Source organism: Curvibacter sp. Hmag1.1 (assembly GCF_059769165.1).
In genome coordinates this window covers 226,290-281,537 of the sequence record NZ_JBMBGX010000002.1, presented here as the reverse complement: position 1 = coordinate 281,537, position 55,248 = coordinate 226,290, and the positions used below count along the sequence as shown (strand labels likewise).

Below are 55,248 nucleotides of genomic sequence, written 5' to 3'. Positions count from 1 at the left end.
TGACAGTGTAGGAACAGCACGCACAACAGGTCCCGCAGTCTGACGCGGCTGCGTAGCTGGAAGACCTACATACTTAAGAATTGTGTGTGTCATGAAAAGATTCCTACAGATTCATCTTAGCATTTGGGGGCCCAATGTCAATCCTCGTGACTGGCTTAGAGGTGGTGCTTAAGCCGTTCAGCAATTCGCTGCACAACTTCAACAATCATGGCCCTGTCAGCGTCGGGCAGGGTGTTCATGATTTTTGAGATCAGCTCTGCCTGGTCATTAGTCCTGGTGCTGCTCTCAATCAGTAGTTCGTCAATGCCGCATTTGTAGGGTGTTAACAGGCTTCTCCCAATTTGACTACATTAACTTATTCTTTTCATAAATCGAGTTCAGAGTGCGATCCCAATCTCGCAAAAACAATGGCATTTTCACCATAATTTTTATTCATGTCTTTCTTGTCAAACTTCCTATAAATCAGCACAAGATTATTAAATACATGACAGTCTCTGTACCCATTCCAATTGCCAGTAAGCCGATGATCTTTGTGATGGATTTCCAATGAAACATCAAACATGAGTCGTCCAATCACTAGCGCAAGCTCTCTCCGAAGTTGTTTGCTTTTTTCATCGGTAGAAAAAGATGAATACTCTCTTTTCAAATCTTTTTGAAAGACAGTTGTAGAGAAGAGATCCCTCACGCAATTTCTTTCAGAAGTCTTTCCTTCTTTTTAGATGGAATTTCAATATCAACGACCCTGCTTATCCTGATCGCTTTACCATTGTTAACTTCATTAATTGCTAAGGCATTGGATTTGCTGATTTGGGTTTTAAACGGCAAAGTCTTCAATTTGGCAGTCTGAACAATTGTCATACGAATCAGATCTGACAATCTAAGTCCTAGACTTTCTAGAACTGCAATAGCTGCATCTCTATCTTCTGAATCAACCCTGGCTTTTACAACTGCATCCATTTTCAATCCCCTATATCAATCTGATATATTGTAGCCACGTTGTGGCCACAAGTCAAGGCTTGAAACTGTTTAAGTTAAAGGTGGTGCTTTAGGCGCTCAGCAATTCTTTGCACGACTTCGACAATCATGGCCCTGTCAGCGTCAGGCAGGGTGTTCATGATTTTTGAGATCAGCTCTGCCTGGTCGTTAGTCCTGGTGCTGCTTTCTATCAGTAGCTCGTCAATGCCGCACTTGTAGAGGTCGGCAAGTTCAGCGAGTCGCTGGACAGTTGGCATGGTGATGCCGCGCTCCATACGACTAACAGCCTCTTTTCCTATCCCGATGGCCAACCCAACCTCATCTTGATTCATGGAGGTTGCCTCTCTGCGGAGCTGCAAGGTGCGTCCTATGCTCTTGTAGAGATCGCCATGTTGGTTTGTTGTCTTCAAAGCAGTTTCCAGAAAAAAGATCAACCTATAGCGTCGTCTATCAGCGTTTAAAGCGCAACATGCGTTAGAGTCGAGGATCAACCTTTGGCGTTGATTTTTAACTTTTGGGGATGATAATGAATCCAATGCGTCTTTACGCAGCTTCGCTTCTTTGCTCCGTGCTCGTGGCATGTGGAGGTGGCGGAGGTGGTAGCAGTCCACAACCAGACACCAAACCAACTGTGTCCAGCAGTGCAGCAAGCAATCTTGCTTCCTTGGGGGCTTCTGAGATTTCCACCGATACGACTACAGAGTCTTTTGACGTTCTGGCCAGCATTGGTGATACATGGCGCTTGTCAGTGGTCAAGGCCACCGGCGCCTACACCCTGACACCCAACAATTCGCTTTATGGCCTGACTCAGGAAACTGGCACCTTGAACCGTACCGTGTCTGGTGACTTTGTGACCTATGCATTGGCGAAGAAAGTCAACTTGTCTCAAGACACCCGCACGGGTGCGCTGGTTGGCAGCATGACGGTAGGCAGTCAGACGGCAACTGTGTCAGGTACCCCCTACCAAGTAAGTGATGCAACAAAACTTGCCGGCACCTATTCCTTTATGGGCACCACCCGCGACAAGGGCACAAGTGCCAATTCTGAGTTCTTTGCCGGTCAGATCTTGATTTCCAACGATGGCACAACTGCCACGTTCTGTGTGGGCGGCAAAGTGGACTCCGCGGGAGGTTGCGTGGACGTTGACACCACCGATGCAGCAACACCTCAGAAGGCCACGATCAGCCTTGCCAAAGAGACTGGCACCAATGGTGGCTTCTATAAGTTGACGGCCATGGGTAGTGACAACCAAGCCCATGACTGGGGCAATTTGATGGTGCAAAACGGAAATTTGGGAACGGTGCTGCTGATCGACCGTTTCGGCAATGGTGACAACGGAACAAGCTCAACGGTCCGGGTTGGCAATTTCTACGCTGTGAAGGCCCAGACCTTGGCAGGAACTGAGCTTGATGGCTCATGGAAGTGTGACACGAGCAATGGGGTTGCGACATTGGCTATCAATGGCACAACAAACACTGTCAGCAATCCGAATGAAACCCCCAGTTCATGGGCTGAAACACTGTCCTTCAATTCGGTCAATTCTTCCAATGGTGGATTGCTTTCATTTCCAAGCTACGTTGTGACCACCTATCAAAACCGTGGCACGCTGATTCTTCCAATGTCTGCAAGCCTCATGGCCATTGAAAACCAGAGTGTCAAAGGTATTTCCCTTTGCAGCAAACAATAAATTCATGAAGCAAGTGCGGCCAATTCTTGGCTGCATTTCAAATGAATAAAAAATGTGAAGGTGAGAAATATGAAAAAACACGTTTCATTTTTTGAGAAGCATATTAAGCCGAAATTCCGTAAAGATACTAATACAGTCATTGGTGAAACAATGATTGCTTTGGCTTATCCCAGTTTAATCATTATCGGCCCACCTCCATTTTTTGAAGACGCGGTGATTGATGTAAAAAAGGAAGGCTTGAACATTGAGCCCGACAAATATTCATTGTTTCAATTCCTGGTCGAGAACCCGGAATTCTGCAAGATTGCCATTGAATCGTATTCAGGACTTTTTAAGCTTTGGCATGAGTTTATTTCGGCGGAAGGCGATGATTGAAATTTAAATGTCGCTAGGAAAATAAACCTATAAGGTTCTTTGTCAACCATTCGGTATGGTTGGCTTTAAAGTTGTATATCAACCATATGGGTTGATTGTGTTTTGTAACCGTTTAAGGAAAAAAATGGGAATTCAATGTCCAAAGTGTGGCGGTGAACATGTTCAAGCCGTCAAAGTGATTGTGCAAACTGGAAGCACCTACAGCAGCGGCTCTATGACAGGTGTGGGTGTTGGCACTGGTGGTGGTGGCACTTTCGTAGGAACTGGCAACGGTACAAGTCATACAACATTGGCGTCACGGTTCAGCATGCCAAGGAAGCCGGCCTTGTGGGCTGAGATTGCCATTGGGCTTATTGCGCTGGCTACTTCACCTTGGCTGGCAGCGCATGGGCCTGATGCTGGTTTCCGCTATGCGAGCCTTGCAGTTTGGGCCTTCTTTGCTTATTCATTTTGGGGCTACAGCAAGAAGTCCGCTGCCTACAAGGATCAGTATCCAAAATGGAAAGCTTTGTATGACAGCGGTTTCTTTTGCCACAAGTGCGGAAATACATTTTTTGCCTAAAAAGCATCCTTGACAACAGGTAATTTATTTAATAGAAATAAAAGGGGCAGCACTGCGTTAACAGTACTCCCCCAGTTGTTTATTTACCAGGCGTTAGCACAGGTCAATAACATTAAAAGTATAAACAAGGCTTTCAATGCTATTTTGGAGAATGATTTTGTTGTTTTCATTCTGACTCCTTTTTCTCATCATCAAGCGGATCTTGATGGGGAAGCCTCTTGTGGGCTCACTTAGAAGCATAGCATTGAAACAGTTTATAAAAAGACGAAGCACCTTTTTAGGTGCTTTTTCTTTTCTGAATTTATCTGTCAATCAGCATTGAATTAAGACTTTGCCATCTTTGCTGTCAGTAGTCTGCTTGCATTGACTATCACAGTTGATTGCGATAGGACCCTTGTCGGATCTATGCTGTGTGCACCTAGAAGGATTTTTTATTTCTACTCTGCCTTGGCTGCTTTGAATGATTAAAGGCTCTTCAGTGGCTTTCTTTTGAGTGTCTTGAGCGTAGATGTTGAAAGCAAGAATGGATAGTAAAGCGGCTGTTGTTGTTTTCATAGTATTACCTTTGTTAAATGTATTTGTATTGGTGCAAGAAAAGAAAGATGATGCACAGAGAGCCAGTAGCAAAAAGAATGCATATGAGCCAAAAAAGATTTTCGACCTTTTTTGATCCATTGCGAATATCGATTTCCAATTGAATGGATTTCAAGTCAATGCCTTTAAGTAAATACTCAAGATCCTTCTTTTTGTTCTTGGGTTTATCTGCGTGTTCCATTGCGTTCAATTCCTTTTGAATACATTTAAAGAAATAAAAGCAAAAGTCAAGGGAAATGAGAAAATCCCATTTCTGGGATTTCTCGTGCTTAATAATAATAAAAAATGTCACACCGTCTAAACAGGGATTTGAAACCGATGCTTATATTAAATTAGCGCAAGATAATTAAATGTCAACTGTTGTACGTGGCGCAATTTTTTACTTCTATTGAAGTTTGTCCTTCGGACATGTTATATGCAATTGAAACCCTGGCGGGAAACTCAATTTTTGAATAAAGTCCTTCGGAATTTTCTTTGCTCAATGACCCCAATAGATGGGGTAACTATCTGATATACACCGTAGTGGCACTAAATAACTAGACATATAGATATAAAAATCTTCATGCTAAAAGTCTAATCCAATTGTTAGTTGCCTCTCTATGCTTTCTAAAAGTGCTTCCTGCAAGACCACATTTCTCTAGATTTCCGGAAGTAACTTGGAGCCCTCTTTGCTTGCATGTATGAATCGCCTGCTTAATTTTGTCGTCTACACACTCAGTTCTAACCACATTGGTATAGGCTGCACCTTGGGCCTGCTTTTCCTTGATAGGCATATCTTCTGGAAGCTCAAGAACACCTCTGTTCTTCTGGGTGCCAATGCTGGCTCTATGTTTCCAAGTCCACTTGCCTACAGACTTCGCTGTTGAAAGCACTTCTTTTGCTGGAAGAGCACCGTTTAAATGGTCTAGGAAGTGACCGTTGATAGTCAGTGCCTTGGTATCAACAGAAGCTTGAAAAGCAGCAAGGGAAGGGTAATTCTTGACCTCTACATATGCCCAGTGTCTAAGGGTGTCAAACAAGGTGGTGTTTCTGCCAATGCCTGAGTCTTGCAAGGCCAGTTTGCGCTTGTATGCCCTGAGATCAACACCATAGTCCTGGAAGTCTTCTAGGTCATACCTGGCGCTGTGGAAAATCGTGCGCCAATCTGGGTGAATGGGGTTCTTGACAAGGTGGCCAGTGAATCCCAGATCCGCACCCAGCATGTGGGTCAAAGCAATGTCTGTTGCTTCATAGAACTTCTGGGGGGCTCTACGTGCTTGCTCTGTGTAGTAGATCGGTGTCTTCAGCTCATACAGATAGTGGCAGTGCGTGTTTTTGGGATTGATAATTACAAAGGTGGGCGGTGGTAGTCCTCGCTCATCCCAAAGAAATGCTGATGCTGGCTTGTCTATATCCAAGGCAATGAATTTTTTGTAGAGTTGATTAAGCTCGACATAACGATAGGCAAGAGCCTTTTCCTTTCTTCTGAATCTCGTGCCATCATCCTTAAACTCGGCACTTCTTACCTTGTCGGGTAGTGCGTCAATAAAACTTTCATACATAATAAATTCCTTATTTCTTGCGAAAGTCTGGAATTAATTTTGTTGTTGTATTGACTTTTGATTTTAAATACGTTTTAATATTCTTATCTGGTCAAGCCTGTCACAGCTATTCTTTCCAGAACTTAAAATGCCTGAGTTAACCGCTTGGGCATTTTTATTTCTTCTATTGTTTTACGAAATTTATTGTTGAAAGTCAAATGGGGAATAAAAAAGCACCCGAAGGTGCTTTTGGATAAATAGTAAATTTCTAAATTTTCTTGAGTAATGAAATTTAAATGTATTGGAGGTGCTTTCTATTCTGTATCCCATTTTCATGAGAAATGAAAGGCCCCTAATTGCATTGCATCCTACGAAGTTAAACCCGTGCTTCTTTAGTTTCAGCTCGTGCTTTGGTTCGTCGCATGTAATCAATACTTGATAGCATTTAAAATGCTTGAAAGATAGGCGAAAATCAATGTTAAATTTAACCTTACTGCAACCAATCTAACAAGCCGACTCCATGTGCAGTTGGCTTATCAGCTAGTCCTTGGACTTACCAACTGAAAAGACGTACGACATCAGCCTCCATACCTTTCCATTCTCGAAAACTATTCATTACCAGAATGCGCCCAGTCTTCGGATTAAGTGCCAATCTTTGACCGCCATGTCCCATAAACCAAACGCTTTTGTCTGCACCAATGTGCATACCTAAACCCCAAGATGGTGCCGGATAACGCCAATAATCTCCTTTGTAAGTCCTTGGTTGTGCGGCTTCTTGTAAAAAAGTATTCATACAGGCGTCATTTGATTTTCCCGTAAGTCGTTCAAGTGTGTATAAGCCAATACGCAAAAAATCGCGCGAGGTAAACCAAACTAACGCCTCGGCAACGCCATTACCGTCTTTGTCAGTAAACCATGCGCCTGTGTGTTCGCCGCCCGCCAATTGCCAAACCGTGTTTTCAAACCACGCGGGTAACGCCATACCGGTTGCACCACGCACGACCATACTAAGGGCCTCAGAATCGAGACCGTTGTAGATAAATTTTTCACCTTGTTTGAACTGACTGTGCTCGCCATGCTTCTTCAGCAAATCTAGTAAAGAAATCTCATGCCGCATCATGGCCGTGAAGTCAGCGGGACTGTGTATTCCTGAAAACCCTGTCCCGCCTGGGTCTTTGGCGCCACTTGTGTAGCCCAACAGGTGGCGAATGCTGGCGGCGCCGTAAGCGGTCCCTTCGAGCGACGGAGCATAGATCAGGGCCGCATCATCCAAACTCTTAATCTTCCCCGCACAAAAGGCTTCACCAACGGCAAGAGCAGTGAAGCTTTTAGCTGCAGAATAGATATTTACCGGCGTATCAGCTGTGGCACCGTTGGCATAACTTTCACTTGCCAACACCTCGCCTTCAAACAATAGAACAGAGAAAACTTCTTTACCCTGAATTTCTAATGCTGATTTATGGCGAGAAGAGATCGTTGTTTGGCTGCTGGGTAAATCACGCACTTTTTTTGCAGGCTTGAATGTGTATGTGCGTGATGCATATTGTTTGACTTGTTCCAGAATTCTTTCGGCTGACTCATGGTCAGCTTGAACTGGTAACGTCATCGAAACGAATAGTGCAAAGAAGAGGAATTTCACTATAAAAAGCTCCTGATAAATTAATGGAAGTGCCCCGTACTAGCCGATCCACAATCCGTAAAAGTATTGCTAAACGGTACCTGAGTCACACGATGGAAAAGCAAGCATTTCATCAACTTTTCTTTGTTCAAAAGGAGAGGAAAGATAAAGGGTCAGCCCAGAGTTCAGACCTACTGGGCCTTGTTCTTTCTAAACTCATTGGACCTTTCATGAAGAAAAATCATGCTGCGTAAACGAAAGTGCAAATATGACTAATCATATAAAAATATTCCCACAAGATCCGTATGAGTCAACTCCTGGTAGTGAAAATTCTCAAAAATGTACCCCTGTAAACATTTTTCTTTCTTGCATTAAGAATCAGGTGATAGAACGATAGATGAAAGATGAAAAAGCTTGCTTTGTAAGTCGCCCAATGTTTATCTCTTGCAACATCTCTACTAAATCACAAGTAAGCAGACTTGCTTCATTATTTTTGTGTTTGATCGCAAACAGTGTTAGCGCAGTCGATATTTCACCGAAAGGAACGCGGGAAGGAGGGGTGATTGTGGGCATCAATGGGAGTATTACCGACGGTGATGCTGAGAAGCTTGAAAACAGTCTAGAAGATGCAAGGCGTCTTGGCTTACAAGTCAATGCTGTCTCATTGAACTCACCTGGTGGACGAGTTTCAGCAGGGGCTAGTATGGCCAAGTTGGTACGCTACCGGCAATTAAAAACCATTGTTAATGATGGTGCAACTTGCGCGAGTGCTTGCTTCATGATTTTCGCAGCAGGTAAAGAACGCGTTGCTGGGAAGAATGCAAAAATTGGGGTCCACAGCGCCGTAGACCCTACGTCAGGAGAGAATGACGGTGCTAAGTCGGCAACTATCGATATGTCGCGGTTTTTGGCTGAACTAGGTGTACCTCCTCCCATTATTGGCAAGTTAGTAACAGCGAAGCCCACGGACATGGCGTGGCTAACGCCCGAAGACTTGAGATCAATGCAGACCAATATGTCTCAACCACCTGCTACACGCGAAAGCTATGTGGAACGCGTCGCTCCAGCTATCGAAAAGATCCCCAATAAGATTTCATTTGAAGATAGAAAAAAAGCAAATTCCTTATTAATTAGAAGTTATTCATTCATAACGGCCAGTCAACCTAATGAAGCATTATTGTTACTGGCACAAGCTTCTAAACTCAGCCCATATGACCCAGATATTGCTAGCTCCTATGGATACGCACTGTATTTAAATGGGCAGCATGAAAATGCAAAAAATACACTTCTACTTGCACAGCAATTAAAACCAGACTTCGCCGAAATATACAGATTTCTAGCAATGACAGCAGCTGCATTAAATGATCGAAAATGGGCCAAAGATAGTCTGCTGAATTACTATAAATATGCGAATCACAAAGATATCGCAATAGGTGAAATGCGAAGAATGCTTATCGAAAGAAGTGAGTCGGACTCTATTAAATTAGCTGCAAAAGAAGTTTTGAGTATTGTTGCAATAAATAAATGAAAGGTTGTATATGAAAGAATTTGATAAGGAAGAGCATCTGGTTTTAAGTGTGATGCTATTGTTAATAACTGTTCTTTGTCTTGGTTTTAGTTTTTGGTCGATGACAGCAGGATATGAAAGTGCAGCTGGGAATTTATTCGCCTCGGCTGTTTTTTCTTTGGTAATTGTCTTAATGCTATTCACCTTAAACTACCGTCTTCGCCGTGGATTAATGCAAGGAATATCAGGCGCGAAAATTGCGGGGCTTTTGGGGTTGTATATTTTGGTTGTAATGATTAGTTTTAGTGGTTTGTTTAACAAATTTTACAGCACATTTATGCATACGGAGCTAATTGTGGAGGAATTAAATAGTAAAACTAGAGCGCTAAATGAATTGAAAGAAGGAGCTACATCATCATTATCTAATGAAGATGCAGAAGTTCTTCGTCAGAAAGTCACGGCCTTGGTCAAACAATTAAAGATACAAATCCTGAGTCCAGCCGAACCTGGTCTGGGTCCCAAGGCGAATTCAATATTAAATGAAATTGAAGCGTTAATTAAGACGAAAATAACTAGAATGCCCAATAAGGGAACATCAGAATCAGCTTTAGTAAAACTAGGAAACGATTATGAGAATTTGATTTTAGGTGAGGACGGCGTATTAAATAATAGCGAGGTACTTGCAAAGTTAAATGCACCGGAAAAGAGATCGTATTTGAAAGAAGTTAGTCTAAAAATTGACCCAGAATTGAAAAACTTAGCGGCAAAGAACTCGGAATTGGGTGTTCAGGATAACGAAGTTACACGAGCTAATGCTTTAGAGGCTATTCAACGAGCAGTAAGTGTGTATAACGAAGTTGGGCAGCGCACCCAATCTTTAGTAAAAGAGGTGCCTTTCAGTTATGACTTAAACATGCGAGTAGAAAACGACGCCATAGGGAAAATAAGTCATACATATCGATCTGCGGGAGCGCACTTATCACATTGGGGCGTGTGGATTTGTGTATTTCTTGCACTTGCAATTGACCTAATTGTGCCAATGTTTGTCTTTTTCTTGACACCACGTGGCCAGAATTCGGGAGCCAGTTTTGCTTCAAAGAATAAAGGCGCTCAAGTTTTAAAAAGTGAATTTTAAGGATTAATTATGGTTAAACAATCTTATGATGAAAGCTTAAAAGAAATTGTTTCAGGATCAGGAGGCATGCCTCCCCGTGATCCTGGTGGTATCGGTTTGTTTGGAGACTCTGAGCTTAATTCACGTCCAGAAAATAACAATCAATCGGATATGAAACCTCCATTTACTGAACTACAACAGATAGATGCAATCCAGCGAATGAATACAAACTTCATTTTTCTCTTTGGCGGTTCTCAAAGGGGTAAAACTGTAGTTACATCGTCAATCATAAATTTTCTATCGAGTGTGGAGTCAGAAGGACAATTAGTGCCATTCAACGTCAAGAAAGGCTCGGACGCTGGGAATGCATTATTTAAAAAAATTCTTTGGACTTTTTCACAAAAAATATTCCCTGAAAGAACGGTACTGGTTGAGAATAGAGAGCCAATCTATCTGAATGTTAGATTTACTCCCAACGACAATCGTGACAAAGAGGCCATCAACCTAACATTTCTCGAAATGCCAGGCGACGTTTTGCAGAAAATTGATGTGCCTGAGGGCGGCAGTGGTGAGTTACCTGTGAGCATAGACGTGTTTTTCAAAACGATTGGTACATCTATCTCATTTATTTTGGTAACTGAGCATAGTAGGGCTGCGGAAGATGATCAACTTATGAGTTCATTCATTGATCATGTGAGATTCCAGAATAAGCATTTTTCTAGCACTAGATTCCTTCTGCTCGTCACTAAATGGGATGATTACGATGGGGGATTACCTATTGATGAATTTGTAAAAATAAATATGAGATTAACCCATAGTAAGCTGCATGATACAAAGCATTCAATCTCGGAATTCAGTATTGGTGAGGTCGGTCAAGTAGAGGACGCTGCCTCAGAGCCTGACCCAGTAACTAAGAAAAAGCCGCAAAAGGATTTTTTGAAGCAATACAACCCGACCCCATCTCGCCGTGTAATTAATTGGATATACACGAATGTGACAGGAAAACCGTTGTATCAAAAAAGCTTTTTTGAGCGAATTTTGGCAAAGTTTTTGAAATTCTCATAAATGAAAGATATAGCTTTTGCTGTTTTTGGCACGGCTGACGGTGCCAATGGTTTTCATAGTCCGTCTGACTTTATTCTACCCGAACCTATTTATATTCTATGTGACACGCACCTTCCATTTTTGTGGAGTAGCGAAGTATTTCGATTTTATAAAGTTGAGCGGGATTCGAAAAATTCGTTATATCTTTTGGCGCTATATCAAAAAATTGATGATTTTGGTGGGCCAAGGGATGGTGCATTTGCTGGTGTTGGTGTATTTGTAAGAAATGGAACTGTAGATTCAAAAATACTTGTAACTGTATTGCGCGAAATGTTGGCTAACTTGATATGGGCAGCGACAAATGGAAGGCAGTTCACAATTCAGATTAAAGAAGCAGCCTCTGCCGGTAAAATCAGGCCGCCTGAACTTGCTTCTGAATTGGTTGCCTCCTATATTAAGCACGGTACTATCGTCGACGGGAGTACCAATCCTATTGGACGCGCTATCGTTTCAATTGATGACAATATAGTTAGCTCGCCAGAAACTTTTTTCGAGATTGGTCAACATTTTGATGGAATTTTAGAGGCAGATATATATTTTTCTGCTGATTTGAAGTTTCATAATATGGCCAAATCGGGCTATGGGCTAAATGTTATTGAGGTGTCCAATCTCTTGCGTAAATACAAAGATCGGATTAAGGAGAATATTTTTCATTTCACAAAGACTCAGTCCGATAAAGTGCAGGCCGAATTTCAGAAAATAGATGCAGAGAAATTTAGTCAACTATATGTATTGCAAAATAGAGTAAAGGAGTTGAGTTCTAGGCTGATAGAGTGTGAAAAAAATAACCGGACCTCAGGCAATTCTGTTGACTCGAAAAATAGTGAAAATATAATGGTCCAGCGAGCAATTTCAGGCGAGAAATTTGGACGAAATGACTTTGATTTAATAAAGAATTCGCCTGTGCTGCAAAGCATATTTGAGCGCCATGAAGCAGAGAAAAAAACTTTGGCAAATCAAATTAGTATTATTGCCAAGGCAAGAGATGATGCTGAGGCAATGAATAATGCGTTAAAGAGTAGTATTAGACCTAATGATGGAGATAAGGCTAGGTACAATATTTTTGCTGTATCATTTATGATTTTCATCATGCTCGTTGTTATCAGTACTTTGATAGCATATGTATATGCTGGTGTCAATGATAGAAATATGGAAATTAGGGGTTTGAAAGCTCAAATTTCAAACGCCAAATCTCAAATAGAAGATAAGGAAAAGCAAATTAATCTTCTACTTTCAAGGGAATCTGTTAGTGCCGATGTGCGAGATGGTGTAGGCGGTGCGACAATTGAAAGAATCGGATCCACACATCCAAAACAAGGTACTACAACAAGTCAGAATCGAGGAATTGTTAAGGCGGGTCGAGACGCCGAATTAACTCGCAGGGCTGGCAGCGAATCTGCCGTATCTGGAAATATTGAGACCACCACAACTGAGGTTAATAAGCGTGTGGACTCACATGTTGAAACCGATAAAATAAAAGCGATGCCTGGTGAACTAGAAAAGAACAGGACGACACCCACCGAACCCGAAAAAAATAAAGATTCGCCTACATCATACTTAATAAATGAAAACGGTAGATCGGCGTCATATAATGTTGTTATACCGGTGCATTTGCGATATTCAATGAAAAATTTAGATGCGTTTGTTCAAAAGCAATGCAAATTGAATTCGTTGGAGATTGAGGGTATTAAGAATGCTGTTTTGAATAGCAATAGAAAACTTTTGAAAAAAAATGGCGAGATTTGGCTTTCTGATGGAAAAAAAAAGTCGTCATTTCTGTAACTGTGCCCAAAAAATGTAGAATCAAATAAACCGACCAGCCTATCGTTTCCAGTTGGTGAATTTTGGCTTGGTTTAATATCTTTAAATAAAAAAGCACCCGATTGGGTGCTTTTTTATATTCCGATTTGCAAGTTAAACTTTGTAGTCATCGAGCGTTTTGTCGGTTGGCAGGTTTTGTGTCCACACTGGCGCGCGCCCACGTCCAGACCACAGTTCACCATTTGGCCCTTTGTACTTCGGTTCCACCGACTTCTTCTCATTGGCTTCAGCGATTGCCTGACCAACTGATTTGCGTGTTCCCTTATCAGTCTTGAAGCCCAGATCAGAAGCAGTCAGTCCGTATTCTTCGATCTTCTCTTTGATGTCAGCTACAACAGCAGCCACTTCAGAGACTCGTGCAGCCTCAGCCTTAGCGGTTAGTTCTTCAATTTGGGCTTTAAGATCGCGGTAGCTTGTTGCCATTGGTTTATTCCTTTTGCTGATTGATGAATCTGACATTCTAAATTCCTTTTCCTAGGTTCAATCAGAGAGTAGGAGTTTCACTCTAATAGTATTTAGCGTCCAGTGTTCTTCAAAATTTATTGAAAAGATCATACTTTTTTACAACATTTTTTCAAATCTTTGGATTGAAATTTCTGTTGAAATCAATTGACCATTAATTCCATATTGGAACGGTCATTTAAGATATTTGCTACGTTAAACACGGTCGTTCCAAATCTATTAACGGAATTTGAAATGCGCTGAGCATGACGTCATTTGGCTAGTCCTGAGCTACTGTTTATTGGATAGGTGCCACTTCACTGTCAAATTTGCCTCATTGCTAATTGATTGGTGAATTGGAATCGCATGGGGTACGTTACGATAGGTGTAGCACTTGGTGTAATACTTGGTGTGGCACTTTTGGGATGAATTTCGTCTGTTTTTTTTAAGAAAATTGTTTTAAATCAATAGCTTGCGTGCATTTTGGATTTTCCCCCATCAGCCACCCCAAAACATAAAAAATGCCCGCGCAAGCGGGCATTTTTTCGTCTGTACTTTGTTCGATCGCTAGGTGGCATTGTTTACCAGCACCAGCTTTCCCATTACCTGGCGCGAGCCCATGTGGGCGTAGGCGGCCTTCAACTCGGACATTGGCATGGTGCGGTCGATGGCAGGTTTGATTTTTCCTTGTCCATACCACTGCGCCAATTCTTTCATCATGGCCGTATTTGCCTGTGGCTCGCGTTTGGCGAACTCGCCCCAAAACACGCCCACGATGGACGCGCCCTTGAGCAGTGCAAGGTTAAAGGGCAATGCAGGAATCGGCCCCGAGGCAAAGCCCACCACCAGATAGCGGCCGCGCCACGCAATGGAGCGGAAAGCCTGTTCGGTGATGTCACCCCCCACAGGGTCGTAAATGACGTCCGGCCCTTTTCCTCCGGTGAGTTCTTTCAGTCTGTCCCGCAGATTTTCTGTGCTGTAGTTGATGGTGGCATCTGCACCCAAAGAGGTGCATAGAGCGCACTTATCGGCACTGGATGCCGCCGCGATCACGCGGGCCCCCATGGCCTTGGCGATCTGGATCGCGGATGTCCCCACGCCGCCTGCTGCGCCCAGCACCAATACCGTTTCGCCGGCGCGCAGCTGGGCCCGGTCTACCAGCGCGTGGTAGGACGTGGCATAAATCATGATGAAGGCCGCAGCATCCACCATCGGGAATCCTGGAGGGAGAGGCATGCACAGTGCCGCCGGGGCGAGGGTGTGGGTGCCGAAGCCTCCGGTGCCACTGAGGCACGCCACCGATTGGCCGATCTGCAGGTGCTTCACGCCTTCGCCAAGCGCTGTTACCGTCCCCGCGTACTCGGCTCCGGGCACAAAGGGCAAAGGTGGTTTGATCTGGTACTTGTTTTGGACGATGAGGATGTCCGGGAAGTTCAGGCTCGCTGCCTTGATCTCTATGAGTACCTCGCCCGCTTTGGGCGTGGGGGTGGGCAGTTCTTTCCAGTTCAGGGCATCTACGCCGATGGGGTTTTCACATAGCCAGGCATGCATGGTGCTTCTCCAAATGAGTGTTTCCAAATCATAGGACTGAAGGTCAGCCCAGGGGTTGATGGAATGTCCCGACGGCGACCTCGCACCAGGCAGGCACCTACAATGCCTCAACACTCTTTTTAGCCATGAAAATTCTCATTTCCAACGACGACGGTTACCAGGCGGCAGGCATAGTGGCGCTGTACGAAGCACTCAAAGACATCGCAGAAGTCGAAGTCATTGCCCCAGAGCAAAACAACAGTGCCAAATCGAATGCACTGACCTTGCATTCCCCCTTGTACGTGCACCGTGCGTCCAATGGTTTCCGCTACGTCAATGGCACTCCCGCAGACTGTGTGCACATTGCGCTGACGGGCTTGTTGGATTACCGCCCCGACCTGGTGGTCTCCGGGATCAACAATGGCGCGAATATGGGCGACGACACCATTTATTCCGGCACCGTGGGCGCGGCCATGGAGGGCTTTCTGTTCGGGATTCCTGCCATCGCTTTTTCGCAGGTTGAGCGTGATTGGGTGCACTTGCAGTCCGCCGCACTCAAGGCGCGCGAGATGGTGTTGGCCATGCATCAGCAGCAGATGATTACCACTGCGCCCTGGTTGCTCAACGTCAACATACCCAACCTCCCCTTGGAGCAAATCGGTATTACGCGCCTTTGCCGCTTGGGCAAACGCCACGCCGCTGAAAAAGTCATCAAGCAACAAAGCCCCCGGGGCGAAACCATGTTCTGGATTGGTGCGGCCGGCCCGGTGATGGATGACGCCGAAGGCACCGATTTCCATGCCACGGCACAGGGCCATGTAGCGGTTACACCCCTCAAGGTGGATTTGACTGACCACGCCAACCTCGGCTACTGGGCCCAAACCGTCAGCCGTATCTCCGCAGCGCCTGTATGAAGGAAAGGCCTTCCTTTCCAGCGCGCTTGGACAGCACATTGGCCAAAAACCGCCCGAGCGCCGGAGGGGGCATCGCACCTTCGGCGCCCAAACTGGTGCCGATAGCCAAAGCGCCCGTCATCGCACCCATGGTTGCCAAGTCCAAACCGGTCCCCAAAGCCATTCCGGTGCCGCAAGGGCTGGGTATGGACTCAGTGGCCGTGCGTCAGCGTATGGTGCAAAAGTTGGCTGGGCAGGGTGTGACGGACCCCTTGGTGCTCACTGCCATGGGGACGATAGAGCGGCATCGTTTTGTGGACAGCGCCCTGGTCAATCAAGCGTATGAAGACACCAGTTTGCCCATCGGTCTGGGGCAGACAATCTCCAAGCCCGGCGTGGTGTCCCGCATGATTGAGCTGATGCGCAATGGCGCTACAGGCCGCATGGGTCGGGTGCTGGAAATCGGCACCGGCTGCGGCTACCAGGCTGCGGTGCTTAGCTGTGTCGCCACCGAGGTGTACAGCATCGAGCGGCTCAAGGGCCTGCACGACAAGGCACGCGACAACCTGCGCCATTTGCGTTTGCCCAACCTGCACCTCTTATTCGGTGATGGCATGGTGGGCTACGCCCAGGGCGGACCCTATGCGGGCATCATTTCTGCTGCGGGCGGCGATGCTTTGCCTCAAGCCTGGATCGACCAATTGGCGGTTGGTGGCCGTCTGGTTGCGCCGATGGTGCATGCGGGCGGACAAGCCTTGCTGGTCGTCGACAAGACGCCACAAGGCCTGCGCCAGAGCATTCTGGAGGCGGTGCACTTTGTGCCCCTAAAATCGGGCGTTGCCTGAAGGGAAAATTCAATATGGTGGGTTCGCGTAGTTTCTGGGTAGGTGCCATGGGCACCGCGGTGCTGGTGTTGGCCGGATGTGGTTCCAAGCCGATCACCCGTGCGCCAGTGGAAGACCGCTCCAACCAGGCGCCTCAGCAAAGCGTGAGCACCGACCCGCGCACCCAACCCGTGAAGCAGCCCCCAGGCTTTGAAAACGCAGGCAAGCCCGGCTACTACACCGTCAAGCCCGGTGACACCCTGATTCGCATCGGCCTGGAAAGCGGGCAGAGCCACAAGGACATCAGCCGCTGGAATGCACTGGAGAATCCCAACAAGATTGAAGTCGGCCAGGTGTTGCGCATCGTGCCGCCGGTCGCAAACGAAACTGTCAGCGCCAAGCCGGTAGTCGCTGCTACCAGCACTACCACCGCATTGCCTCCGGCCAGCAACCCCGCTCCCGCAGCAAGCACTGCTGCCAGCGCTCCGGCCAAGGCGGCGTCTGCGCCGGCCAGCGCACCCGCTGCGACCCCCGCGCCCGTCGCGGTCAGCGGTGGCGATGACACCGTGGCCTGGATGTGGCCCGGCAACGGTGCCGTATTGACTGGCTTCGATGAAGTCAAAAACAAGGGTGTGGATATTGCTGGTAACGCCGGCGATCCGGTGCTGGCTGCCGCGGAAGGTAAAGTGGTCTATGCGGGCTCCGGCTTGCGGGGTTACGGCAACCTGATCATCCTCAAGCACAACAACACCTACCTCACGGCCTACGCCCACAACCAGACCCTGCTGGTCAAAGAAGACCAGACCGTGAAGCGGGGGCAAAAAATCGCCGAGATGGGCAACAGCGATGCCGACCGCGTCAAGCTGCACTTTGAAGTGCGCAAGCAGGGCAAGCCGGTAGACCCCACCAAATACCTGCCCGCCCGGTAGCACACCATGGCCCCTAACCCCGCCCTTGCCGATGATGACGACAGTGTCAACGGCGAGGGTGTGGAGCAGGATTTAGAGCCAAACAACCCCCTGGCGCCCGATCCTTGTGCGCGTACAGCTCCTGATTTCATAGCAAAAGAAGCGCTGATCGCAGAGGAAGACCCGTCCACCCTCGAGCAGGGGCCTGATGCTTTGTCGGTGTACCTGCGCGGGGTGCGCCGGACTCCGCTGTTTACCCCTGAGCAGGAGTTTGAAGTGGCGACCCGTGCGCGTGCGGGCGACTTTGCCGCCCGCCAAAGCATGATTGAGCACAACCTGCGCCTGGTGATCAGCATCGCCAAAGGCTACGCGGGGCGGGGAGTGCCTATGTCCGACCTGATTGAAGAAGGCAACCTCGGGCTCATGCATGCCATCGACAAGTTTGAGCCCGAGCGCGGGTTTCGCTTTTCCACCTACGCCACCTGGTGGATACGCCAGTCGGTAGACCGCGCGCTCATGTACCAGGGCCGCGCCGTGCGCTTGCCGGTGAACGTGGTGCGCGAGGTGCAGCAGGTGCTTCGCGCGCGCCGCCTGCTGGAGAATGATGCGGTTCTTTTGGCACAGCGGCCTGAGGGCATCCGGGTGGAAGACATTGCCGCACTGCTTGGGCGGGATGCCGTGGATGTGACCGACCTGCTGGCCATGGCGGAGGCGCCGCGTTCGCTGGATGCCCGCAATGACGCAGGCGGCGATGAGCATTCCTTGGGCGACAGCCTTGCTGACACCTTGGCTGCAGCCCCGGACAGTACGGCATTGGCCCATGAGGTGGACGCCTTGTTGGAACAATGGATCGCAACCCTGAATCCGCGTGAGCAAGAGGTGCTGGAAGCTCGTTTCGGCCTGCATGACCGCGACCCGGAGACCCTGGAGACGCTGAGTGAGCGGCTGGGCTTGACCCGCGAACGGGTGCGCCAGATCCAGAATGAGGCGCTGTTCAAACTCAAGCGCTATCTGGCCCGGCGCGGGATCAAGCGGGAGTTTCTGATGTGAGTGCGCCTGACCTGAGACAATTCAGGGATGACAGACGTACACAACAACGACATGGTTCCTCCCAAGCCGCTGCCAGAAGGCTGGCTGGCTGTGAAATCCCTCGATCTCGAAGCCCAGGGCGTGGCCCACCGCCCCGATGGCAAAGTGGTATTCATTGAAGGCGCTTTGCCCTTTGAGGTGGTAAGTGCACAAATGCACCGCAGCAAAGCCAGTTTCGAGAAAGGCACGCTCACCGAGATCCACACCGAATCCTCCCAACGGGTGCAGCCTGCCTGCCCGCACTTCGGCCTGCATGAAGGCGCCTGCGGCGGCTGCAAGATGCAGCATTTGCACGTAGGGGCCCAGGTGGCTGTCAAACAGCGCGTGCTGGAAGATAACCTCTGGCACATCGGCAAGCTCAAGCCCGACAATGTGGTGCGGCCCATCGAGGGCCCGGCTTGGGGCTACCGCTACCGCTCGCGCCTGTCGGTGCGCTTTGTGCGAAAAAAGGGGGCAGTGCTGATCGGATTCCACGAGCGCAAGAGCCGCTATGTGGCCGACATGAAGGTCTGCCCAGTGTTGGCGCCCCGCGTGAGTGCCATGCTGCTGCCGCTGCGCCAATTGATTGAGTCCATGGATGCGGTGGAAACGATTCCCCAGCTCGAACTTGCCATGGGCGACATGGGCACCAGCCAGGACAGCCAGGCCGGCGTCATCGCTCTGGTGATGCGCCACATGGAGCCGCTGTCGGAGGCCGACAAGGGCCGTCTGCGCGCCTTTGCGGCCACCCAGCCCGGCCTGCAATGGTGGCTGCAGCCCAAAGGGCCGGAGACCATCCACCGCCTGGACGAGCTGCCCGGCCATGAAACCGGCGACCTGGCCTACACCTTGCCGGATTACGGCATCACCATGCCGTTCCGCCCCACGGACTTCACGCAGGTGAATCCGCACATCAACCGCGTTCTGGTCTCCCGCGCTTTGGGGTTGTTGCAGGTGCAAAAGACCGAGCGGGTGATTGACTGGTTCTGTGGCTTGGGCAACTTCACTTTGCCCTTGGCTACCCAGGCGCGCGAAGTGCTGGGCGTGGAGGGCGCGGAGTCGCTGGTAGCCCGCTCGCGCGAGAACCTGACCTTCAATTCCACGCAAAAAAAGGCTCTGGCGCCCGATGCACCTGCGCTGGCAGCTACCAAATTCGTAGCGCGCAACCTGTTTGAGATGACGCCGGAGTTATTGATTGCCGATGGCACGGCCGACAAGTGGCTGATCGACCCGCCCCGCGAAGGCGCTTATGCCCTCGTGCAGGCGCTGGCAGCCTTGCACCAGCAGCCTGAGTTGCGCAAAGGCTGGACGCCGCCCCGGCGCATTGTCTACGTCAGCTGTGCACCTTCTACACTGGCGCGCGATGCGGGTGTGTTGGTCAACGAAGCGGGCTATACCTGCACAAAGGCCGGGGTGGTGAACATGTTCCCCCATACCGCCCACGTGGAGAGTATTGCGGTGTTTGAGCTGCAGGGCTGATACCAGGCTACTGAGGGCAGGGTGGCCTGCTCTTGGGATAAAAAAGCGGAGCCTAGTGCTCCGCTTTTGCTTTGGCCTTGGATTTGGCCTTGGGCTCTTCGTCTGATTTTTCAGTAATCACCGCATCCGCGGGCGGCGGTGGAGGTGGCGGCTTGAGACCTTGGGGCGCTATGCCTTCAATCTTGTTTTCACGCATATAGCTGTCCATCTCCTTCCAGCCTTCGAAGATGGCCGCTTTGGACGCTTTTTCATTGAGCGAGTAGCAGTCTTCAATGCTGCGCAGGCCATGGCGGCAGGCGCTGCCTATGGCTTTGGCTTCAGCTTCCCGCTGGGCGATCCGCGGGTCTGCCATTGCTGCCTGGATGGATTGCAGATCGCAACCGGCCAGCAGTACGGCAGAGAGGAGGATCAGGGGGCGAAGTGTCATAAGGCGGATGGAGTGCTGCTAGTTATATCGGCAGGTGACGCCAAGTATTAACCACAAGTTGCTGAAAACAAAAAAGGCCCCGGGGGGCCTTTTTTTGGGGGTGCGCGGTGCTTAGTCGCGCTCGCCACCGAAGATGCCCAACAGGGCCAGCAGGTTCTGGAACACGTTCACGATATCCAGGTACAAGGCCAGCGTAGCGGTGATGTAGTTGGTTTCGCCACCATCGACAATGCGCTTGATGTCGTACAGCATCCAGAAGCTGAAGATGCCGATAGCCGCCATGGAGAGCGCCATCATGCCAGCGGTGGAACCCACGAAGGCGTTGATCAGTCCGCCCACCAGCAGCACGATGGTGCCCACCATCAGCCACTTGCCCATGCCGGTCAGGTCACGCTTGATGACCGTGGCCAGGCTGGCCATGGCAAAAAACACACCAGCGGTACCGCCGAACGCCGTCATGATCAGTTGCGGACCGTTGCTGAAACCCAGGGTGCGCTGGATCAGGGGCGACATCATCAAGCCCATGAAGAAGGTGAAGCCCAGCAGGACGGGGACACCTGCTGCAGAGTTCTTGGTCTTCTCAATCGCGAAGATGAAGCCGAAGGCCACAGCCAGGAACAAAACAAAGCCGAGGACGCCGCGGAACAGCGGTGCGATATTCAGTTCTACGCCAGCCCAAGCGCCCAACACGGTGGGAATCAGGCTCAGCGAGAGCAGCCAGTAAGTGTTGCGCAGCACCTTGTTGCGTTGCGCGGTCGATGCGCCATAGCCCAGGCTCTGGCCGAAGGTAGTAGTGCGATCTGTCATGGTGATACTCCAGTTAAAAAACTGCGGTGTACGCGCGGCAAGTGCTCACGTATTCGGCAGGTGAAGACATTTTAGGGTTTTGCAAGGGCAGCCCCGGGCTTTGTGTGTCTATTCATGCCATTTCGGGTGGGGCTGATCTGCGTCAGGAGGGGGCAAATGGGCGGTTTGTTTGGGTATGCTCAGGGTTTCCACCCACCCATACCCTACACACCATGAAATCCAAAGCTGTACTCGAATTCTCTGATGTCGCCACCATTGCGGCTGCCGCCCAAGCCGAAGCAGTCAAACACAACTGGGCGGTAAGCATCGCCATTGTGGACGACGGCGGTCACCTGTTGTCATTCCAGCGACTGGACGGTGCGGCACCCATTTCCTCCCACATTGCTCCCGGCAAGGCCCGCACCGCTGCCTTGGGCCGCCGCGAGAGCAAAGTCTATGAAGACATGATCAACGGCGGACGCGTGTCCTTCCTGAGCGCTCCCAACCTGGATGCCTTGTTGGAAGGCGGCGTGCCGATCATGAAAGACGGTCAGTGCCTGGGCGCAGTGGGTGTGAGCGGTGTCAAGTCCAACGAAGACGCGCAAATCGCAAAGGCCGGCATCGCTGCCATCGGCCTGTAAGTCGCGGCCAGTTGCTATCAAAAAAATAGCTGCTCGCGCACATCCACTGTGCGCCGGCAGCTATTTTCATAATGAATCTCCTCTATTTGGTGAGGATGAGCTTGCCCGCCTTGGTGGTTTGCAAGCGGTAGCGTTGGCCTTTGTATTCAATGTCCACGCTCTGGCGGGTGCCCAGCAGGGCGCTGGCTTGCACCACCGGCGTGGCGGCCACGGCGGGACCGGAGACAAGGCCTGCGGCATGGGCGCGTAGCTCCGGCATGGGTGCCAGGGTGCGCAGAGCGGGTAGGGGGCTGTGGGCCATGGCTTAAGGCTTGGGCTCGGTGATAAAGCCGATTTTGCGCAGTCCCGCCGTTTGCGCCGCCGCCATGGCCTGGGCCACATACTCATAGCGTGCGGCCTTGTCGCCGCGGATATGCAGCTCAGGCTGCGGTTCTTTGGCGGCCTCGGCTTGTAACGCGGCACCCAGCGCATCGCCGGTAACCGGAGTCTGGTTCAGGAAGTAGGCACCTTGCGCATCCACACTGAGTTGCAGGGTTTCGGGCTTGGTCTGCTGGGGCTGGCTGGTCGCAGTGGGCAGCTCCACATTCACCGCGTGTTTCATGACCGGCACCGTGATGATGAAGATGATGAGTAGCACCAACATTACGTCCACCAGGGGCGTCATGTTGATCTCGTTCATCACCTCGTTGTCGCTTTCAGAACCGGCGTCTTGCATTCCAAATGACATGGGGAACCTTTCGCCGATCAGGCTTTTTTCATGGCAACGACCTTGCCGTCAGTGCCTTGGCTGTTGCTGACGCGGGCCCCGGTCACAAAGTAAGCGTGCAAGTCGTGCGCAAAGCGGTTGAGCTTGGTCAGGATGGACTTGTTGCCCCGCACCAACGCGTTGTAGCCCAGCACTGCGGGAATGGCTACAGCCAGACCGAGCGCCGTCATGATCAGTGCTTCGCCGATGGGGCCCGCCACCTTGTCGATGGTGGCTTGCCCGGAGGCACCAATGCCCATGAGCGCGTGGTAAATGCCCCAAACGGTGCCGAACAGACCCACGAACGGAGCCGTGGAGCCTACCGAGGCCAAGACGGCGAGGCCGCTCTGGAAGCGGGCAGTGCTGTCGTCAATGCTGTTGCGCAAGGAGCGGCTGATCCAGTCGCTGATGTCCAGTGCGTCGTGCAGCTGGGTTTGCGTGTTGCGGTGGTGGGCAGTGGCTTCCTGTCCAGCACGGGCCAGCTGCACAAAGGGGTTGTCAGTAGGCGCGCCCAGCGTATCAATGCCCTCTTCAAACTCAGCGCTATGCCAGAAGTACTCCGTGCGTGCGGCCAGCGATTTGAACTTGAGGATGTCCAAGGTCTTGATCAAAATGACGATCCAGGAGGCCAGTGACATGCCTAGCAGCAGCACTGCGACTGATTTGGTGACCCAGTCGCCTTGGGTCCAGAGGGTGATGAGTCCGAGTTGGGATTCCATGAAAAAGCTCCAGAAATAGGTTCAAAAAAATGAATGGATAGCTGCGCTTCAGCGCGTCAACTGCCAGTTGAACGGCACGTCAAACCACATGCCTTGGGGCACGCCGGCTTTTTTGCCCGGCACATAGCGCCACTTGAGGGCCGTCTCCACAGAGGTTTGGTCCAAGCGGTCAAAGCCGCTGCTTTGCTTCACGCTGGCCTGGCTGGCTTGACCGTCGGTATCGATGAACACCCGGACTACCACGATGCCTGTTTCCCGCAGGCGCTTGCTGGTGGCGGGGTAGGCAGGTCTGGCGTTGTTGAGGTAGTCGGCGTCGCTGGAAGGGAGCTCCAGTTTCGGCGGGGCGGGTGGAGCCGGCGGCGCGGCAGGTGCATTGCTGCTGCCGTTGGCACTTTGGTTGCTGCCGGCATTGGCCACCGCTGTCGGAGCCGCAGCGGAGGGAGCCGGGGCATTGGTACTGGGGGCTACTGCCAGTGGTGTCGGCACAGGCTGGGGCGTTGCCACCGGTGTCGGGGTGGTTGGTGCGGGTTGTTTGTTGGTAGCGGTTTTGTTAACAGATTTGGGTTGTTGCGTGGGCTGGGGTGTCGGGGCCGGTGCCTTCGACGGTGCGGCTGGCGCCATGATTTCCACCAGAATTTCGGCAGGAATCATGACTTCCGCGACGCGCCGCATGAGGCCGCTTTGCACCGCCCAGAGGACGGCGCCGTGCAGCAGCACGACGCCCAGCACGATCGCGGTGTTGCGGCTCATGGCAGGCAGTGATCGGTGGCTTTGAGAAGGTTGCATTGGCATGGGTAAGGGTGCGAAGTGACAGAAACCGGCGGTCTTCAGGTGTCCGCCCACATGCGCAGCATGTTGTGGTACACGCCGGTCAGTGCGGTAGTCTCCGCCGAGTCGCCGTGGCGGCGACGCATGGCGAGCAAGTTCATGTCGAGCTCATAAAGCATGCGGCGCTGCTCATCGCTGCGCACCAGGCTCTCCACCCAGAAAAAGCAGGCGATGCGTTGGCCGCGGGTGACTGGCTTGACCTGGTGCAGGCTGGTGCCGGGGTAGAGCACGGCATGGCCTGCAGGCAGCTTGACGCTTTGTTCGCCATAGGTGTCTGCAATCGTCAGTTCGCCGCCGTCATAGTCTTCAGGATCGGAGAGAAACACGGTGCAGGACACATCAGTGCGAAGGCGCTGCCCGCTGCCGGGCATATACCGCACCGAGCCGTCGATGTGGTTGCCGTAGTAATTGGTGTCGCCTCCGTAGCGGTTCACGCGGGGAGGGAACGCTTTCTTTGGCAATGCGGCCGAAAAGAAGGTGGGGCTGCGGTCCAGACCGCGCAGCACCATGTCGCGGATGCTGCGCGCCTCCTCGCCCTCATGGTCGAGCTGCTCGTTGTTCTTGACCTGTTTGGCCAGCTCGCCGGTGCCTTTGCGCCCGTCCACCCACGGCGCCTCTTTCAGGAGTTGCTGTGCATGGGCGACTTCTTGCGGAGTCAACAGGTCGGGCAGGTGCAAAAGCATGGCGGTAGCTGGCAGCGAGGTGGATAGTTTAGAACTTGAGGTTCAGCGTGGCTTGGATGTTGCGTCCGGGCCCTGGGGTGTAGAAGGAGGTGTACAGGCCATCGGCGTACAGCTTGTTGAGCGCGTTCGTCACATTCACCTTGAGCGCAGTTTTCTCGCTGAATTTGTATTCACCCATCAGGTCCCACGTGGCGTAAGCGGGGGCCACGACGCCCGGGTTAGTCGCCGGGGTTTGCTCGCCGCGGAAATTGATGCCGGTGCCCAAGCGGAGCTCGGGGGTGAATTGGTAGGTCGTCCACACCGTACCACTGTGAATGGGCGTCAGACCGGGACGCTCGCCTTCGCGTGCGCCGTTGGCTGTGGAGTTCGAGATGTCAATCATGGCATCAGGCATCCACATATACGAACCATAGATTTCCCACTTGCTGGTCAACATGCCGCTGAAATCCACTTCCAGACCGCTGGCGTGACGCTTGCCCGACAGCAACATCTGGGTGGCTGCAGAGTCCGGGTCGGTATTGCGCTCATTGAACTTGGTGGAATGGAAGATCGCCAGTCGTGTGGTGTAGCGACGGTCTGCCGAGTCCAGTTTGGCTCCGATTTCAAAGTTGCGGCTTTGCTCGGGCGGCGTGTTTTGGCTGGTGGTGGTGTAGGAATAGGTATCCGCAGAGGTATTGAATGACGTCCCCCACGACACGTGATACGAACTCAGCTCGTTAGGCTGATACAGCGCACCCACACGCTGACTCCAGTCGCCCACTGTTTGTTCATAAGCACCGGTTTTTTGGCCTGCGGCGTTCTCGGTGATGTAGTTGCCACGCATGCGATCAAAGCGCAGGCCACCCAGGACTTTCCAGTGCTCGGCCACTTGGACGAGGTCCATGGCGTACAGGCCCAGATTGTCCGCTTGGAAAGCACTGGAGCGTGAGACTACGCGTGCGCCTTCATCCACGGATGCTCCGTCATTCGGCGTGCCCACGGTCGTAGACGGGCGGGTTGCTCCGCCGGTCACGCGAAACACATTTTTGTTTTCCTGCGCGACGTCCACGCCGGCAAACACTTCGTGGTTGACTCCCCACGCTTTGAACTTTTTGCTGTAGTCGCTCTGGAGGTAGACCGAGTTCAAGTCCTGGATCTTGTTTTGGGCTCCACGGGTAAGCACGGTCGCATCAGAGAAATTGTTCAGCCCTGTTCCTGCCGCATAGTTCCACAGTGTTGCGCGCTGGTCGCGGGTGTACACGCCGCGCCTTGCACTGGTCTTGAGTTCACTGTCGTCATCGAATCGATGGATGTGGCTCGCAGTGATGTAGTCCGCAGTTCCCTTGTTGTAGTCACTGGCCATGCCGTAATAGGTTTGCGGGGCAATTGCTTCGTTCAAGCCAGCAGTGTTTGCCGCTGCGGTAGAAGTCGGACGTATCCAACGCACGCCGTAGTTGATGCCGTTGTCGTTGTCGAGGGAGTACAAGCCTACGGAGAACTCGTCTTTGGTGCCGATTCCCCAACGGTAGTTGGCGGCTATTCCTCGCTTGTCGATGCTGCTGCCTGCGCCGTTGTTGTCGGCTTTGGTCACCATCGCGTTGATGCGCAGTCCGGAGTCCTCACCAGTCTTGATATTGAAGTCCCCTGTGACCCGGCGGTAGTTGTAGCTGCCCAGCGTGGTGGTGACTTCGTGGTCATCAATAGCCCGTCCTTGTTTGCTGGCTTGGTTGACTGCACCACCCGTGGAGCCCCGACCAAAAAGCATGGATGCAGAACCGCGTAGGAGTTCAATCTTGTCGCTATTGAATGTGTCGCGGTCGTAAAACGCCGGGTCACGCATGCCGTCGACATAGATGTCACCCGTTTGCGCCAAGGAAAAACCGCGTAACCGAATGTCTTCCTCACCACCTTCAGCAGCCAGAAAAGTCACGCCTGCGGTGTTGTGCAGCACGTCTTTGAGGGTATCCAGGTTACGGTCATCCACCAGTTTCTCTGTCACTACGGTGATGGATTGAGGTACGTCTCTGAGGTCTTGTTTGCCTTTGCCGATGCTGGTGGTGGTTGCGCGTACCGAGTCCTTGTCTTGCTCTTCTTCAAGCTGCTCGGTGATGGTGATTTGCTTCAGTGACTTGACGGGGTCGCCGGCACTCTCCTGGGCAACTGCAGAGAATGAACCTGCAAGCAGCATGGCTCCCAAGGGCAGGAGGGTGGTGGCAGCTACCGGAGGCGGGGCGGCAATAAGGAGGGGTTTGGATGTGGGCATAGCGTTCAAAACGTTCAATTGAAAGAATTTGCTGGCTATGTCCTGAGCACCGGGATAGGGCTCTGACTTGGCTTGCTGATTGGGTGGATAAACAAGAAGCATTCTTGTTTATGTAGAAAAAAATGATTTACAAAGAGCGCGTCACCATCATGGTCTTCCACGCTCCGTGGACCATGGCCGCATTGGCGTGGCATTGCTCCACCACCTCACGCGCACAGTCTTCGCAGCGGCCACATTGTGTAGCGACACCGAGATCAATCTGGATGTCCTCGAAGCTCTTCCCTTCACTGGCGTGTTGGTGAATTTCCTTGTCGGATACGCGGTGGCAGACGCAAACAATCATGAGACGCTTACTGAGTGTTGATCGGAGCTCGTATTCTAAATAAGAATTCATCGCATTTGCATTGCATGTAAAAAAATGTGTAGTGTTTGTGGGGTTGTGTCTACAAAACTGGGCTGTGCGCCCTGTTGCATTCCGGAATAGTTCAGTAACAGATATAGTTGAGAATTATTCGTATTTGATTTCTGCTCCATGACATTTCCGCCAAAGCCATTCAGTCTTGCCGAAATAGCGGCCATGAACCCCGCTGCCTGGCAAGCGGTGATTGGCGCAGAACCCCGGAGTGCAGCGCAGTGGATGCGGCATGCGTCTGAGCTCGGAAGTGCTGACGCACAGACGGTCATGGGCCAATGGCTGCTCGATGGTCATGGGGAGGAGGCCAACCATAAAGAGGCCTTGCGTTTTTTCCTGAAAGCCGGAACTCAGGGCCAAGTCATGGGCATGAACATGTGTGGTCGTTGCTTTGAAAACGGGTGGGGTACTGCCGTGGATTTTTTTGCTGCAGCAAATTGGTTCCGGCAGGCTGCGCACAATGGCTTGGATTCCGGTATGTACAACTACGCTAACTTGCTGGCAGCCGGAAAGGGTGTCAAGAAAAACGACGATGAAGCATTGCAGTGGTACACGACAGCTGCCAAGTTAGGGCACGCGAAGTCCATGACCAAGATCGGGCACTTTCATGAAGACGGTCGCGTAGTGGCCAAAGACGCAGAGTCCGCTTTGGCTTGGTTCAAAAAGGGTGCCGAAGGGGGAGACTTCCGAGGGCAGTTCAACTATGCCAGCATGCTGGCGGAGCGGGGCAGGGGGGAAGAGGCCCTGTTTTGGTTGGAAAAGGTTCCGCTCACCGCGACCGCGGCCTACAAGCGATTGGTAGGGGATAAGTTGCTGAACTCACCCCATGCCACACTTCAGGCGGTGGGGCGGGCCATGCTGGCAGACGCTGTGTCTGCCTGAGCGCGTAGCAGGGTCAAGAAAGCTCGCCCATCTGGCTTTGCAGATAGTTTTGCAATCCGACTTTGGAGATCAGATCGATCTGGGTTTCCAGGAAATCAATGTGTTCCTCGGTGTCATCCAGAATCTTTTGCAACAGGTCACGCGATACGTAATCGCGCACTGACTCGCAATGCGCAATGCCTGCTTTGATTGTGGATTGCGCTCCGACCTCTGCTTTCAAGTCGCATTCTAGAGCTTCGGGCACGGACTCGCCCACCATGATTTTTGCCATGTCTTGCAGGTTGGGTAGGCCATCCAGCATGAAGATGCGGTCCATCAGCATGTCTGCATGCTTCATTTCCCCTATGGACTCTTCGTACTCTTTTTTGGCGAGTTTGTCGAAGCCCCAGTGTTTGTACATCCGGTAATGCAGGAAGTACTGGTTGATAGCGGTCAGTTCATTCTTGAGCTGCGCCTGCAAATGGGAAATGACTTGTGCGTCGCCTTTCATGGGGACCTCCTGTTTGTGAAAGCTTGAATTATCCCGTCGTCACTCTTTTGCAGTGTTGTAAAGAACTACAAATTTCCCACGTAAGCGTGGTGATTATATCGACTTAAATGAGAATGATTCGCATATACTTAATGAAATTCAGCGAACTCACTTCCCGATTAAGGACAGACCATGCAGAGTGAAAGAGACAGGCATTCGAGTGAGAGTGGAGAGCAAAACGACCCGGAGAATTGGTCCGCGCGTTCAGATTCGACAGTGGATGCTGCCCAAAGTCCGGCTGTTGCTGCACTAGGTCACAGCCGCATCCGGTTCACCTCCATGGGTTCGGGGCGATACCGTGACCTGTGCCCCTGCTGCGCCCCGGAATTGCTGAACTCTCCCGTGAAGCCGACGAAGCGAACCAAGCACGTTCCGGCCATTGCGTGGCGGGCCCGCATGCTGTCACAAAGACAGAGTGAATACCATCAAGGTACAAGCCGAGATTGAGGTTCAAATATGCCGCTAGTGCACGATAAATATGCGGGAACAGCTATAAAAAATGTAGCGGTTCACCGGAATGAATCCGGGGCGAAAACTGTGCCCTCATTGTCATCCTATGCCTTGCCAGAGCCACCAAACTCCGGCTCCCGTCGCAAGCGCTTGTGGGATCTGGAGAGTCACTGCCATTGCCCCTTGGTTGGAGTCTGCTTGCCGATAGATACCCTCCGGCGTCTCGTCAACAAAGCTTTGGGCGCAAGTGCATTGGCGAATGACTATGAAGTGCATTCCGGCGCGGTCTCTGAGGCAGCGAGACGATGCAAGCTTTCTGAGCTGATGCAGGCAGAGTTGGAGTCCCGATACGTGCGCGAAATCCGCGCTTTCAAATCCGCAAAAGATTCTCAAGCGTTGGCGGAATTGTGGGCCCGATCGCTCAAGGCGGGTGACGTGGCCGGTGCTTTCTGGGCCGCTTTGACCCATCCTCGTTGTGAGGCTGCGCTTAGGGATGCAATGTGCAAGGACCTGCACATGTTTCAGCATCAAGCCGGTGCGGGTGTACGTCTGGAGATCGCCCGTTTCAATGCATTGGCAGATGAGAACGCGTTACTCGGTCGTGAACTGGGAAAAATCCAAGAGCGCATGACGCGCGTGCTGACGGAGAAAAATGCAGAGATGGAGCAGACGCAGGCCTTGCTGCTGCAAGCGCGTGCTGATGCCATTGCCAAGGACACCCGCTTGACCTTGTTGGCCGAAGCATTGGAGAGTCTGCGTAGTTCCATTCCGGACCTGTCAGACAAGGAGCGCTTGCAAGTCCGCCTGGGCCGCGCCTTGGATCGTCAGCACGAGTTAGAGATGCAGAACGCGGACTTGCGCCGACGCGTGATTCAGGCAGAGCGTGTACCTGAAGAAGTTGCACAAGGTGTTCCACGATACACACAGCCCGTGCAAGAGCAGCGGGCATTGTCAAATGCGCCTGTACCGCTACTTCAAAAGGCGGTGCTTTGTGTGGGCGGGCGCAGTGGCAATGTGGCCAATTACCGCCAAGTGGTGGAGCGGGTGGGCGGACATTTTGCACACCATGACGGAGGCGTAGAGGACAACGCCTCCCTGCTGGATGCCAACCTGGCCGCAGCGGACCTGGTGATTTGCCAGACCGGATGTATCAGCCACAACGCCTACTGGCGCGTGAAGGACTTCTGCAAAAGAACCGGCAAACAATGCGTTTACGTGGAAAGTGCGAGTGTTTCATCGCTAGAGCGTGAACTACAGGCTCTCAGTACACCAAGCGTTCAGGATGTATTTCCTGAAGAATCGTCGTAGCAATTTCTTCGATGGATTTGGTGGTGGTGGACAGCCACCGGATGCCGGTGCGGCGCATCATGGCTTCCGCCTCACTCACTTCCATACGGCAATTCTCCAGAGACGCGTATCTGGAATTGGGGCGGCGCTCATTGCGAATTTCGGCCAATCGCTCCGGCTGGATCGTGAGACCGAAAATTTTTCCGCGGTGCGGCACCAGCGCAGGAGGAAGTTGGCGACGTTCGAAATCTTCAGGTATCAGCGGATAGTTAGACGCCTTCAGGCCGTATTGCATGGCCAGATACAGTGATGTGGGGGTCTTCCCGCTGCGGCTTACGCCCACCAGAATCACGTCGCTTTGCTCCAGGTCACGGTTGCTTTGACCATCGTCGTGTGCCAGAGAGAAGTTGATAGCCTCAATCCGGTCGTGGTATTCCTTGCTTTTGCTTGCATCACTGAAGCGGCCGATGCGGTGGTTGGACTTGAGGCCCAACTCTTGCTCCAAGGGGTGAACAAACATCCCGAACATATCGAGCAACATGCCCTGACAGCCTTCCTGAATGACTTTCAGTACATCCATGTTCACCAAGGTCGTGAACACAATGGGCTTGTTGCCGTCCACCACACCCGTATGGTTGATTTGCCGGACCGCCTGGTGAGCCTTGTCGACGGTGTCCACAAAGGGCAGGCGCACATGCCTTGCCTTGGTTTCGAACTGGGCCAGGATGGCATTGCCGAATGTCTCGGCGGTGATGCCGGTGCCGTCAGAGATAAAAAAAACAGAGCGTTGGGGCATGGTGTTCCGGGTAATGGCGTCAGTCAGTTGCAAGCGCACAGGGGTTTTCCGTAATCGGGTTACACGGTGTGGACACCTACAATCACCGCAATTTAGCGCATTTAGGTACCGGTTACGTTTCCCACAACAGCAACAACAGGAAAGTGACAGGCTGCGCGACCCGTGCCCGGCATGGTCCGGCGGGTCATGGAAAGGTTTTAACTTCTGGAGCATCCTATGTCTGAACTTTTCAATGCGACCGACCTGGTCGTGCCCTTCGAGCGCTTGCGCATGACGGACGTTGAGTCCGTCGGCGGCAAGAACGCCAGCTTGGGAGAGATGATTTCCCAGCTACCGCAAGGCGTGCGGGTCCCCACGGGCTTTGCCACTACAGCCCACGCATTCCGCCAGTTTTTGGCCCACGACGGATTGGCTGACAAGATCAGCGCAAAACTGAAAAACCTGGACACCGAGGACGTGCGCGCATTGGCCACAGTGGGCGCAGAAATCCGTGCCATGGTGGAGGCGCAGCCTTTTCCGGCTGATTTGGAGCAATCGATCCGCGATGCCTTTGCCACCTTGTCGGCCGGCAACGACCAAGCCAGTTTCGCCGTGCGTTCGTCGGCCACTGCGGAAGACCTGCCGGATGCCTCATTTGCAGGTCAGCAGGAAACCTATCTGAACGTGGTGGGCATCGAAGATGTGCTCCACAAGATGAAAGAGGTATTCGCCTCTTTGTACAACGATCGCGCGATCAGCTACCGCGTGCACAAAGGTTTCGCGCATGACGTGGTAGCGCTGAGTGCAGGTGTACAGCGCATGGTGCGCTCGGATCTGGGTGCTGCCGGTGTGATGTTCACGATCGATACCGAGTCCGGTTTTGATCAGGTGGTTTTCATCACCTCCAGCTATGGCTTGGGTGAGACAGTGGTGCAGGGTGCGGTGAATCCTGACGAGTTTTATGTGCACAAGCCCATGCTCAAGGCGGGCAAGCGCGCGGTGATCCGCCGTAACCTGGGCTCCAAGCTCTTGCAGATGGTGTTCACCACCCCCGAGGAAAAAGCAGCAGGCGGCAAGTTGGTGAAAACCACCGATGTCCCCACTGAGTTGCGTAACCGCTACTCTTTGACCGACGCTGATGTGGAGTTGCTCGCGCAGTACGCCTTGGTGATTGAAGAGCACTATGGTCGCCCCATGGATATCGAGTGGGGCAAAGACGGCATAGACGGCCAGCTCTACATACTGCAAGCCCGCCCTGAGACCGTGAAGAGCCAGGCGGGGGCGACAGCCGAGTACCGCTACAAACTCAAAGGCAAGGGCAATGTGGTGGCCGAAGGTCGCGCCATCGGTCAGAAGATTGGCACAGGCCCGGTGCGCATCGTGCACAACATCAGCGAGATGGACAAAGTGCAGGCCGGCGACGTGTTGGTCACTGACATGACTGACCCCAACTGGGAACCGGTCATGAAGCGCGCGAGCGCCATCGTGACTAACCGGGGCGGCCGGACCTGCCATGCGGCCATCATTGCCCGTGAGTTGGGTATTCCTGCAGTGGTTGGATGCGGCAACGCTACGGACCTGTTGAAAGAAGGCATGCTGGTGACGGTGAGCTGCGCAGAGGGCGACACCGGCTTCATTTACGACGGTTTGTTGGAAACCGAAGTGTCTGAGGTACAGCGCGGCGTGATGCCCGAAATCCCCGTCAAGATCATGATGAACGTCGGCAACCCACAGTTGGCATTCGACTTCTGTCAATTGCCAAATCAGGGTGTGGGCCTAGCCCGGTTGGAGTTCATCATCAACAACAACATTGGCGTGCACCCCAAGGCCATTTTGGACTATCCCAATGTGGATGCGGATCTGAAGAAGGCGGTGGAGTCTGTGGCGCGAGGCCACGCGTCGCCCCGTGCGTTTTATGTCGACCGGGTGGCAGAGGGGGTTGCAACTATCGCGGCAGCTTTCTGGCCCAAGCCAGTCATCGTGCGTTTGAGCGACTTCAAGAGCAACGAGTACCGCAAGTTGATCGGCGGCAGCCGGTATGAACCGGAAGAAGAAAACCCGATGCTCGGTTTCCGTGGCGCCGCCCGATATATCAGCACGGAGTTCGGCGAGGCATTCGCCATGGAATGTGAGGCGCTGAAGCGTGTGCGTAATGAAATGGGGCTGACCAATGTGCAGGTTATGGTGCCGTTTGTACGTACCCTGGGCCAGGCGAAACGGGTGACCGAGTTGCTGGGCCGTCATGGCTTGCGCCGCGGCGAGGCAGACCTCAAGCTCATCATGATGTGCGAGATTCCGAGCAATGCGATCCTGGCTGATCAGTTCCTGGAGTTCTTTGACGGCTTCTCTATCGGCTCCAATGATCTGACCCAACTCTCCTTGGGGCTGGATCGTGATTCAGGTCTGGACCTCCTGGCGGCGGACTTTGACGAGCGCGATCCGGCCGTGAAAGCGCTGATCACCATGGCGATCGATGCTTGCAAGCGTCAGGGCAAGTACGTGGGCATTTGCGGTCAGGGGCCTAGCGATCACCCTGACTTTGCAAAGTGGCTGGAACAGCAGGGGATTTCCTCCATTTCGCTGAATCCTGATTCCGTGATTGCCACCTGGCAGCAACTAGCGGTCTGATGCCAGAGACGACAACCCGGCGTAACTGGCGCTTGCATGCGAGCCTGCTTGCGCTGTGGTTTGTTTTCTCTTTCGGGGTTACTTTTTTTGCACGCGATCTGCCCGGAAATTTTTTTTCCTGGCCGATCGCGTATTGGTTTGCGGCACAGGGATCACTACTGATATTTATTGGCATCGTGGTCGCGTTTGCCATCGTTGCCAACCGGCGCTCCGCGGAAGCCTTTTTGTTTGATGCCACTGAATACCGGCAGTACACGACAAGCCTTCACAAGCGCTTTGCGACTTTTGTAGTTGGCTTGCTTTTCTTTCTTGTGGCCTTGGCGCTGGCTGAACAATGGGGCTTGCCGAAAGCTTGGGTTGCCGGCATTTTTTTGTCGGTGACTTTGGTCCTGTACGCGGTAATCGGGGTATTCGCTCGCACTGCGGATGCGAATGAATACTACGTAGCTGGCCGTCGAATTCCCGGTGTCTATAACGGCATGGCGACTGCTGCAGATTGGATGAGCGCTGCTTCGTTCATCAGCCTGGCCGGAGGCTTGTATTCACAAGGTTTCAGTGGTTCGGGCACGCAGCCGGGCGGTTTGGCTTACGTGCTGGGTTGGACGGGCGGGTTTTGCCTGGTGGCTTTGTTGGTCGCACCGTACTTGCGCAGCATGAATATTTACACCGTACCGGATTTCTTCCGGGTTCGGTTTGGCGGGCACTGGCCGCGGCGAATTGCGGCTTGGTCTGCGGTGTTGTGTTCGTTTACCTATGTGGTTGCGCAGCTTTATGGCGTCGGCTTGATTACGTCCCGTTTGACGGGGGTGCATTTTGAGATCGGCATTCTTCTGGCGCTCGGGGGCGTGCTCGTCTGCTCCTTCTTGGGTGGAATGCGGGCGGTCACTTGGACGCAGGTCACCCAATATGTAGTCATTATTCTGGCGTTTCTCATCCCTGTCTCATGGCTGTCTTACCAGCAGACCGGGAATCCGTTCGCCCCCCTCGCTTATGGGCAGCAGCTGGTGAAAATCACCGATTTGGAAGCCTCGTTTGCGGTTTCGCCCCAAGAGCAGGAAGTTATTGCGATCTATGCACGTCGTGCGGAAGAGTTCCGACGCAAGCTGCTGGATGTTGAGGCTTCTTTGGCGGAAGAGCGCGAGGAGCTGAGGCGTCAACTGAGGATCCTGGGCGATAGCAAGGCACCGGATGCTTTGGTTCAAGCCACTCGGAAGTCTCTGGCTGCACTTCCCAAAGATGCGGTAGCTGCACGAGACATGTGGACTCGCGGGCTTGTTGAAAACACTGAGAGGGCACGAGTACTTGGCGGTATGGCACCGCAAACGCGGGCTTTTGCCGGCAATCCGGATGGCACCGCGGATGAGCAAGCGGAATTCAACACTTCTCGTGCCAACTTCCTGGCGCTGATGTTTTGTCTCATGGTGGGCACGGCCGGTTTGCCTCACCTTTTAACCCGTTACTACACCACTCCGGGCGTTATCCAGACGCGGAGGTCGGTGGCCTGGTCGCTGGTTTTCATCGCGCTCTTGTATCTCTCGGCGCCGGCGTTGGCTGTTCTGGTCAAGTACGAGGTCATGGCGCATCTGGTGGGGCAATCCTTTGATGCACTTCCGGGGTGGATGCTTCAATGGTCCAAAGATCCGAATCTGCTTTCGTTCAGCGATGTGAATAGTGACGGGGTGCTGCAGTTCGCAGAGCTGCGGCTGGGGGCGGATTTGATCATGCTTGCGTCACCGGATATTGGCGGGCTACCTTATGTGGTGTCAGTGCTGGTGGCTGCCGGTGGCTTGGCTGCAGCGCTATCCACGGCAGACGGACTGCTGCTGACCATTGGCAATGCACTTGCACATGATGTGTACTTTGAGGGCAACAGCAACAAAGCGGAGGCCATGCGCAGGGTGATGCTGTCAAAGTTCGCCTTGTTGGTGGTGGCATTGATGGCTGCCTATGCGGCAGCACAGCGACCTGCTGGAATTCTCTACCTGGTGTCTGCGTCGTTTTCGCTTGCAGGTGCGGCCTTTGTGCCTGCCATGGTTCTGGGTATTTTCTGGAAGCGCATGACACGGTCCGGTGCGGTGGCCGGCATGTTGGCCGGGCTGGGTACCACGGTGGTCTACATGGTGCTTAACTTTCCGGTTTTACGGCAGTGGTTCGGATTTTCAGGCGAACATCTCTGGTTTGGAATTCAACCTGTATCGGCTGGAGTTTTTGGAGTTCCTGTCGGGGTACTGGTCGCCGTTATTGTCAGCTTGCTGAGCCCCCCCGACTCGCCGGACGACAGGGATTTGGCTCCTCCCTTGGGTTAGGCTATAATCACGGGCTTCGCCTTGCTGCACCCTGTCTAGACGCCGGGGGCAGCTTTTTCAACCCAGATGCTGGGAAATCCTCAAGGAGTATCAATGCGTCATTACGAAATCATCCTCATGATCCACCCGGATCAGAGCGAACAAGTTCCTGCAATGCTGGAGCGTTACAAGGGCATGATCACCGCTGGCGGTGGCAAGGTGCACCGTGTTGAAGACTGGGGCCGTCGTCAGATGGTTTACATGATCAACAAGCTGGCCAAGGCCCACTACCTGTGCGTCAACATTGAAGCCGACCAGGCTGTAATGTCTGAACTGGAACACGCATTCAAGTTCAACGACGCCGTGTTGCGCCACCTGACTGTGTCCAAGAAGAAAGCCGAAACCGGTCCTTCTTCCATGATGAAGACAGTCGAGCGTGAAGACGCACGCAAGGCCCAGCAGGCCGAGTACCAAGCCTAATTGAACGGGTCAACGGACCTTTCCCGTTAAGGAGTGCAAGCGAATTCATTGGTTCTAGGTGCTTGTATCGCAGAGGTAGAAACCATGCGCTATACACCGGCAGGCTTACCAGCCTTGAATCTGCGGCTCGAACATGAGTCAGTCGTTCAGGAAGCCGGTAGCAGCAGAACCGTGAAGGTGGTAGTCAAGGCGGTGGCCTTCGGAACTCTGGCAGAGCGGCTTGCCAAGCAAGCCATAGGCAGTGTCTGGAACTTCACCGGTTTTTTGGCTAATGCACGACAGGGAAAGTCAGTCGTTTTCCATATTCAAGAATTTTTGCAAGATTAATTTTTTAGGAGTCCATCATGCCCGGACCAAAACGTTTCAACAAAGACAAGCGCCCCAAGCGCAATACCCAATCGCTGCTGTTCAAGCGCAAGCGTTTCTGCCGCTTCACCGTGACCGGTGTGGAAGAAATCGACTACAAAGATATCGACACTTTGCGTGATTTCATTGCTGAAAACGGCAAGATTATCCCCGCACGCCTGACCGGCACCCGCGCTATTTTCCAGCGCCAACTGAACACCGCTATCAAGCGCGCTCGCTTCTTGGCGATGCTGCCTTACAGCGACCAGCACAAGATCTAAGGAGTCCCGACCATGCAAATCATTCTGCTCGACAAGGTCGTGAACCTCGGCAACCTCGGCGAAATCGTCAAGGTTAAAGACGGCTACGCTCGCAACTTCCTGATCCCCTCCGGCCGTGCACGCCGTGCTACTGAATCTGCCAAGGCAGAGTTCGAAGCCAAGCGCGCCGAACTGGAAAAAGCAGCTGCAGCCAAGTTGGCTGAATGCCAGGCTTTGGGCGAAAAGCTCGGTGGTACAACCATCAAGTTGACCCAAAAGGCTGGCGTGGATGGCCGTTTGTTCGGTTCCGTCACCAACTATGACATCGCTGAAGAACTGGGCAAGACTGGCTACAAAGTGGCCAAGTCCCAGATCCGCATGCCTAACGGCCCTATCAAGGTCGTGAGCGACAGCACTGTGAGCGTGGCTCTGCACACTGACGTGGTGGTGGATATCACTGTGTCTGTGTACGGCGAAACCGCTTAAGCAGTCTTTGGCATGCCGCCTGGCAACAGGCAGCATCCGCAAAAAAGCCGCCAGGGCCTGTCCCTTGCGGCTTTTGTATTTTGTGCGGGCACTTATCCCGCTATTTGCACAGTTTTCCCACAGCTTGCCCCCAGCCTTTCCCTCGACGCGCGCTCCGGCCCGCTTTAGGATGAAGGGTTCCAAGGAAACTTCATGTCAGCAGTCCCTACCTCTCTCGATGGCTTTGAGTCCGACCGGCAAATTGCCCAATTGCGAGTGCCGCCTCACTCCATTGAAGGCGAGTCCAGTGTTATAGGTGGTCTGCTGTTGGACAACGAGGCTTGGGATCGCGTCAGTGACATCCTGATGGATGCGGACTTTTACCGTCACGAGCATCGCTTGATCTACGCGTCTATCGGCACGCTGATCAACGGGAACAAGCCGGCTGACGTCATTACCGTCTTCGAGCACCTGCAGAACCAGGGCAAGGCAGAGGAGGTGGGTGGACTCACCTACCTCAACTCTTTGGCCCAGTACGTGCCGAGTGCGAGCAACATCCGTCGTTACGCGGAGATCGTGCGCGACCGATCCATCCTGCGCAAGCTGGTCGGCGCCAGTGACGAAATCGCCACGAATGCGTTCAATCCCAAGGGGCGCCCGGTCTCTGAAATCGTCGACGAATCCGAACAGAAGATCTTCAACATCGGCGAGGCCGGCAAGCGAAATAAGCAGGGCTTTCAGTCCATGGACAGTCTGGTGGTCAATTTGCTGGACCGTGTGCAGGAAATGGCGGACAACCCGAACGACGTCACCGGCGTCCCCACGGGTTTCATTGACTTTGACCGCATGACGGCAGGTCTGCAAGCCGGTGATTTGATTGTGTTGGCGGCACGTCCCTCCATGGGCAAGACGGCCTTGGCCATCAACATCGCTGAACATGTCGCTTTGAACGAAGGTTTGCCGGTCGCCATCTTCTCGATGGAAATGGGTGCCGCCCAATTGGCGGTGCGTATCGTGGGCTCCATCGGCCGCGTAGACCAAGGGCATTTGCGTACAGGCAAGCTGACGGATGAAGAATGGCCTCGTTTGTCAGAAGCAATTGAGAAGCTGCGGACCATTTCACTGCATATCGATGAAAGTGCCGGTCTGAACTCCAGCGAAGTGCGTGCCAATGCCCGTAGGCTGGCACGACAGTGCGGACAGCTTGGCCTCATCGTGGTGGACTATTTGCAGCTGATGAGCGGAAGCGGTGGCGATGGTGAAAACCGTGCCACCGAGCTCGGCGAAATTTCCCGGGGTTTGAAGATGTTGGCCCGAGAGCTCAAATGCCCGGTCATTGCATTGTCCCAGCTCAACCGCTCGGTGGAGCAGCGGCCCGACAAGCGCCCGATGATGAGTGACTTGCGCGAGTCCGGCGCCATTGAGCAGGATGCGGACATCATCATGTTCATTTACCGTGATGAGTACTACACCAAGGACCAATGTAAAGAGCCAGGTGTGGCTGAAGTCATCATCGCCAAACAGCGTAACGGCCCGACAGGTGCCGTCAAGCTCGCGTTTATGAACCGGTTCACCAAGTTTGAAAACCTGGCCCATAGTGGTGGGGACGATTACTGATCTTCAGTCAACCCGATAGAAAAAGGGCTGGAAACCAATTTGGCTTCCAGCCCTTTTTAAATGTGCGCTAGTAGCTATCTATTTCATAGCACTTCACTGGCGAAGTCTGCCAGGCGAGAGCGCTCGCCACGGGCCAGGGTGATGTGACCGCCGTGGGGCCAGCCCTTGAACTTGTCCACGGCAAAGGTCAAGCCTGAGGAGCCCTCTGTCAGGTAAGGCGTATCAATCTGGGCAAGGTTGCCCATGCAGATGATTTTGGTGCCAGGCCCTGCCCGGGTGATCAGTGTCTTCATCTGCTTGGGCGTCAAGTTTTGAGCCTCGTCGATGATGACATACTTGTTCAGGAAAGTACGTCCGCGCATGAAGTTCATGCTCTTGATCTTGACGCGGCTGCGAATCAGCTCGTTGGTGGCAGCTCGGCCCCACTCCCCTGCGTTGGTGTCTGTCTTTCCAAGCACTTCGAGGTTGTCGTCCAGTGCGCCCATCCAGGGGCCCATTTTCTCTTCCTCAGTGCCAGGCAGAAAACCGATATCCTCACCCACGCTCACGGTGGCGCGGGTCACGATGATCTCGGTGTAACGTCGGTCATCCAGTACTTGGGTCAGGCCAGCGGCCAAAGCCATCAGGGTCTTGCCAGTACCTGCTGTGCCGGTGAGGGTCACGAAATCGACTTCCGGATCGGTCAGCAGGTTCATCGCAAAGTTCTGTTCGCGATTGCGGGTTGTCACGCCCCACACTGCATTCTTGAGATGGTTGAAGTCCTTCAACGTTTTGAGGACCGCAGTAGTGCCACGGATTTCGGTCACACGCGCATACAAGCTGGGTTCGCCGGGAGACTCGAAGTAGACGAATTGGTTGATCATCATCTGGGGCACAACAGGGCCATCCACCTTGTAGAAGGTGTGTTGGCCTTGCTGCCAGCTCTCTACGCTCTGTCCATGGGTAGCCCAGAAGTCCGAGGGTAGGGCAAGCGAGCCGGAATACAGCAGGTCGCCGTCTTCCAGAGTCTTGTCGTTCTGGTAGTCGTCGGTGGCCAATCCCAAAGCACGCGCCTTGACGCGCATGTTGATGTCTTTCGAAACCAGCACCACTTCGCGAGGGGCGTAGTGCTGGCGCAGCGCTTCCACCACGCCCAAAATCTGGTTGTCTGCCTTGCCTTGGGGCAAGCTGGTGGGCAGGGTGTAGTTCAGCGGCTCTGTCTGGAACATCAGCTTGCCGCGCGCGTCTTTGTGGCCGGTGCTGTCCAGCATGAAGCCTGCGGTAATGTCCGCGCCCGGTGTGCCCGCCAGCGCATCCAGGGTGCGACTGGTTTGGCGTGCGTTGCGGGCCACTTCGGTCATGCCTTTTTTGTGACCGTCCAACTCCTCCAGAACGATCATCGGCAGATAAATGTCATGTTCCTCAAAGCGGAACAGGCACATGGGATCGTGCAGCAAGACGTTGGTGTCCAGCACGAAGAGCTTTTTCGGGCCGTTCGTTTTTGCACGTTTGCTGCGCTTGGCTTCCGGGGCAGCGGCGACCGCTTTGGACACGGACTTCGTAGGCAGTGCCACAGGCGCGGGAGCTTGGGCGGTCACGGTGGCGGGTGCACGCGTCAGGGCAGGAGTCTGTATGGACTTCTTGGTTTCCCGGGCGACCGGCCGTTCCTGGACGACCTGGGCTGTTTGGGGTAGCACAACTTCTGGGGCGGCCTTGCGGGCCGGGCGGGCGGATGCTCGCGCGGGAGCCTCAAAGTCTTTGGCGGTCAATCGGTCGGCACGCTTGGACGGGGCAGGGGGCAGTGGCATGTAGTGGATTCGCAGAAGTTGGGAAGTGGAAAAGCAATGCCGAAAAAGCGAAAAAGCCGCCTTGAGCCAAGGCGGCTTTTTCGGGGAGCGCGGTTGCAAGCTTCAACGGCATGCGAACCATTATGCATGAGCCCCGTGACGCCAAACGCCAACGGGTGCATCAAAACAACAAGGTAATCAGGCGGCTTTTTTGAGGGCCTTCACAGCCTTCAGCACGTCATCCACATGACCTGGAACTTTCAGACCGCGCCATTCTTCTTTGACCAGGCCATCAGCGCCGATCAGGAAGGTGCTGCGTTCAATGCCTTTGACCTTTTTGCCGTACATGATCTTGTTTTTGACCACGCCGAACATGTGGCACATTTTTTCTTCTGTGTCAGCGATCAGCTCAAAGGGGAGTTCCAGCTTGGCCTTGAACTCGTCGTGGGACTTCATGTTGTCCCGTGATACGCCGAACACTTCTGCGCCAGCTTTCACGAAATCCTTGTACTTGTCCCTGAATTGCATGGCTTCGGTAGTGCAGCCGGGGGTATTGTCCTTGGGGTAGAAGTACAAAACCATGGTTTTCCCGACGTGGGTGGTGTTGGTCACCTTGATGCCGCCGGTGGCGTTGGCCTCAAATTCGGGAAGGGGTTTGTTGACAACAATCGCCATATGGAATTTCAATCTCGGTGTTTCAGCCCGGCGAGCCGGCCTGGTCAGTCATAGGGGACAGCGTCGAACGTGACAGCAATTCTTCGCTCTGGACCGCAACCCATAATTTTACTCTGAAAAGGCACCGCCCGGACGCCTTTCCCGAGGGCGTCACCTAGATGATGAGTGCAGCCACCACTTTGCGGCCTTCACCGGACAAAAAGTTATAGGTGCGGCAGGCCGCCTGGGTGTCCATGGTTTCCAGCCCGATACGACGGCTGTACAAAGGCTTGAGCCACTGAGGATGGGTGAAGCGGATGCTTGCGCCACTACCAAAAAGCACCAGCTCCGATGCAAAAGTGGCCAACTCTTCGAAGTGAGGCTCTCCCAGATCTTCGAAGCGCAAGCAGGACCAAGGCTGAATAACGCCTTGGCTGCTCACAATGATGCTGGAGTGGTATTTCTCACCGTTCACTTCGACCCAGCCGGGGCCATAACCGGTGATGGAGGGGCCTTGTAAAGCGTCGGGAATGAATTTCATGGGGAGAGGTGTGGTCCGGGAGAGGCCGGCGGGGCGGGATGCCTGCCGAACTGTGGTCAAATTATAGGTTTCGCCCTGTGCTGACACCTCCCGGAGGGACTTTGAAAACCATTCAGAAATCTGCCAAGCTGGCCAACGTGCTCTACGACATCCGCGGTCCTATCATGGACGCGGCGCGTCAGATGGAGGACGAGGGTCAGAAGATCATCAAGCTCAATCTGGGCAACTTGGCGGTGTTCGGTTTTGATGCGCCCGAAGAAATCCAGCAGGACATGATCCGCAATCTGCCCAATTCGGCAGGCTACTCCGACAGCAAAGGCATTTTTGCAGCCCGCAAAGCGGTCATGCATGAGACCCAGAAGCAGGGCATTGCCGGCGTTACCCTGGATGACATTTATCTGGGCAACGGCGCCAGTGAGCTGATCACCATGGCCACCAATGCCTTGCTGGACAATGGCGACGAGTTGCTGTTGCCTATGCCTGACTATCCCTTGTGGACTGCAGCCACCAGCCTGTCCGGCGGCACACCGGTGCATTACCTGTGCGATGAGAACAATGGCTGGATGCCCGACCTGGACGACATCCGCGCCAAGATTACGCCACGCACCAAGGGCATTGTGGTGATCAACCCCAATAACCCGACCGGCGTGTTGTATTCCACTGAGCTCCTGCAGGGCATCATCGAGATCGCCCGCCAGCACGGCCTGGTGATTCTGGCGGACGAGGTTTACGACAAGGTCTTGTACGACGGCATCCAGCACACGGCCATGGCCAGCTTGTCGACAGACGTGTTGACGCTCACCTTCAATTCCCTGTCCAAAAGCTACCGCTCCTGCGGGTATCGCGCAGGCTGGCTGGTGGTGTCAGGCAACAAGAAGTCGGCGGCTGACTACATCGAGGGCCTCAACATGCTCTCGAACATGAAGCTGTGCTCCAACGTACCCGGCCAGTGGGCGATCCAGACCGCTTTGGGCGGTTACCAGAGCATCAACGATCTGGTGTGCGAAGGCGGGCGCCTGCGCCGTCAGCGCGACCTGGCCTATGAGCTGATTACCGCCATTCCCGGCGTGACCTGTGTGAAGCCGCAGGCCGCGCTGTACATGTTTCCCAAGCTGGACCCCAAGGTGTACCCCATCTCGGACGACCGGCAATTTTTCCTGGAGCTGCTGCGCGAGACCCGCGTCATGCTGGTGCAGGGAACCGGCTTTAACTGGCATGCGCCCGACCACTTCCGCATCGTGTTCCTCCCGCATGAGGACGATTTGCGCGAAGCCATCGGCCGCATTGCCAAGTTCCTTGAGAGCTATCGCAAGCGCAACGGGAACTGACTCACTCTGATTTTGATAGCTGCCCGCGCACTGTTTGCAAGGGCTAGACGCACTTTTTACGTAAGAACGATATGAAACCGATACAAGTAGGCCTGCTCGGCATTGGCACCGTGGGAAGCGGCACATTCAATGTGCTCAAGCGCAACCAGCAAGAAATCCAGGGCCGTGCCGGCCGCGGTATCGAAATCACCATGGTGGCTGACCTCGACGTGGCGCGTGCCCAAAGCGTCGTCGGCCCCGATGTGAAGGTGGTGAACGACGCGCGCGCCGTCATTGCCAACCCCGAGATCGATATCGTCATCGAGTTGATCGGCGGCTACGGCATTGCCAAGGCGCTGGTGCTCGAAGCCATTGCGGCCGGCAAGCATGTGGTCACTGCCAACAAGGCCTTGCTCGCCGTGCACGGCACCGAAATTTTTGCCGCTGCATCCGCCAAGGGCGTGATGGTGGCGTTTGAAGCGGCAGTGGCCGGTGGCATTCCCATCATCAAGGCATTGCGCGAAGGCCTGACGGCCAACCGTATTCAATGGATTGCCGGCATCATCAACGGCACCACCAACTTCATCCTGTCCGAGATGCGCGACAAGGGCCTGGACTTTGACGTTGTGCTCAAGGAAGCCCAGCGCTTGGGCTACGCCGAAGCCGACCCTACCTTCGACATCGAAGGCGTGGATGCCGCACACAAAGTCACCTTGATGAGCGCGATTGCCTTCGGCATTCCTGTGCAGTTCGACAAGGCCTATGTGGAAGGCATCACCAAGCTGGGCGCGGCCGACATCAAATACGCCGAGCAACTGGGCTACCGCATCAAGCTGTTGGGCATTACCAAGCGCACGTCTGCCGGCATTGAGCTGCGGGTGCACCCCACACTGGTACCGGCCAAACGCCTGATCGCCAATGTGGAAGGCGCGATGAACGCCGTCATGGCCCATGGCGACGCCGTGGGCACTACGCTGTACTACGGCAAGGGCGCGGGCTCTGAGCCCACTGCCAGCGCCGTAATTGCCGACTTGGTGGACATCACCCGCCTGCACACCGCAGATGCCGCCCAGCGCGTGCCGCATCTGGCTTTCCAGCCCGACGCCATCAGCAACACCCCCGTGGTGGCCATGAGCGAAGTCGTGACCAGCTACTACCTGCGCCTGCGCGTGGCCGACGAGGCCGGTGTATTGGCCAAGGTCACCGGTTTGCTGGCCGAGGCCGGCATCAGCATCGATGCCGTGCTGCAACGTGAAGCGGATGAGATCAGCGGCGAAGCAGCCACCCAGACCGACGTCATCATCCTGACCCACGACTGCGCAGAAGCCAAGATGAACGCGGCTCTCGCCCAGATGCAAGCGCTGCCCACCGTGTTGCAGCCCATCACCCGCATCCGCAAGGAAGAGCTGGCGTAATCAGGACACTGCCCCATGCAATATCTCTCTACCCGCGCTGTATCGAACAATACGCAAGACCGCAAACGCTTCTGCGAAATCCTGCTCGAAGGCCTGGCGCCGGACGGCGGGCTTTACATGCCGGTGGCCTATCCGCAAGTGGACGACGCTACGCTGACCCGCTGGCGCAAGGTCTACCACGAGCAGGGCTACGCCACGCTGGCGTTTGAAATCCTGTCGCTGTACATCGACGACATTCCCGCCGACGACCTGCGTGCCTTGTGCGCCAAGACCTACACCGCTGAAGTGTTCGGCACCGGCGAGATTGTGCCCTTGCGCCACCTGCAAGACGGCGTCTGGATCGAAGCGCTCTCCAACGGCCCGACCCTGGCGTTCAAGGACATGGCCATGCAGCTGTTGGGCAACCTGTTCGAATACGAACTGGCCCGCCGCGGCGAAGAGCTCAACATTCTGGGTGCCACCAGTGGCGACACCGGCAGCGCCGCAGAGCACGCCATGCGTGGCAAAAAGGGCGTGCGCGTCTTCATGACCAGCCCGCACGGCCGCATGAGCCCGTTCCAGCAGGCACAAATGTTCAGCCTGCAGGACGCCAACATCTACAACATCGCCATCAAGGGCGTGTTTGATGATTGCCAGGACATCGTCAAGGCGGTATCCAACGACCTCGAGTTCAAGCGCAAGTACAAGATTGGTACGGTCAACTCCATCAACTGGGCGCGTTTGCTGGCCCAGGTGGTGTACTACTTTGCCGGTTACATCCAGGCAACCGAGTCGAATGCCCAAAAGGTGTCGTTCAGCGTACCCAGCGGCAACTTCGGCAACGTGTGTGCCGGCCATGTGGCCCGCCAGATGGGTTTGCCAGTCGACAAGCTGGTGGTTGCCACCAACGAAAACGATGTGCTCGACGAGTTCTTCCGCACCGGCGTGTACCGGGTGCGCGGCACTGCAGACACGCATGAGACCTCCAGCCCTTCCATGGACATTTCCAAGGCCAGCAACTTCGAACGCTTTGTGTTTGACCTGCTGGGCCGCGACGGTGCGCGAGTGAAGGCGCTGTTCGGCGAAGGCCTGTCCCAGACCGGCCAGTTCGACCTGAGCGCCGACCCCGTCTTCGCGCAAGCGGCTGCCAAGTACGGTTTTGTGAGCGGCAAGAGCACCCACGCCAACCGCCTGGACACCATTCGTGCCACGTACGAGCAGCACGGCATGATGATCGATACCCACACCGCCGATGGCCTGAAGGTGGCCTTGGAGCACCTGACTGCCGGCGTGCCCATGGTGGTGTTGGAAACCGCATTGCCCATCAAGTTCGCGGCCACCGTGGTCGAGGCCTTGGGTCGTGACCCCGTTCGCCCGTCGCAGTTTGAAGGCATCGAAGCCCTGCCCAAGCGCGTGCTGGTGATGGATGCGGACGTGCCCGCCATCAAAGCGCTCATTGAGCGTGAGTGTGTTTGACTTGTGTATGAAAACGCTGCTTTGCGCCCGTCAAATGTGCGCGAGTAGCTCCTGAATAGATAGCAAATGACTTCTGCACCCAGCGCCCCTCGCAAGCCTCTTTTGCCGTTGGACGATGCGCTGGCGCAGTTGCTGGCAGCAGTGGTGCCCTTGACGGCGACCGAACAGGTTTCCACTTTTGAGGCAGACGGCCGGGTGCTGGCCACGAACGTGGTGTCCAGCCTTCAAGTGCCGGCCTTCGACAACAGCTCCATGGACGGCTATGCCGTGCATGCCGAAGACCTTTTGCGCGGCTCCCACGAGCTGCGGGTCACGCAGCGGATTGCCGCCGGCTCGGTCGGTGAACATCTGCAAGCCGGCACGGCGGCCCGCATTTTCACCGGTGCACCGGTGCCCCCCGGAGCCGATGCGGTGGTCATGCAGGAAGACTGCACGCCTATCCACGACGAGCGCCATGGCCAGCCCGAGACCATCCGGGTCAGCACCACGCCCTTGCCGGGCCAGTACATCCGCCATGCGGGTGAAGACGTGCAGCGTGGGGATTGCGTGTTGCCCGCGGGTACCCGCTTGGGGCCGGCTGAATTGGGCCTGGCTGCCAGCATCGGCATGGCGCATCTGGAAGTAGTGCGCAAGCCGCGAGTGGCCTTGTTCTCGACCGGGGACGAGCTGGTCATGCCCGGCACCGTCGCCCCGCAGGACATGCCCCCCGGCGCCATCTACAACTCCAACCGCTTTTTCCTGCTCAATCTGCTGCGCCGAATGGGCTGTGAGGTGGCGGATCTGGGCATCGTGCCGGATAACCGTGCCGCCACCATCGCAGCGCTGCAGGGTGCAGCAGCTGACAACGACGTCATTCTTACCAGCGGTGGCGTGTCGGTGGGCGAGGAAGACCATATCAAGCCCGCAGTGCAAAGCCTGGGAACGCTGGATTTGTGGCAGATCGCCATCAAGCCAGGCAAACCCTTTGCGCACGGGCGCATTGGCGCGGCGCACTTCATCGGGCTGCCCGGTAACCCGGTATCCAGCTACGTGACCTTCCTGCTGTTGGTGCGGCCGTTCTTGTTGCGCCTGCAAGGTGTGCGTGACCTTGCCATGAAAAGCATGGCGGTTCGCGCAGATTTCGATTGGCCCAAAGCCGACAAGCGCCGCGAATTTTTGCGGGTGCGTCGCAATGCCAATGGCGGGCTGGACCTGTTCAACAACCAGAGCTCCGGCGTTCTCACCTCCGCTGTCTGGGGGGATGGTGTGGTCGATGTCCCACCCGGGCAACCGATCTTGTATGGCCAAACCGTGCAGTACATCCCCTTTAGCGAGTTGCTGCGATGAAAGTCACCATCCGCTACTTTGCCTCCATGCGCGAGGCCATGGGCACCTCCAGCGAAGTGCTGGAGACACAGGCACTCACTCTGGGTGCGCTGCGGTCTGAATTGCTGGCGCGCGGCGGTGCCGGCGCCGAAGCGCTGGACACCAACCGGTCTGTCCGCATGGCCCTCAACCAGGTCATGAGCGGCCCGGACGCCACCCTGACAGAGGGGTGCGAAGTTGCGTTCTTCCCCCCGGTCACGGGCGGCTGATCAAGCGGCCTGGGTTTGCGCCACCAGCGCAGGTATCCCGTCGCTGATTTCCTGCAGTCGTGCAGTCAAGCCTTCGGATGCTGCATCCATTGGCGCACGCAGTTCATTCAATAGCAGGCCCTGATGGGCCATCAGCGCCTTCAAGGGCCCTGGGTTGGGCTCCGCAAATAAAGCATTCAGCAAGGGCAGCAAAGGGCGCCAAAGTGCCCGGGCCGTTTGCAGTTCCCCGGCCCGCAGCAAGGCAATGACTTGCACCATGCGCTGCGTGTGCAGGTGGCCGCCCGCCGCGATAGCGCCAGCGCCTCCCAGCGCCACGGTGTTGAAGATGCGGCTATCGTCCCCCGCCAATACCTGAAGGGCTCCATCCGCAATCAGATACTGGGTCTTGATGTCGTCAGCACCGCAGTCCTTGATCGCCACGATGCGCGGGTGCTGCGGCAAGGTCCGCAGTGTCTCCAGCGCCAGCGTGCTCCCCGTGCGGGCGGGAATGTCGTAGATCACGACCGGCGATGTGCTGACATTGGCAATCGCCTCGAACCACTGAATAAGGCCTGTCTGACTGGGGCGGATGTAGTGTGGTGCCGGTACCAGAATGCCGTGCAATCCGCGGCTATTTAGGGTGCGCACCCATTCCAGAGTCTCCGGCAGGTGGTAGCCCGACAGGCCCATCACCAGATGCAAGTCACCTGCCGCGGACCGGACGGTGTCCAAGACCGCCAGCTGTTCCCGAGGGCTGAGGGCAGCGGCCTCGCCGGTGGAGCCACACACCACGAAACCTGCCACCCCCTGGTTCGCGAGGTGCCGCACCAATCGGTAAAGGGCGGGGTGGTCCACCGCTCCACGCTCAAAGGGGGTGACCAGTGGAATCCACAGGCCGGAAAAATCAGGAGTCAACTCGCGCATACGTACATCCTTTTCGAGGAAAAGACCGATGGAAGAACCATCGACAAACGCGCGGCGGGAGGTGCAAAAAAAGGGTAGGGTGCCTGTGTAGCAGTTCCATCGCTCATTTGAGGACGGAACCGCAGCTCCGGTCAAATGAGCTTCGGCTTTTTGGATTTGTTCGCGCACAACGCACCTGCGCACGCGGGTGCGGCAGAGAGCATGGGGGTGTGAGCTACGAACATGCGGGCATGCTACCACGGTGCCACAATCTGCCCATGGCCCATCCCACACCCGCAACGCCCCGCGTTCGTATCCAGACCGAAGCCTTCGACTTAGGCTTGGAAATCAGTCAGCTGCAGGCTGCCGACCCGCGCGTGGGTGCAGTGTGCAGCTTTGTCGGCACCGTGCGCGACCGCAACACCCCCGGTGCAGCCGGTTCGGTGCAGACCCTGGAGCTGGAACACTACCCCGGTATGACTGAGAAGTCGATTGAAGCCATGGTGGACGCCGCGTTTGCCCGCTTCGACATCTACGGCGCCCGCGTGGTGCACCGGGTAGGGGTGTTGCAACCCACTGAGGGGGTGGTGCTGGTTGCAGTGACCTCGGCCCATCGCGGGCAGAGTTTTCAGGCCTGCGAATTCATCATGGACTACCTCAAGACCCAGGCGCCGTTCTGGAAAAAAGAGACCACGCCTGAAGGCGCGCACTGGGTGGACGCCCGCGTGAGCGATGACGAGGCCCTGGCCCGCTGGGGTATCACGGCGCCTAACGCCTGAGCCGAGGGGCTGGCCGGGTATCAGTTCAGGTACTTGGGCGGCTCTGCGTTGGCAAAAGCGTCCCACTCGGAGGGCTGAGCGTCCGTCTCGATCTCCTGGATGATGGGCAGGGTGGGCTCCAAGCCTTTGGGTGGGTCAATTCCCCAGTCGCTGTTGCGCATGGCCAGGCCGATCACATGCAGCAGGGCAATCAGGGTGTCGCTGCCCATGTTGATTTCCAGCTGGCGTGACTCTGCAGCGCCGGGCTGTGTTTCCTCAAACCGCACCGACAGCATGTCTGCGCCCTGCAACTGGATGTGCGCGGTAGTGACCAGCAAGGGCTGGTCTGTGTCACTCAACAGGGGTCGCCGGGATTGAAAAGGCGTATCGAAATCGGCCTGTTGCAAGGATTCCTGCCGCTGGAAAGCGTCCACCGCATGCTGCGCTGCCCCGTCATGGCCCGCAGGCGTGGGGTTCGGCAAGGCCAGCTGTTCGGATGTTTTTGCCAAATGCGGGTACAAGCCCCGCAGCATCCGGCGGGTCAGCCACAGGCGTTGCTCTTCCCCCTCGGGCGAGTTCATGCGTACCAAAATACGGTCGTGCTCGGCCACGTAGCTGACTTGGAATTGGTGAATCTGCATGGAGGAAATCGGGTAAAACAGGGTGCGCCTCCATTATCGGATGTGTGCAGCTTTGAGCTCTGGATTTGTGCTGGATCAAGGTCTCGGCGTTGGCAGGCTTGAAATCCACCCCCGCGGACCCAAGCTGGGGGTTAATCTCAGAACACACGGGGGTCACACCATGCGAATCGACAAACTCACCACCAAATTCCAGGAAGCGCTGGCCGAAGCTCAGACCCTGGCGCTCACCCATGACAACGCCTTCATTGAGCCTGTGCACGTCCTCGCGGCCATGATCCGCACCGACGATGCGCCCAAGGCCTTGATGAACCGGGCCGGCGTTAATGTGGCGGGCTTGCTGGCGTCTGCCGAGGCCGGCATCAAGCGCCTGCCGCAGGTGCAAGGCCATGAGCAGGTCACCGTGGGGCGCGATATGGTGTCGCTGCTGCAGGCGGCCGAGAAAGAAGCCATCAAGCGTGGCGACCAGTTCATTGCCGGCGAGCTGTTTTTGCTGGCCGTGGCGGACCACAAGGGCGACGCCGGGCAAATGGCCCGCACCAACGGGCTGACCCGCAAGAGCCTGGAGGCGGCTATCGACGCCGTGCGTGGCGGCCAGAAGGTGGATAGTTCGGACGCAGAAGACCAGCGCGAATCCCTCAAGAAATACTGCATAGACCTGACCGAGCGCGCCCGCATGGGCAAGCTGGACCCGGTGATCGGGCGGGACGACGAAATCCGCCGCGCCATCCAGGTGCTGCAACGCCGCACCAAAAACAACCCCGTCTTGATCGGCGAGCCCGGTGTGGGCAAGACCGCCATCGTCGAAGGCCTGGCCCAGCGCATTGTGGAGGGCGAGGTGCCCGACAGCCTCAAGGGCAAACGCGTGCTTTCGCTGGACATGGCGGCGCTCTTGGCGGGTGCCAAGTTCCGTGGCGAATTTGAAGAACGCCTGAAGAACGTGCTCAAAGACCTGGCCAAGGACGAAGGCCAGACCATTGTGTTCATCGACGAGCTGCACACCATGGTGGGCGCCGGCAAGGGCGAGGGCGCCATGGACGCGGGCAATATGCTCAAGCCGGCATTGGCGCGTGGCGAGCTGCATTGCGTAGGCGCCACCACGCTGGACGAGTACCGCAAATACATCGAGAAGGATGCCGCGCTGGAGCGCCGCTTCCAGAAGATTCTGGTCGGCGAGCCCACGGTGGAAGCCACCATCGCCATTCTGCGCGGCCTGAAAGAGCGCTACGAAGTGCACCACGGCGTGGACATCACCGACCCGGCCATCGTGGCTGCTGCCGAGCTGAGCCACCGCTACATCACCGACCGCTTTTTGCCGGACAAGGCCATCGACCTGATTGACGAGGCTGCCTCCAAAATCAAGATCGAGCTGGACTCCAAGCCTGAAGTCATGGACAAGCTGGACCGCCGCTTGATCCAGCTGCAGATCGAGCGCGAAGCCGTCAAGAAAGAGAAGGACGAAGCCTCGCTCAAGCGCTTTGAGCTGATCAACGAAGAGATCAACAGCCTGCAAAAAGAGATTGCCGATCTGGACGAAATCTGGAAGGCCGAAAAAGCCACCGCCCAAGGCAGCGCCCAGGTGCGCGAAGAGATCGACAAGCTGCGCACCCAAATCGAGAGCCTGACCCGCAAGGGCGACTTGGCCAAAGTGGCCGAGTTGCAATACGGCAAGCTGCCTGAGCTGGAGAAGCGCCTCAAGGAAGCCCAGGATCAGGAAGCCGGCAAAGCGGCTGCAGGCGGCGCCAATCGCTTGCTGCGTACCCAGGTGGGCGCGGAGGAAATTGCCGAGGTGGTGAGCCGCGCTACGGGCATTCCGGTGGCCAAGATGATGCAGGGCGAACGCGACAAGCTGCTGCAAATGGAAGGCAAGCTGCGCGACCGCGTGGTGGGGCAGGAAGAAGCCATTGCCGCCGTGTCCAACGCCATCCGCCGTTCCCGTTCGGGCCTGTCGGACCCGAACCGGCCTACGGGTTCTTTCTTGTTCCTCGGCCCCACGGGCGTGGGCAAGACCGAGCTGTGCAAGGCGCTGGCCGGATTTTTGTTTGACAGCGAAGAGCACCTGGTGCGCATCGACATGAGCGAGTTCATGGAGAAGCATTCGGTCGCCCGTTTGATCGGTGCGCCTCCGGGGTATGTGGGCTATGAGGAGGGCGGTTACCTCACGGAAGCCGTGCGCCGCAAACCCTATGCCGTGCTGCTGCTCGACGAGGTGGAAAAAGCCCACCCCGACGTGTTCAATGTGCTGCTGCAAGTGCTGGACGATGGCCGCCTGACCGACGGCCAGGGTCGCACCGTGGACTTTAAAAACACCGTGATCGTGATGACCAGCAACATCGGCAGCCAGCTCATCCAGAGCATGGTGGGCCAGGACTACGAGGATGTGAAAGAAGCAGTCACCGGCGAGTTGAAAAACCACTTCCGCCCCGAGTTCCTGAACCGGATCGACGAGACCGTGGTCTTCCACTCGCTGGATGCCGCTAACATCGCCTCTATTGCCAAGATCCAGCTGGCCACGCTGATGGCACGTCTGGCCAAGATGGATCTGACTCTAGCCGTGAGCGACGCGGCGGTGGCCGAGCTGGCCAAGGTGGGCTTCGACCCGGTGTTTGGTGCGCGACCCCTGAAGCGCGCCATTCAGCAGCGCATTGAGAACCCGCTCTCCAAGTTGTTGCTCGAGGGCAAGTTCCTGCCCAAATCGACGATTCAGGTGGGGGTGGACCCCATCCTGGCGCCGGGGCAGTTCAGCTTCAGCTAAGCCGTCTGGGGCGCCATGGCGTCCCAGGCTGCAGCGGCTTCTGCGGCGTACATCAGGGCGGGGCCGCCGCCCATGTAAACACACACGGCCAACATCTCATCCAGCTCAGCACGGGTGCACCCCAGCTTGTGGAGAGCCTTCACATGAAAGCCGATGCATCCCGAGCAATGCTGGGTGATGCCTATGGCCAGCGCCATTAACTCTTTGTGTTTTGCGCTCAGGGCGCCTTCCGCCATCGATGCCTTGGCCAACAGCCCAAATCCTTGCATGGCCTCGGGTTGTGCCTTGCGTAAGGGACCCAGGTTTTCGTTGATCTGCTTGATGAGGGTGCTGTGGTCGAAAGAGCTCATGGGTTGTACCGTGAAAAGGGGAAACAACCACTGTAGGTACAAGGGCACCTTGGCGCCTTGATACGCCGCAATTTCAGATCAAAGAGTGCTCTTGCGCCCGTGAAATATGCGCGAGCAGCTATCAATTCAGGAGCATTTTGACGCTGGGCCTGCGGTGTCCCACTGCAGTCGCCGTGCCAGCCGATCAAACACTAGGTCCGCCGATATCGCCAGCAGGCCCACCAGAAGTGCGCCTTGCAATACATAGGCCGTATTGAACCCCGAGAGCCCGACGATGATGGGGGAGCCCAGCGTTTTGGCTCCTACTGTGGAGGCAATGGCTGCCGTGCCGATGTTGATGATGACGGACGTGCGCACGCCGGAAAGCCACAAAGGCAGGGCCAGTGGAATCTGCACTTGGGTGAGGATGTGCCGAGGTGACAGCCCCATGGCCCGGGCGGATTCCAGCACCGGGCGTGGCACCGACTCAAGCCCGGCCAGCGTGCCTTGCAACACTGGCAGTAGCCCGAAGAGTGAGAGGGCAATCAGTGCCGGCAACTCGCCGAAGCCCACCGCAGGCACCGCCACCGCCAACACCGCCACGGGCGGAAAGGTTTGCCCCATGGCGGCCAGTGTTTCCATCAAGGGTTTGAAGGCGCGCCCCGTCTCCCGCGTGGTAGCCAACCCGGCGGCTGTGCCCAAGAGAACAGCCAACGCACTGGACAGCAGCACCAGCCCAAGGTGCTGCCACAACAAACCGGCCAAGGGTTCTTGCAGGTACACCGGGCGTGGCAGAGTGGGGAACAGCGCAGCAAAGACGGGTTGTGAATACGGCAGCCCATAGGCCAGCGCCAGCAGCACTGCCAAGGTCCAAGCCAGCCGGTCGGCCCACCAACGGCTTTGGCGCCCTGTTTGGCGGTGTGCGGCCATCACAGCCGGGGTTTTGATTGCTTCAGCCATGCCGGGCTTCCAGCAAGTCGGCAGCCTGCACCTGGCCGAGCAAGGTGCCGTTGACATTGCGCACCCCCAGCACCGACACGCCTAACGCTGCCATCTGCGAAATGGCTTCCCGCACCGTGGCGGTATCGGCGATGGCATGCGTCGGTGTCGCTCCTCGCACGGCTTGTACCAAGGGCGCAATCGGCCGCAGTGAAAGCTGCTTGAGCCCCAAGTCTGCGCGCCCCAGAAAGTCGGCCACAAAGTCGCTGGCGGGTTGTTGCAGCAGCTCCAGCGGTGTGCCCACCTGCGCAATGCGGCCGTGGTTCAGCAGCACGATTCGAGAGGCCAGGAGCAGGGCTTCGTCCATGTCGTGGGTGACCAGCACAATGGTTTTGCCGGTGGCGCGGTGAATGCGCTTGAGCTCCAGTTGTAACGTTGCGCGGGTCACCGGGTCCAGCGCGCCAAAGGGCTCGTCCATCAGCAGAACATCGGGGTCGGCGGCCAGCGCACGCGCCACGCCCACCCGCTGCTGTTGCCCGCCGGAGAGCTGGTGCGGGTAGCGGCTGGCGTATGACTCGGGGGCCATGTCCAGCAGTTGCAGCAGTTCCGTGACCCGGGCTTGCACGCGGGCGGCATCCCAGCCCAGCAGCGTGGGCACGGTGGCGATGTTGCGCGCCACGGTCCAGTGGGGGAACAGACCTACCGACTGGATCGCATAGCCCATGCGGC

At 54.9% G+C, this 55,248-nt stretch carries 58 protein-coding genes (1 of these 58 cut by a window edge); 32 read left to right on the top strand and 26 right to left on the bottom strand.

Annotation, left to right across the window (positions count from 1 at the left end; translation table 11 throughout):
* Nucleotides 1-364 precede the first annotated feature (364 nt).
* The 3 genes from ACOAP0_RS01735 to ACOAP0_RS01725 form a co-directional block, all read right to left on the bottom strand.
* Nucleotides 365-685, bottom strand: a complete 321-nt coding sequence (locus ACOAP0_RS01735) for a type II toxin-antitoxin system YafQ family toxin (protein ID WP_498375853.1) — start codon at nt 683-685, stop codon at nt 365-367.
* Entirely contained in the window at nt 682-957 is a 276-nt protein-coding gene (locus ACOAP0_RS01730) for a type II toxin-antitoxin system RelB/DinJ family antitoxin (RefSeq protein WP_498375854.1), read from the bottom strand. Before ACOAP0_RS01730 ends, ACOAP0_RS01735 begins: the two co-directional genes overlap by 4 nt.
* 74 nt (nt 958-1,031) lie before the next feature.
* Nucleotides 1,032-1,334 carry a helix-turn-helix domain-containing protein gene (locus ACOAP0_RS01725; protein ID WP_498391509.1) on the bottom strand — a complete coding sequence of 101 codons (303 nt, stop codon included), beginning with the start codon at nt 1,332-1,334 and terminating at the stop codon, nt 1,032-1,034.
* Nucleotides 1,335-1,501: 167 nt separating this feature from the next.
* On the opposite strand from ACOAP0_RS01725, the gene ACOAP0_RS01720 reads away from it, so the two are divergent.
* The 5 genes from ACOAP0_RS01720 (at nt 1,502) to ACOAP0_RS01700 (ending at nt 4,269) form a co-directional block, all read left to right on the top strand.
* Complete coding sequence (locus tag ACOAP0_RS01720; RefSeq protein WP_498375856.1) at nt 1,502-2,662, top strand: hypothetical protein; 1,161 nt, start codon at nt 1,502-1,504, stop codon at nt 2,660-2,662.
* Between the two features lie 69 nt (nt 2,663-2,731).
* Complete coding sequence (locus ACOAP0_RS01715; RefSeq protein WP_498375858.1) at nt 2,732-3,037, top strand: hypothetical protein; 306 nt, start codon at nt 2,732-2,734, stop codon at nt 3,035-3,037.
* A 55-nt stretch (nt 3,038-3,092) separates the two neighbouring features.
* Nucleotides 3,093-3,599: a hypothetical protein gene (locus ACOAP0_RS01710; protein WP_498375859.1), complete on the top strand. Its 507-nt coding sequence runs from the start codon at nt 3,093-3,095 to the stop codon at nt 3,597-3,599.
* Nucleotides 3,600-3,608: 9 nt separating this feature from the next.
* On the top strand, nt 3,609-3,833 hold the full coding sequence (locus ACOAP0_RS01705; protein WP_498375860.1) for a hypothetical protein: 225 nt from the start codon (nt 3,609-3,611) through the stop codon (nt 3,831-3,833).
* A 274-nt stretch (nt 3,834-4,107) separates the two neighbouring features.
* A complete protein-coding gene (locus ACOAP0_RS01700; RefSeq protein WP_498375861.1) occupies nt 4,108-4,269 on the top strand; it encodes a hypothetical protein in 162 nt (53 codons plus the stop codon).
* 484 nt (nt 4,270-4,753) lie between these two features.
* Here ACOAP0_RS01700 and ACOAP0_RS01695 read toward each other — a convergent pair whose 3' ends face one another.
* Both ACOAP0_RS01695 and ACOAP0_RS01690 read right to left on the bottom strand, forming a co-directional pair.
* A complete protein-coding gene (locus tag ACOAP0_RS01695) occupies nt 4,754-5,734 on the bottom strand; it encodes a replication initiation protein (RefSeq protein WP_498375862.1) in 981 nt (326 codons plus the stop codon).
* Between the two features lie 532 nt (nt 5,735-6,266).
* Nucleotides 6,267-7,352: a serine hydrolase domain-containing protein gene (locus ACOAP0_RS01690; protein ID WP_498375863.1), complete on the bottom strand. Its 1,086-nt coding sequence runs from the start codon at nt 7,350-7,352 to the stop codon at nt 6,267-6,269.
* Nucleotides 7,353-7,444: 92 nt separating this feature from the next.
* On the opposite strand from ACOAP0_RS01690, the gene ACOAP0_RS01685 reads away from it, so the two are divergent.
* The 5 genes from ACOAP0_RS01685 (at nt 7,445) to ACOAP0_RS01665 (ending at nt 12,838) form a co-directional block, all read left to right on the top strand.
* A complete protein-coding gene (locus ACOAP0_RS01685) occupies nt 7,445-7,585 on the top strand; it encodes a hypothetical protein (protein WP_498375865.1) in 141 nt (46 codons plus the stop codon).
* 143 nt (nt 7,586-7,728) lie between these two features.
* A complete protein-coding gene (locus ACOAP0_RS01680; protein ID WP_498375866.1) occupies nt 7,729-8,859 on the top strand; it encodes a tetratricopeptide repeat protein in 1,131 nt (376 codons plus the stop codon).
* A gap of 10 nt (nt 8,860-8,869) precedes the next feature.
* Entirely contained in the window at nt 8,870-9,973 is a 1,104-nt protein-coding gene (locus ACOAP0_RS01675; RefSeq protein WP_498375867.1) for a hypothetical protein, read from the top strand.
* Between the two features lie 9 nt (nt 9,974-9,982).
* Nucleotides 9,983-11,017, top strand: coding sequence for a hypothetical protein (locus ACOAP0_RS01670; RefSeq protein WP_498375868.1), 1,035 nt, complete (start codon nt 9,983-9,985; stop codon nt 11,015-11,017).
* Nucleotides 11,018-12,838: a hypothetical protein gene (locus tag ACOAP0_RS01665; RefSeq protein ID WP_498375869.1), complete on the top strand. Its 1,821-nt coding sequence runs from the start codon at nt 11,018-11,020 to the stop codon at nt 12,836-12,838.
* A gap of 132 nt (nt 12,839-12,970) precedes the next feature.
* Here ACOAP0_RS01665 and ACOAP0_RS01660 read toward each other — a convergent pair whose 3' ends face one another.
* Complete coding sequence (locus ACOAP0_RS01660; RefSeq protein ID WP_498375870.1) at nt 12,971-13,336, bottom strand: H-NS histone family protein; 366 nt, start codon at nt 13,334-13,336, stop codon at nt 12,971-12,973.
* A gap of 549 nt (nt 13,337-13,885) precedes the next feature.
* Nucleotides 13,886-14,869: an NADPH:quinone oxidoreductase family protein gene (locus tag ACOAP0_RS01655; RefSeq protein WP_498375871.1), complete on the bottom strand. Its 984-nt coding sequence runs from the start codon at nt 14,867-14,869 to the stop codon at nt 13,886-13,888.
* 125 nt (nt 14,870-14,994) lie between these two features.
* On the opposite strand from ACOAP0_RS01655, the gene surE reads away from it, so the two are divergent.
* From surE to rlmD, 5 genes are read left to right on the top strand one after another with little or no spacing between them, the layout of a single operon-like run.
* The gene (surE, locus tag ACOAP0_RS01650) at nt 14,995-15,762 is read left to right on the top strand and encodes a 5'/3'-nucleotidase SurE (RefSeq protein WP_498375872.1); all 768 of its coding nucleotides are present in this window, start codon (nt 14,995-14,997) and stop codon (nt 15,760-15,762) included.
* Complete coding sequence (locus ACOAP0_RS01645) at nt 15,759-16,586, top strand: protein-L-isoaspartate(D-aspartate) O-methyltransferase (protein ID WP_498375873.1); 828 nt, start codon at nt 15,759-15,761, stop codon at nt 16,584-16,586. The genes surE and ACOAP0_RS01645 overlap by 4 nt, the downstream gene beginning before the upstream one ends.
* A 14-nt stretch (nt 16,587-16,600) precedes the next feature.
* Nucleotides 16,601-17,494 carry a peptidoglycan DD-metalloendopeptidase family protein gene (locus ACOAP0_RS01640; protein ID WP_498375874.1) on the top strand — a complete coding sequence of 298 codons (894 nt, stop codon included), beginning with the start codon at nt 16,601-16,603 and terminating at the stop codon, nt 17,492-17,494.
* Nucleotides 17,495-17,500: 6 nt separating this feature from the next.
* Entirely contained in the window at nt 17,501-18,523 is a 1,023-nt protein-coding gene (locus ACOAP0_RS01635) for a sigma-70 family RNA polymerase sigma factor (RefSeq protein WP_498375875.1), read from the top strand.
* Nucleotides 18,524-18,550: 27 nt separating this feature from the next.
* Complete coding sequence (gene rlmD / locus ACOAP0_RS01630; protein ID WP_498391295.1) at nt 18,551-20,020, top strand: 23S rRNA (uracil(1939)-C(5))-methyltransferase RlmD; 1,470 nt, start codon at nt 18,551-18,553, stop codon at nt 20,018-20,020.
* Between the two features lie 52 nt (nt 20,021-20,072).
* Here the strand turns inward: rlmD and ACOAP0_RS01625 are convergent, their stop codons facing one another.
* Both ACOAP0_RS01625 and ACOAP0_RS01620 read right to left on the bottom strand, forming a co-directional pair.
* Nucleotides 20,073-20,447: a hypothetical protein gene (locus tag ACOAP0_RS01625; protein WP_498375876.1), complete on the bottom strand. Its 375-nt coding sequence runs from the start codon at nt 20,445-20,447 to the stop codon at nt 20,073-20,075.
* 111 nt (nt 20,448-20,558) lie between these two features.
* Nucleotides 20,559-21,254: a Bax inhibitor-1/YccA family protein gene (locus ACOAP0_RS01620; protein WP_087494202.1), complete on the bottom strand. Its 696-nt coding sequence runs from the start codon at nt 21,252-21,254 to the stop codon at nt 20,559-20,561.
* Between the two features lie 212 nt (nt 21,255-21,466).
* Between ACOAP0_RS01620 and ACOAP0_RS01615 the strand changes: the two genes are divergently transcribed.
* Nucleotides 21,467-21,874 (top strand): GlcG/HbpS family heme-binding protein, encoded by a 408-nt coding sequence (locus ACOAP0_RS01615; RefSeq protein WP_498375877.1) that lies wholly within the window; start codon nt 21,467-21,469, stop codon nt 21,872-21,874.
* 82 nt (nt 21,875-21,956) lie between these two features.
* Here ACOAP0_RS01615 and hemP read toward each other — a convergent pair whose 3' ends face one another.
* From hemP to ACOAP0_RS01580, 7 genes are all read right to left on the bottom strand, one after another.
* A complete protein-coding gene (gene hemP / locus ACOAP0_RS01610; RefSeq protein WP_087494200.1) occupies nt 21,957-22,175 on the bottom strand; it encodes a hemin uptake protein HemP in 219 nt (72 codons plus the stop codon).
* Nucleotides 22,176-22,178: 3 nt separating this feature from the next.
* On the bottom strand, nt 22,179-22,601 hold the full coding sequence (locus ACOAP0_RS01605) for an ExbD/TolR family protein (protein ID WP_498375878.1): 423 nt from the start codon (nt 22,599-22,601) through the stop codon (nt 22,179-22,181).
* 17 nt (nt 22,602-22,618) lie between these two features.
* A complete protein-coding gene (locus ACOAP0_RS01600; protein WP_498375879.1) occupies nt 22,619-23,338 on the bottom strand; it encodes a MotA/TolQ/ExbB proton channel family protein in 720 nt (239 codons plus the stop codon).
* A gap of 48 nt (nt 23,339-23,386) precedes the next feature.
* On the bottom strand, nt 23,387-24,124 hold the full coding sequence (locus ACOAP0_RS01595; RefSeq protein WP_498375880.1) for an energy transducer TonB: 738 nt from the start codon (nt 24,122-24,124) through the stop codon (nt 23,387-23,389).
* A gap of 41 nt (nt 24,125-24,165) precedes the next feature.
* Nucleotides 24,166-24,849, bottom strand: a complete 684-nt coding sequence (locus tag ACOAP0_RS01590) for a Fe2+-dependent dioxygenase (RefSeq protein WP_498375881.1) — start codon at nt 24,847-24,849, stop codon at nt 24,166-24,168.
* Between the two features lie 28 nt (nt 24,850-24,877).
* Nucleotides 24,878-27,091 carry a TonB-dependent receptor gene (locus ACOAP0_RS01585; protein WP_498375882.1) on the bottom strand — a complete coding sequence of 738 codons (2,214 nt, stop codon included), beginning with the start codon at nt 27,089-27,091 and terminating at the stop codon, nt 24,878-24,880.
* Nucleotides 27,092-27,218: 127 nt separating this feature from the next.
* A complete protein-coding gene (locus ACOAP0_RS01580) occupies nt 27,219-27,434 on the bottom strand; it encodes a (2Fe-2S)-binding protein (RefSeq protein WP_498375883.1) in 216 nt (71 codons plus the stop codon).
* A 189-nt stretch (nt 27,435-27,623) separates the two neighbouring features.
* Here ACOAP0_RS01580 and ACOAP0_RS01575 point away from each other — a divergent pair, with 189 nt between their 5' ends.
* Nucleotides 27,624-28,385, top strand: coding sequence for a tetratricopeptide repeat protein (locus tag ACOAP0_RS01575; protein WP_498375885.1), 762 nt, complete (start codon nt 27,624-27,626; stop codon nt 28,383-28,385).
* Between the two features lie 13 nt (nt 28,386-28,398).
* On the opposite strand, the gene bfr is transcribed toward ACOAP0_RS01575, so the two are convergent.
* Entirely contained in the window at nt 28,399-28,875 is a 477-nt protein-coding gene (gene bfr, locus ACOAP0_RS01570) for a bacterioferritin (RefSeq protein ID WP_087494192.1), read from the bottom strand.
* A gap of 687 nt (nt 28,876-29,562) precedes the next feature.
* Between bfr and ACOAP0_RS01565 the strand changes: the two genes are divergently transcribed.
* Nucleotides 29,563-30,672: a DUF2325 domain-containing protein gene (locus tag ACOAP0_RS01565; protein WP_498375886.1), complete on the top strand. Its 1,110-nt coding sequence runs from the start codon at nt 29,563-29,565 to the stop codon at nt 30,670-30,672.
* Here the strand turns inward: ACOAP0_RS01565 and ppsR are convergent.
* Nucleotides 30,626-31,447 (bottom strand): posphoenolpyruvate synthetase regulatory kinase/phosphorylase PpsR, encoded by an 822-nt coding sequence (gene ppsR / locus ACOAP0_RS01560; RefSeq protein WP_087497173.1) that lies wholly within the window; start codon nt 31,445-31,447, stop codon nt 30,626-30,628. The two genes, ACOAP0_RS01565 and ppsR, sit on opposite strands and share 47 nt — an antisense overlap.
* Before the next feature lie 216 nt (nt 31,448-31,663).
* Between ppsR and ppsA the strand changes: the two genes are divergently transcribed.
* From ppsA to dnaB, 7 genes are all read left to right on the top strand, one after another.
* A complete protein-coding gene (gene ppsA, locus ACOAP0_RS01555; protein WP_498375888.1) occupies nt 31,664-34,054 on the top strand; it encodes a phosphoenolpyruvate synthase in 2,391 nt (796 codons plus the stop codon).
* Complete coding sequence (locus tag ACOAP0_RS01550; RefSeq protein ID WP_498375889.1) at nt 34,054-36,360, top strand: VC_2705 family sodium/solute symporter; 2,307 nt, start codon at nt 34,054-34,056, stop codon at nt 36,358-36,360. Before ppsA ends, ACOAP0_RS01550 begins: the two co-directional genes overlap by 1 nt.
* A gap of 93 nt (nt 36,361-36,453) precedes the next feature.
* Nucleotides 36,454-36,819, top strand: a complete 366-nt coding sequence (gene rpsF / locus ACOAP0_RS01545) for a 30S ribosomal protein S6 (protein WP_087494188.1) — start codon at nt 36,454-36,456, stop codon at nt 36,817-36,819.
* 33 nt (nt 36,820-36,852) lie between these two features.
* Nucleotides 36,853-37,146, top strand: a complete 294-nt coding sequence (gene priB, locus ACOAP0_RS01540) for a primosomal replication protein N (protein ID WP_257789658.1) — start codon at nt 36,853-36,855, stop codon at nt 37,144-37,146.
* Nucleotides 37,147-37,163: 17 nt separating this feature from the next.
* Nucleotides 37,164-37,445: a 30S ribosomal protein S18 gene (gene rpsR / locus ACOAP0_RS01535; protein WP_029708819.1), complete on the top strand. Its 282-nt coding sequence runs from the start codon at nt 37,164-37,166 to the stop codon at nt 37,443-37,445.
* 12 nt (nt 37,446-37,457) lie between these two features.
* Nucleotides 37,458-37,910, top strand: a complete 453-nt coding sequence (gene rplI, locus ACOAP0_RS01530) for a 50S ribosomal protein L9 (protein ID WP_087494186.1) — start codon at nt 37,458-37,460, stop codon at nt 37,908-37,910.
* 192 nt (nt 37,911-38,102) lie between these two features.
* Nucleotides 38,103-39,506 (top strand): replicative DNA helicase, encoded by a 1,404-nt coding sequence (dnaB, locus tag ACOAP0_RS01525; protein ID WP_498391294.1) that lies wholly within the window; start codon nt 38,103-38,105, stop codon nt 39,504-39,506.
* Nucleotides 39,507-39,589: 83 nt separating this feature from the next.
* On the opposite strand, the gene ACOAP0_RS01520 is transcribed toward dnaB, so the two are convergent.
* The 3 genes from ACOAP0_RS01520 to ACOAP0_RS01510 all read right to left on the bottom strand — a co-directional run bounded on the left by ACOAP0_RS01520 (nt 39,590) and on the right by ACOAP0_RS01510 (nt 42,467).
* Nucleotides 39,590-41,293, bottom strand: a complete 1,704-nt coding sequence (locus ACOAP0_RS01520; RefSeq protein ID WP_498375891.1) for a PhoH family protein — start codon at nt 41,291-41,293, stop codon at nt 39,590-39,592.
* Nucleotides 41,294-41,470: 177 nt separating this feature from the next.
* A complete protein-coding gene (locus ACOAP0_RS01515; RefSeq protein ID WP_087494183.1) occupies nt 41,471-41,947 on the bottom strand; it encodes a peroxiredoxin in 477 nt (158 codons plus the stop codon).
* A gap of 154 nt (nt 41,948-42,101) precedes the next feature.
* A complete protein-coding gene (locus ACOAP0_RS01510; protein ID WP_300473411.1) occupies nt 42,102-42,467 on the bottom strand; it encodes an Mth938-like domain-containing protein in 366 nt (121 codons plus the stop codon).
* A 101-nt stretch (nt 42,468-42,568) separates the two neighbouring features.
* Here ACOAP0_RS01510 and ACOAP0_RS01505 point away from each other — a divergent pair, with 101 nt between their 5' ends.
* The 5 genes from ACOAP0_RS01505 to moaD all read left to right on the top strand — a co-directional run bounded on the left by ACOAP0_RS01505 (nt 42,569) and on the right by moaD (nt 48,218).
* Nucleotides 42,569-43,795: a pyridoxal phosphate-dependent aminotransferase gene (locus ACOAP0_RS01505; RefSeq protein WP_313866757.1), complete on the top strand. Its 1,227-nt coding sequence runs from the start codon at nt 42,569-42,571 to the stop codon at nt 43,793-43,795.
* A gap of 71 nt (nt 43,796-43,866) precedes the next feature.
* Complete coding sequence (locus tag ACOAP0_RS01500) at nt 43,867-45,189, top strand: homoserine dehydrogenase (protein ID WP_498375893.1); 1,323 nt, start codon at nt 43,867-43,869, stop codon at nt 45,187-45,189.
* Between the two features lie 15 nt (nt 45,190-45,204).
* On the top strand, nt 45,205-46,644 hold the full coding sequence (gene thrC, locus ACOAP0_RS01495) for a threonine synthase (protein WP_498391292.1): 1,440 nt from the start codon (nt 45,205-45,207) through the stop codon (nt 46,642-46,644).
* 66 nt (nt 46,645-46,710) lie between these two features.
* Nucleotides 46,711-47,970, top strand: coding sequence for a molybdopterin molybdotransferase MoeA (locus ACOAP0_RS01490; RefSeq protein WP_498375895.1), 1,260 nt, complete (start codon nt 46,711-46,713; stop codon nt 47,968-47,970).
* Entirely contained in the window at nt 47,967-48,218 is a 252-nt protein-coding gene (gene moaD / locus ACOAP0_RS01485; RefSeq protein WP_498375896.1) for a molybdopterin converting factor subunit 1, read from the top strand. Before ACOAP0_RS01490 ends, moaD begins: the two co-directional genes overlap by 4 nt.
* Here the strand turns inward: moaD and dapA are convergent, their stop codons facing one another.
* The gene (gene dapA, locus ACOAP0_RS01480) at nt 48,219-49,121 is read right to left on the bottom strand and encodes a 4-hydroxy-tetrahydrodipicolinate synthase (RefSeq protein WP_498375897.1); all 903 of its coding nucleotides are present in this window, start codon (nt 49,119-49,121) and stop codon (nt 48,219-48,221) included.
* Nucleotides 49,122-49,378: 257 nt separating this feature from the next.
* Here dapA and ACOAP0_RS01475 point away from each other — a divergent pair, with 257 nt between their 5' ends.
* Nucleotides 49,379-49,879 carry a molybdenum cofactor biosynthesis protein MoaE gene (locus ACOAP0_RS01475; protein WP_498375898.1) on the top strand — a complete coding sequence of 167 codons (501 nt, stop codon included), beginning with the start codon at nt 49,379-49,381 and terminating at the stop codon, nt 49,877-49,879.
* Nucleotides 49,880-49,899: 20 nt separating this feature from the next.
* Here ACOAP0_RS01475 and ACOAP0_RS01470 read toward each other — a convergent pair whose 3' ends face one another.
* The gene (locus ACOAP0_RS01470) at nt 49,900-50,499 is read right to left on the bottom strand and encodes a hypothetical protein (RefSeq protein ID WP_498375899.1); all 600 of its coding nucleotides are present in this window, start codon (nt 50,497-50,499) and stop codon (nt 49,900-49,902) included.
* 160 nt (nt 50,500-50,659) lie between these two features.
* Between ACOAP0_RS01470 and clpB the strand changes: the two genes are divergently transcribed.
* Nucleotides 50,660-53,251, top strand: a complete 2,592-nt coding sequence (gene clpB, locus ACOAP0_RS01465) for an ATP-dependent chaperone ClpB (RefSeq protein WP_498375900.1) — start codon at nt 50,660-50,662, stop codon at nt 53,249-53,251.
* Here clpB and ACOAP0_RS01460 read toward each other — a convergent pair.
* From ACOAP0_RS01460 to ACOAP0_RS01450, 3 genes are all read right to left on the bottom strand, one after another.
* Complete coding sequence (locus ACOAP0_RS01460) at nt 53,248-53,601, bottom strand: carboxymuconolactone decarboxylase family protein (RefSeq protein WP_322562635.1); 354 nt, start codon at nt 53,599-53,601, stop codon at nt 53,248-53,250. The genes clpB and ACOAP0_RS01460 overlap by 4 nt on opposite strands.
* 126 nt (nt 53,602-53,727) lie before the next feature.
* The gene (locus ACOAP0_RS01455; RefSeq protein ID WP_498375901.1) at nt 53,728-54,540 is read right to left on the bottom strand and encodes an ABC transporter permease; all 813 of its coding nucleotides are present in this window, start codon (nt 54,538-54,540) and stop codon (nt 53,728-53,730) included.
* Nucleotides 54,533-55,248, bottom strand: partial view of an ABC transporter ATP-binding protein gene (locus tag ACOAP0_RS01450; RefSeq protein ID WP_313877844.1) — the 3' portion only. Its footprint extends 223 nt past the window's final position; 716 of the gene's 939 nt are visible here — the last part of the coding sequence; its start codon lies off the right edge, out of view; its stop codon occupies nt 54,533-54,535. Before ACOAP0_RS01450 ends, ACOAP0_RS01455 begins: the two co-directional genes overlap by 8 nt.

Coding starts and splice junctions, on each gene's coding strand:
- ACOAP0_RS01615 (WP_498375877.1), top strand. CDS start 21,467: ATGAAATCCAAAGCTGTACTCGAATTCTCTGATGTCGCCACCATTGCG.
- ACOAP0_RS01730 (WP_498375854.1), bottom strand. CDS start 957: ATGGATGCAGTTGTAAAAGCCAGGGTTGATTCAGAAGATAGAGATGCA.
- ACOAP0_RS01645 (WP_498375873.1), top strand. CDS start 15,759: ATGAAGGAAAGGCCTTCCTTTCCAGCGCGCTTGGACAGCACATTGGCC.
- bfr (WP_087494192.1), bottom strand. CDS start 28,875: ATGAAAGGCGACGCACAAGTCATTTCCCATTTGCAGGCGCAGCTCAAG.
- ACOAP0_RS01700 (WP_498375861.1), top strand. CDS start 4,108: ATGTTGAAAGCAAGAATGGATAGTAAAGCGGCTGTTGTTGTTTTCATA.
- ACOAP0_RS01720 (WP_498375856.1), top strand. CDS start 1,502: ATGAATCCAATGCGTCTTTACGCAGCTTCGCTTCTTTGCTCCGTGCTC.
- ACOAP0_RS01475 (WP_498375898.1), top strand. CDS start 49,379: ATGGCCCATCCCACACCCGCAACGCCCCGCGTTCGTATCCAGACCGAA.
- ACOAP0_RS01640 (WP_498375874.1), top strand. CDS start 16,601: ATGGTGGGTTCGCGTAGTTTCTGGGTAGGTGCCATGGGCACCGCGGTG.
- ACOAP0_RS01520 (WP_498375891.1), bottom strand. CDS start 41,293: ATGCCACTGCCCCCTGCCCCGTCCAAGCGTGCCGACCGATTGACCGCC.
- ACOAP0_RS01460 (WP_322562635.1), bottom strand. CDS start 53,601: ATGAGCTCTTTCGACCACAGCACCCTCATCAAGCAGATCAACGAAAAC.
- ACOAP0_RS01680 (WP_498375866.1), top strand. CDS start 7,729: ATGAAAGATGAAAAAGCTTGCTTTGTAAGTCGCCCAATGTTTATCTCT.
- ACOAP0_RS01660 (WP_498375870.1), bottom strand. CDS start 13,336: ATGTCAGATTCATCAATCAGCAAAAGGAATAAACCAATGGCAACAAGC.
- rlmD (WP_498391295.1), top strand. CDS start 18,551: ATGACAGACGTACACAACAACGACATGGTTCCTCCCAAGCCGCTGCCA.
- ACOAP0_RS01515 (WP_087494183.1), bottom strand. CDS start 41,947: ATGGCGATTGTTGTCAACAAACCCCTTCCCGAATTTGAGGCCAACGCC.
- ACOAP0_RS01655 (WP_498375871.1), bottom strand. CDS start 14,869: ATGCATGCCTGGCTATGTGAAAACCCCATCGGCGTAGATGCCCTGAAC.
- ACOAP0_RS01500 (WP_498375893.1), top strand. CDS start 43,867: ATGAAACCGATACAAGTAGGCCTGCTCGGCATTGGCACCGTGGGAAGC.
- dapA (WP_498375897.1), bottom strand. CDS start 49,121: ATGCGCGAGTTGACTCCTGATTTTTCCGGCCTGTGGATTCCACTGGTC.
- thrC (WP_498391292.1), top strand. CDS start 45,205: ATGCAATATCTCTCTACCCGCGCTGTATCGAACAATACGCAAGACCGC.
- ACOAP0_RS01595 (WP_498375880.1), bottom strand. CDS start 24,124: ATGCAACCTTCTCAAAGCCACCGATCACTGCCTGCCATGAGCCGCAAC.
- ACOAP0_RS01600 (WP_498375879.1), bottom strand. CDS start 23,338: ATGGAATCCCAACTCGGACTCATCACCCTCTGGACCCAAGGCGACTGG.
- ACOAP0_RS01685 (WP_498375865.1), top strand. CDS start 7,445: ATGGAAAAGCAAGCATTTCATCAACTTTTCTTTGTTCAAAAGGAGAGG.
- ACOAP0_RS01635 (WP_498375875.1), top strand. CDS start 17,501: ATGGCCCCTAACCCCGCCCTTGCCGATGATGACGACAGTGTCAACGGC.
- ACOAP0_RS01670 (WP_498375868.1), top strand. CDS start 9,983: ATGGTTAAACAATCTTATGATGAAAGCTTAAAAGAAATTGTTTCAGGA.
- ACOAP0_RS01510 (WP_300473411.1), bottom strand. CDS start 42,467: ATGAAATTCATTCCCGACGCTTTACAAGGCCCCTCCATCACCGGTTAT.
- ACOAP0_RS01620 (WP_087494202.1), bottom strand. CDS start 21,254: ATGACAGATCGCACTACTACCTTCGGCCAGAGCCTGGGCTATGGCGCA.
- clpB (WP_498375900.1), top strand. CDS start 50,660: ATGCGAATCGACAAACTCACCACCAAATTCCAGGAAGCGCTGGCCGAA.
- ACOAP0_RS01585 (WP_498375882.1), bottom strand. CDS start 27,091: ATGCCCACATCCAAACCCCTCCTTATTGCCGCCCCGCCTCCGGTAGCT.
- ACOAP0_RS01605 (WP_498375878.1), bottom strand. CDS start 22,601: ATGTCATTTGGAATGCAAGACGCCGGTTCTGAAAGCGACAACGAGGTG.
- ACOAP0_RS01580 (WP_498375883.1), bottom strand. CDS start 27,434: ATGATTGTTTGCGTCTGCCACCGCGTATCCGACAAGGAAATTCACCAA.
- rpsF (WP_087494188.1), top strand. CDS start 36,454: ATGCGTCATTACGAAATCATCCTCATGATCCACCCGGATCAGAGCGAA.
- ACOAP0_RS01490 (WP_498375895.1), top strand. CDS start 46,711: ATGACTTCTGCACCCAGCGCCCCTCGCAAGCCTCTTTTGCCGTTGGAC.
- rpsR (WP_029708819.1), top strand. CDS start 37,164: ATGCCCGGACCAAAACGTTTCAACAAAGACAAGCGCCCCAAGCGCAAT.
- ACOAP0_RS01710 (WP_498375859.1), top strand. CDS start 3,093: ATGGTTGGCTTTAAAGTTGTATATCAACCATATGGGTTGATTGTGTTT.
- dnaB (WP_498391294.1), top strand. CDS start 38,103: ATGTCAGCAGTCCCTACCTCTCTCGATGGCTTTGAGTCCGACCGGCAA.
- ACOAP0_RS01665 (WP_498375869.1), top strand. CDS start 11,018: ATGAAAGATATAGCTTTTGCTGTTTTTGGCACGGCTGACGGTGCCAAT.
- ACOAP0_RS01715 (WP_498375858.1), top strand. CDS start 2,732: ATGAAAAAACACGTTTCATTTTTTGAGAAGCATATTAAGCCGAAATTC.
- surE (WP_498375872.1), top strand. CDS start 14,995: ATGAAAATTCTCATTTCCAACGACGACGGTTACCAGGCGGCAGGCATA.
- ACOAP0_RS01550 (WP_498375889.1), top strand. CDS start 34,054: ATGCCAGAGACGACAACCCGGCGTAACTGGCGCTTGCATGCGAGCCTG.
- hemP (WP_087494200.1), bottom strand. CDS start 22,175: ATGGCCCACAGCCCCCTACCCGCTCTGCGCACCCTGGCACCCATGCCG.
- ACOAP0_RS01455 (WP_498375901.1), bottom strand. CDS start 54,540: ATGGCTGAAGCAATCAAAACCCCGGCTGTGATGGCCGCACACCGCCAA.
- rplI (WP_087494186.1), top strand. CDS start 37,458: ATGCAAATCATTCTGCTCGACAAGGTCGTGAACCTCGGCAACCTCGGC.
- ppsA (WP_498375888.1), top strand. CDS start 31,664: ATGTCTGAACTTTTCAATGCGACCGACCTGGTCGTGCCCTTCGAGCGC.
- ACOAP0_RS01470 (WP_498375899.1), bottom strand. CDS start 50,499: ATGCAGATTCACCAATTCCAAGTCAGCTACGTGGCCGAGCACGACCGT.
- ppsR (WP_087497173.1), bottom strand. CDS start 31,447: ATGCCCCAACGCTCTGTTTTTTTTATCTCTGACGGCACCGGCATCACC.
- moaD (WP_498375896.1), top strand. CDS start 47,967: ATGAAAGTCACCATCCGCTACTTTGCCTCCATGCGCGAGGCCATGGGC.
- ACOAP0_RS01590 (WP_498375881.1), bottom strand. CDS start 24,849: ATGCTTTTGCACCTGCCCGACCTGTTGACTCCGCAAGAAGTCGCCCAT.
- ACOAP0_RS01625 (WP_498375876.1), bottom strand. CDS start 20,447: ATGACACTTCGCCCCCTGATCCTCCTCTCTGCCGTACTGCTGGCCGGT.
- ACOAP0_RS01675 (WP_498375867.1), top strand. CDS start 8,870: ATGAAAGAATTTGATAAGGAAGAGCATCTGGTTTTAAGTGTGATGCTA.
- ACOAP0_RS01695 (WP_498375862.1), bottom strand. CDS start 5,734: ATGTATGAAAGTTTTATTGACGCACTACCCGACAAGGTAAGAAGTGCC.
- ACOAP0_RS01575 (WP_498375885.1), top strand. CDS start 27,624: ATGACATTTCCGCCAAAGCCATTCAGTCTTGCCGAAATAGCGGCCATG.